The 56,061-nt window shown below is 67.4% G+C and carries 49 protein-coding genes and 1 pseudogene (1 of these 50 cut by a window edge); 22 read left to right on the forward strand and 28 right to left on the reverse strand.

The window, feature by feature from the left end; genetic code table 11:
* From OEJ36_RS01090 to OEJ36_RS01100, 3 genes are all read right to left on the reverse strand, one after another.
* On the reverse strand, nucleotides 1-41 hold the start of the coding sequence (locus OEJ36_RS01090; RefSeq protein WP_263400047.1) for a chemotaxis protein CheW. It extends 451 nt beyond the left edge of the window; only the first 41 of its 492 coding nucleotides appear in the window; the start codon lies at nucleotides 39-41; its stop codon lies beyond the left edge, outside the window.
* 1 nt (nucleotide 42) lies between these two features.
* A complete protein-coding gene (locus tag OEJ36_RS01095) occupies nucleotides 43-1,662 on the reverse strand; it encodes a methyl-accepting chemotaxis protein (protein ID WP_263400048.1) in 1,620 nt (539 codons plus the stop codon).
* Nucleotides 1,663-2,008: 346 nt separating this feature from the next.
* Nucleotides 2,009-2,728 (reverse strand): tellurite resistance TerB family protein, encoded by a 720-nt coding sequence (locus OEJ36_RS01100; RefSeq protein ID WP_263400049.1) that lies wholly within the window; start codon nucleotides 2,726-2,728, stop codon nucleotides 2,009-2,011.
* 299 nt (nucleotides 2,729-3,027) lie between these two features.
* Between OEJ36_RS01100 and OEJ36_RS01105 the strand changes: the two genes are divergently transcribed.
* The 9 genes from OEJ36_RS01105 to OEJ36_RS01145 all read left to right on the forward strand — a co-directional run bounded on the left by OEJ36_RS01105 (nucleotide 3,028) and on the right by OEJ36_RS01145 (nucleotide 13,937).
* Nucleotides 3,028-3,939 carry a LysR family transcriptional regulator gene (locus OEJ36_RS01105; protein ID WP_021217177.1) on the forward strand — a complete coding sequence of 304 codons (912 nt, stop codon included), beginning with the start codon at nucleotides 3,028-3,030 and terminating at the stop codon, nucleotides 3,937-3,939.
* Nucleotides 3,940-4,043: 104 nt separating this feature from the next.
* Nucleotides 4,044-5,549: a gamma-aminobutyraldehyde dehydrogenase gene (locus OEJ36_RS01110; RefSeq protein ID WP_263400050.1), complete on the forward strand. Its 1,506-nt coding sequence runs from the start codon at nucleotides 4,044-4,046 to the stop codon at nucleotides 5,547-5,549.
* A 77-nt stretch (nucleotides 5,550-5,626) separates the two neighbouring features.
* Nucleotides 5,627-6,778, forward strand: coding sequence for a putative ABC transporter substrate-binding protein YdcS (ydcS, locus tag OEJ36_RS01115; protein WP_184487573.1), 1,152 nt, complete (start codon nucleotides 5,627-5,629; stop codon nucleotides 6,776-6,778).
* Nucleotides 6,779-7,037: 259 nt separating this feature from the next.
* A complete protein-coding gene (locus OEJ36_RS01120) occupies nucleotides 7,038-8,066 on the forward strand; it encodes an ABC transporter ATP-binding protein (protein ID WP_021217180.1) in 1,029 nt (342 codons plus the stop codon).
* Nucleotide 8,067: 1 nt separating this feature from the next.
* Nucleotides 8,068-9,018: an ABC transporter permease gene (locus tag OEJ36_RS01125; protein ID WP_263400051.1), complete on the forward strand. Its 951-nt coding sequence runs from the start codon at nucleotides 8,068-8,070 to the stop codon at nucleotides 9,016-9,018.
* Nucleotides 9,008-9,814, forward strand: a complete 807-nt coding sequence (locus OEJ36_RS01130) for an ABC transporter permease (protein WP_021217182.1) — start codon at nucleotides 9,008-9,010, stop codon at nucleotides 9,812-9,814. Before OEJ36_RS01125 ends, OEJ36_RS01130 begins: the two co-directional genes overlap by 11 nt.
* Nucleotides 9,815-9,881: 67 nt before the next feature.
* Nucleotides 9,882-11,306: a gamma-aminobutyraldehyde dehydrogenase gene (locus OEJ36_RS01135; RefSeq protein WP_263400052.1), complete on the forward strand. Its 1,425-nt coding sequence runs from the start codon at nucleotides 9,882-9,884 to the stop codon at nucleotides 11,304-11,306.
* 224 nt (nucleotides 11,307-11,530) lie between these two features.
* Nucleotides 11,531-12,007 carry an ester cyclase gene (locus OEJ36_RS01140; RefSeq protein WP_263400053.1) on the forward strand — a complete coding sequence of 159 codons (477 nt, stop codon included), beginning with the start codon at nucleotides 11,531-11,533 and terminating at the stop codon, nucleotides 12,005-12,007.
* Between the two features lie 67 nt (nucleotides 12,008-12,074).
* Nucleotides 12,075-13,937 (forward strand): NAD(P)/FAD-dependent oxidoreductase, encoded by a 1,863-nt coding sequence (locus OEJ36_RS01145; protein ID WP_263400054.1) that lies wholly within the window; start codon nucleotides 12,075-12,077, stop codon nucleotides 13,935-13,937.
* A 131-nt stretch (nucleotides 13,938-14,068) separates the two neighbouring features.
* On the opposite strand, the gene OEJ36_RS01150 is transcribed toward OEJ36_RS01145, so the two are convergent.
* From OEJ36_RS01150 to OEJ36_RS01160, 3 genes are all read right to left on the reverse strand, one after another.
* Nucleotides 14,069-14,638 (reverse strand): DUF4166 domain-containing protein, encoded by a 570-nt coding sequence (locus tag OEJ36_RS01150; RefSeq protein ID WP_263400055.1) that lies wholly within the window; start codon nucleotides 14,636-14,638, stop codon nucleotides 14,069-14,071.
* Nucleotides 14,635-15,006 (reverse strand): hypothetical protein, encoded by a 372-nt coding sequence (locus OEJ36_RS01155; RefSeq protein WP_263400056.1) that lies wholly within the window; start codon nucleotides 15,004-15,006, stop codon nucleotides 14,635-14,637. Before OEJ36_RS01155 ends, OEJ36_RS01150 begins: the two co-directional genes overlap by 4 nt.
* 428 nt (nucleotides 15,007-15,434) lie before the next feature.
* Entirely contained in the window at nucleotides 15,435-15,677 is a 243-nt protein-coding gene (locus OEJ36_RS01160) for a hypothetical protein (protein ID WP_263400057.1), read from the reverse strand.
* A 123-nt stretch (nucleotides 15,678-15,800) separates the two neighbouring features.
* On the opposite strand from OEJ36_RS01160, the gene OEJ36_RS01165 reads away from it, so the two are divergent.
* Complete coding sequence (locus OEJ36_RS01165; RefSeq protein ID WP_263400058.1) at nucleotides 15,801-16,610, forward strand: hypothetical protein; 810 nt, start codon at nucleotides 15,801-15,803, stop codon at nucleotides 16,608-16,610.
* 9 nt (nucleotides 16,611-16,619) lie between these two features.
* Here OEJ36_RS01165 and OEJ36_RS01170 read toward each other — a convergent pair whose 3' ends face one another.
* The 4 genes and pseudogenes from OEJ36_RS01170 to OEJ36_RS01180 form a co-directional block, all read right to left on the reverse strand.
* Complete coding sequence (locus OEJ36_RS01170; protein ID WP_263400059.1) at nucleotides 16,620-16,763, reverse strand: hypothetical protein; 144 nt, start codon at nucleotides 16,761-16,763, stop codon at nucleotides 16,620-16,622.
* A gap of 85 nt (nucleotides 16,764-16,848) precedes the next feature.
* On the reverse strand, nucleotides 16,849-17,712 hold the full coding sequence (locus OEJ36_RS30500) for a methyl-accepting chemotaxis protein (protein ID WP_374981941.1): 864 nt from the start codon (nucleotides 17,710-17,712) through the stop codon (nucleotides 16,849-16,851).
* Nucleotides 17,704-18,474: pseudogene (locus OEJ36_RS30505) on the reverse strand (MCP four helix bundle domain-containing protein); the annotation flags it as partial. The pseudogene OEJ36_RS30505 and the gene OEJ36_RS30500, both read right to left, overlap by 9 nt.
* A gap of 153 nt (nucleotides 18,475-18,627) precedes the next feature.
* The gene (locus OEJ36_RS01180; RefSeq protein ID WP_263400061.1) at nucleotides 18,628-20,007 is read right to left on the reverse strand and encodes a CSLREA domain-containing protein; all 1,380 of its coding nucleotides are present in this window, start codon (nucleotides 20,005-20,007) and stop codon (nucleotides 18,628-18,630) included.
* Nucleotides 20,008-20,336: 329 nt separating this feature from the next.
* On the opposite strand from OEJ36_RS01180, the gene OEJ36_RS01185 reads away from it, so the two are divergent.
* Nucleotides 20,337-21,131, forward strand: coding sequence for an SDR family NAD(P)-dependent oxidoreductase (locus tag OEJ36_RS01185; RefSeq protein ID WP_263400062.1), 795 nt, complete (start codon nucleotides 20,337-20,339; stop codon nucleotides 21,129-21,131).
* 271 nt (nucleotides 21,132-21,402) lie between these two features.
* Here OEJ36_RS01185 and recJ read toward each other — a convergent pair whose 3' ends face one another.
* Both recJ and OEJ36_RS01195 read right to left on the reverse strand, forming a co-directional pair.
* Entirely contained in the window at nucleotides 21,403-23,118 is a 1,716-nt protein-coding gene (gene recJ / locus OEJ36_RS01190) for a single-stranded-DNA-specific exonuclease RecJ (RefSeq protein ID WP_021217191.1), read from the reverse strand.
* 88 nt (nucleotides 23,119-23,206) lie between these two features.
* Nucleotides 23,207-23,746 carry a YaeQ family protein gene (locus tag OEJ36_RS01195; protein ID WP_021217192.1) on the reverse strand — a complete coding sequence of 180 codons (540 nt, stop codon included), beginning with the start codon at nucleotides 23,744-23,746 and terminating at the stop codon, nucleotides 23,207-23,209.
* A gap of 189 nt (nucleotides 23,747-23,935) precedes the next feature.
* Here OEJ36_RS01195 and OEJ36_RS01200 point away from each other — a divergent pair, with 189 nt between their 5' ends.
* Nucleotides 23,936-25,618, forward strand: coding sequence for a hypothetical protein (locus OEJ36_RS01200; protein WP_263400063.1), 1,683 nt, complete (start codon nucleotides 23,936-23,938; stop codon nucleotides 25,616-25,618).
* A gap of 302 nt (nucleotides 25,619-25,920) precedes the next feature.
* On the opposite strand, the gene OEJ36_RS01205 is transcribed toward OEJ36_RS01200, so the two are convergent.
* From OEJ36_RS01205 to OEJ36_RS01245, 9 genes are all read right to left on the reverse strand, one after another.
* On the reverse strand, nucleotides 25,921-27,096 hold the full coding sequence (locus tag OEJ36_RS01205) for a GGDEF domain-containing protein (RefSeq protein WP_263400064.1): 1,176 nt from the start codon (nucleotides 27,094-27,096) through the stop codon (nucleotides 25,921-25,923).
* A 180-nt stretch (nucleotides 27,097-27,276) separates the two neighbouring features.
* Entirely contained in the window at nucleotides 27,277-30,006 is a 2,730-nt protein-coding gene (locus OEJ36_RS01210) for an AAA domain-containing protein (RefSeq protein ID WP_263400065.1), read from the reverse strand.
* A gap of 239 nt (nucleotides 30,007-30,245) precedes the next feature.
* Nucleotides 30,246-30,935, reverse strand: coding sequence for a phospholipase D-like domain-containing protein (locus OEJ36_RS01215; RefSeq protein WP_263400066.1), 690 nt, complete (start codon nucleotides 30,933-30,935; stop codon nucleotides 30,246-30,248).
* Nucleotides 30,936-30,984: 49 nt separating this feature from the next.
* Entirely contained in the window at nucleotides 30,985-36,237 is a 5,253-nt protein-coding gene (locus OEJ36_RS01220) for a DNA repair ATPase (protein ID WP_263400067.1), read from the reverse strand.
* 82 nt (nucleotides 36,238-36,319) lie between these two features.
* Nucleotides 36,320-36,559 (reverse strand): hypothetical protein, encoded by a 240-nt coding sequence (locus OEJ36_RS01225; protein ID WP_263400068.1) that lies wholly within the window; start codon nucleotides 36,557-36,559, stop codon nucleotides 36,320-36,322.
* A gap of 76 nt (nucleotides 36,560-36,635) precedes the next feature.
* Nucleotides 36,636-38,684 carry a flotillin family protein gene (locus tag OEJ36_RS01230; RefSeq protein WP_263400166.1) on the reverse strand — a complete coding sequence of 683 codons (2,049 nt, stop codon included), beginning with the start codon at nucleotides 38,682-38,684 and terminating at the stop codon, nucleotides 36,636-36,638.
* Between the two features lie 58 nt (nucleotides 38,685-38,742).
* A complete protein-coding gene (locus tag OEJ36_RS01235) occupies nucleotides 38,743-39,381 on the reverse strand; it encodes a YqiJ family protein (RefSeq protein WP_263400069.1) in 639 nt (212 codons plus the stop codon).
* A 61-nt stretch (nucleotides 39,382-39,442) separates the two neighbouring features.
* Complete coding sequence (locus tag OEJ36_RS01240; RefSeq protein ID WP_263400070.1) at nucleotides 39,443-40,138, reverse strand: PspA/IM30 family protein; 696 nt, start codon at nucleotides 40,136-40,138, stop codon at nucleotides 39,443-39,445.
* Between the two features lie 14 nt (nucleotides 40,139-40,152).
* Complete coding sequence (locus tag OEJ36_RS01245; RefSeq protein ID WP_263400071.1) at nucleotides 40,153-40,773, reverse strand: YjfI family protein; 621 nt, start codon at nucleotides 40,771-40,773, stop codon at nucleotides 40,153-40,155.
* A 332-nt stretch (nucleotides 40,774-41,105) separates the two neighbouring features.
* On the opposite strand from OEJ36_RS01245, the gene OEJ36_RS01250 reads away from it, so the two are divergent.
* From OEJ36_RS01250 to OEJ36_RS01285, 8 genes are all read left to right on the forward strand, one after another.
* Complete coding sequence (locus OEJ36_RS01250) at nucleotides 41,106-42,305, forward strand: CaiB/BaiF CoA transferase family protein (protein ID WP_263400072.1); 1,200 nt, start codon at nucleotides 41,106-41,108, stop codon at nucleotides 42,303-42,305.
* Nucleotides 42,306-42,319: 14 nt separating this feature from the next.
* A complete protein-coding gene (locus OEJ36_RS01255; RefSeq protein WP_263400073.1) occupies nucleotides 42,320-43,204 on the forward strand; it encodes a TIGR02285 family protein in 885 nt (294 codons plus the stop codon).
* A 310-nt stretch (nucleotides 43,205-43,514) separates the two neighbouring features.
* Nucleotides 43,515-44,663 (forward strand): copper-containing nitrite reductase, encoded by a 1,149-nt coding sequence (gene nirK, locus OEJ36_RS01260; protein ID WP_411860954.1) that lies wholly within the window; start codon nucleotides 43,515-43,517, stop codon nucleotides 44,661-44,663.
* A gap of 58 nt (nucleotides 44,664-44,721) precedes the next feature.
* A complete protein-coding gene (locus OEJ36_RS01265; protein WP_263400074.1) occupies nucleotides 44,722-45,534 on the forward strand; it encodes a formylglycine-generating enzyme family protein in 813 nt (270 codons plus the stop codon).
* A gap of 65 nt (nucleotides 45,535-45,599) precedes the next feature.
* Nucleotides 45,600-46,328: a Crp/Fnr family transcriptional regulator gene (locus OEJ36_RS01270; RefSeq protein WP_021217071.1), complete on the forward strand. Its 729-nt coding sequence runs from the start codon at nucleotides 45,600-45,602 to the stop codon at nucleotides 46,326-46,328.
* A 93-nt stretch (nucleotides 46,329-46,421) separates the two neighbouring features.
* Nucleotides 46,422-47,093, forward strand: coding sequence for an iron-sulfur cluster repair protein YtfE (gene ytfE / locus OEJ36_RS01275; RefSeq protein WP_263400075.1), 672 nt, complete (start codon nucleotides 46,422-46,424; stop codon nucleotides 47,091-47,093).
* A gap of 101 nt (nucleotides 47,094-47,194) precedes the next feature.
* Nucleotides 47,195-47,878 (forward strand): Crp/Fnr family transcriptional regulator, encoded by a 684-nt coding sequence (locus OEJ36_RS01280; protein ID WP_263400076.1) that lies wholly within the window; start codon nucleotides 47,195-47,197, stop codon nucleotides 47,876-47,878.
* 3 nt (nucleotides 47,879-47,881) lie between these two features.
* Entirely contained in the window at nucleotides 47,882-48,064 is a 183-nt protein-coding gene (locus tag OEJ36_RS01285) for a protein DnrP (RefSeq protein WP_263400077.1), read from the forward strand.
* Between the two features lie 160 nt (nucleotides 48,065-48,224).
* Here the strand turns inward: OEJ36_RS01285 and OEJ36_RS01290 are convergent, their stop codons facing one another.
* From OEJ36_RS01290 to OEJ36_RS01315, 6 genes are all read right to left on the reverse strand, one after another.
* The gene (locus tag OEJ36_RS01290) at nucleotides 48,225-50,072 is read right to left on the reverse strand and encodes a nitric oxide reductase activation protein NorD (RefSeq protein WP_263400078.1); all 1,848 of its coding nucleotides are present in this window, start codon (nucleotides 50,070-50,072) and stop codon (nucleotides 48,225-48,227) included.
* A gap of 128 nt (nucleotides 50,073-50,200) precedes the next feature.
* On the reverse strand, nucleotides 50,201-51,619 hold the full coding sequence (locus OEJ36_RS01295; RefSeq protein ID WP_411860955.1) for a cbb3-type cytochrome c oxidase subunit I: 1,419 nt from the start codon (nucleotides 51,617-51,619) through the stop codon (nucleotides 50,201-50,203).
* Between the two features lie 2 nt (nucleotides 51,620-51,621).
* Nucleotides 51,622-52,062, reverse strand: a complete 441-nt coding sequence (locus tag OEJ36_RS01300; protein ID WP_263400079.1) for a c-type cytochrome — start codon at nucleotides 52,060-52,062, stop codon at nucleotides 51,622-51,624.
* Between the two features lie 114 nt (nucleotides 52,063-52,176).
* Nucleotides 52,177-52,425 (reverse strand): cytochrome C oxidase subunit IV family protein, encoded by a 249-nt coding sequence (locus OEJ36_RS01305; protein WP_263400080.1) that lies wholly within the window; start codon nucleotides 52,423-52,425, stop codon nucleotides 52,177-52,179.
* Nucleotides 52,422-53,015, reverse strand: a complete 594-nt coding sequence (locus tag OEJ36_RS01310; RefSeq protein WP_263400081.1) for a cytochrome c oxidase subunit 3 — start codon at nucleotides 53,013-53,015, stop codon at nucleotides 52,422-52,424. Before OEJ36_RS01310 ends, OEJ36_RS01305 begins: the two co-directional genes overlap by 4 nt.
* Nucleotides 52,999-53,796: a CbbQ/NirQ/NorQ/GpvN family protein gene (locus OEJ36_RS01315; RefSeq protein WP_263400082.1), complete on the reverse strand. Its 798-nt coding sequence runs from the start codon at nucleotides 53,794-53,796 to the stop codon at nucleotides 52,999-53,001. Before OEJ36_RS01315 ends, OEJ36_RS01310 begins: the two co-directional genes overlap by 17 nt.
* A gap of 194 nt (nucleotides 53,797-53,990) precedes the next feature.
* Between OEJ36_RS01315 and OEJ36_RS01320 the strand changes: the two genes are divergently transcribed.
* Nucleotides 53,991-54,296, forward strand: a complete 306-nt coding sequence (locus tag OEJ36_RS01320) for a c-type cytochrome (RefSeq protein ID WP_021217081.1) — start codon at nucleotides 53,991-53,993, stop codon at nucleotides 54,294-54,296.
* A gap of 450 nt (nucleotides 54,297-54,746) precedes the next feature.
* Complete coding sequence (locus OEJ36_RS01325) at nucleotides 54,747-55,328, forward strand: RNA polymerase sigma factor (protein WP_021217082.1); 582 nt, start codon at nucleotides 54,747-54,749, stop codon at nucleotides 55,326-55,328.
* 43 nt (nucleotides 55,329-55,371) lie between these two features.
* Here OEJ36_RS01325 and OEJ36_RS01330 read toward each other — a convergent pair whose 3' ends face one another.
* Nucleotides 55,372-56,028 carry an EndoU domain-containing protein gene (locus OEJ36_RS01330; protein WP_263400083.1) on the reverse strand — a complete coding sequence of 219 codons (657 nt, stop codon included), beginning with the start codon at nucleotides 56,026-56,028 and terminating at the stop codon, nucleotides 55,372-55,374.
* Between the last annotated feature and the right edge of the window lie 33 nt (nucleotides 56,029-56,061).

Consider the following 56,061-nt stretch of genomic DNA (forward strand, 5'->3'; position numbering starts at 1 on the left):
AGCCCCCGGCGGGGCTGCTGGCGGGTCGCGCTGGCGGTCATCTCAGACCTTGAAGCGGCTGACGCCGGCACGCAGGCCGTTGGCGACGTGGTTGAGCTCGTCGATGGCGGCGCTGGCCTGGCGCAGGGATTCCACCGTCTGCCCCGAGGCTTCGCCCAGTTGCACCAGGGCCTGGTTGATCTGCTCGGCACCGGTGGACTGCGCCTGCATGCCTTCGTTGACCATCTGCACGCGGGGCGCCAGGGCCTGCACCTGCTGGATGATCTGCGACAGCTGCTCGCCGACCTGGCCGACCTCGGACATGCCGCGACGCACCTCTTCGGAGAACTTGTCCATGCCCATGACACCAGCGGACACCGCGGACTGGATCTCGCGCACCATCTGTTCGATGTCGTAGGTGGCCACGGCCGTCTGGTCCGCCAGGCGGCGCACTTCGGTGGCGACCACGGCGAAACCGCGCCCGTACTCGCCGGCCTTCTCCGCCTCGATGGCGGCGTTGAGGGACAGCAGGTTGGTCTGGTCGGCGACCTTGACGATGGTGGTGACCACCTGGTTGATGTTGCCGGCCTTCTCGTTGAGGATCGCCAGCTTGGCGTTGACCAGGTCGGCGGCGCCCATCACCTGGCGCATGGTGTCTTCCATGCGCGCCAGGCCCAGCTGGCCGGAGCCGGCCAGGGTGGAGGTCTGCTCGGCGGCGCCGGAAACCTCGGTCATGGTACGCACCAGGTCCCGCGAGGTGGCGGCGATCTCCCGCGAGGTGGCGCCGATCTCGGTGGTGGTGGCCGCGGTTTCGGTGGCGGTGGCCTGCTGCTGGCGGGTGGTGGCGGCGATCTCGGTGACCGAGGTGGTCACCTGCACCGAGGAGCGCTGGGCCTGGGACACCAGGGTCTTCAGCTCGTCGGCCATGCTATTGAAGCCGGTTTCGATGGAGTCGAACTCGTCCTTGCGCCCCAGGCGCAGGCGCGCGGTGAGGTCGCCGGCAGCCAGGGCCTGGAGGTTATCCACAACCCGCTGCACCGGTTCGGTGATGGCGCGCACCAGCAGCGCCCCGCAGACGAAGGCGGCGGCGATGGCCAGGAGCACGGAGATGAGCATGCTCAGCTCGGCGTTGCGCACGGCGTCGACGATGTCGCTGGTGGCCACCTCGGCGGTCTGGCGGTTGTAGCTGATGACCTCGGTGAGGTGGCTGCGGCCCTCGTTCCACACCTTGGTCAGGTCGTTGGTGAGCAGTGCGCGGGCCTCGCCCAGGCGCTTCTGCTGGTGCAGCTCGATGACCTTGGCGATATCCGCGTCGTACTGCTTGCGGCTCTGGGTGAAGCCATCCAGCAGCTTCTCGTCCTTGCTGTCACGGATGGTCTTGCGGTAGTCGGCCAGGGCGGCGTCGAGCTTCTGGTCGAGCAGGCGCAGGTTGTCCAGGTCGGCCTTCTCCAGCGGCTGGTCGGAGGCGCCGATGCGCTCCAGGGCCTGGATCAGCACGTCGGTCCAGGCGCTGCGCACCTGGGTGATCAGGAACATGCCGGGCATGGCGTCGTCGGCGAGGCGGGCGGCGCCCTTGTCCACCGTGGCCAGGCGCACGTAGGAGGCGATGGCCATCAGCAGCATGATCGCGATGATGATGGCGAAACTCGCCTGGATTCGTAGTCGTACCGACCAGTTCTTCACGTAGACCCCCGCTTGCCAAACCCTGTCATTTACCGCGCCAAACATCGCGCGCGTCTTTGAGCGGCGACTCTAGAGACTCGCCCCCACGCCTTGCAAGACAAAGCGCAACGGGGCGTCAGCCCTTTGGCGGGCCCGCCTGGAAGTCTGGCAGAAACGGGGAGTTATGCAGGGTGCGTCGGCAATCGGCGAGCGCCGCGAAACCGGTCATGCGTGCCAGGGCCCGGCACCGCCCGGTGGAGGTAAAGAGCGACCTCCACGCAGCGGTCATCTCCATTCGCCGGGCCGGCGCCGCCCCTGTGGGAGCGAATTCATTCGCGATCGGATGTGCAGGCGACGCCAGGGCGTTCTAGCTCGCCTGCAACTCCTGGCGCACCTGCCCTTCCAGCTCGGCCTTGAGCGCGGGGTCGAGCTTGAGCTGGCGGGCCAGCTCGTCCAGGTAGGCGCGCTCCATGAAGTGCTCCTCATCCACCATCAGCACGCTGGCGAGGTACATCTCGGCGGCCATCTCCGGGGTGCGCGCGGCGCGGGCGACGTCGGCCGGGTCCAGCGGCTTGTTCAGTTCCAGCTCCAGCCAGGATTGCAGCTCGGCGTCCTGGGTCAGCTTGCCCAGCTCGCCTTCGATCAGCTGGCGTTCACGGGCGTCGACATGGCCATCCGCCTTGGCCGCCGCCACCAGCGCCTTGAGGATGGCCTGGCTGTGCTGCTCGGCCTGGGGCGCGGGCAGGCGATCGAGGGTCTGCGGCTCGCCCTGGGGCGCACCGGCCTGCTTGGCCTGCCAGTTGCCATAAGCCTTGTAGGCGAGCACGCCGAGCGCGGCCAGGCCGCCATAGGTCAGTGCCTTGCCGCCCAGCTTGCGGGCGCTCTTGTTGCCCAGCAGCAGGCCCAGCGCGCCAGCCGCCAGGGCACCGCCACCGGCGCCGCCGAGCAGGCTGCCGAGGTTGCCGCCCAAGCCACCGGAGCCAGCAGAGCCGCCACCGGAGAAACCGCCGGACTTGCCGCCGGTTTTCTGCTGCAGCAGGTCCTGGCCGGATTTGAGCAGTTGATCGAGCAATCCACGGGTGTTCATCACAACCTCCTTATTGGGTGGGTGAGTCGAGCAATGGACTGCACTCTAGCCGCCGAGTTTCCAAGCCCGTGAGCACCGGATTGCTTCGGGATATTGCCGCTGCGCCAGGAGCCTTGCGCAGCCGCGGGGGCGAGGCCGTAGGGTGGGCTTCAGCCCACGCGGTGCCTTGCTGGTGGGCTGAAACCACCCTACAAAACTGTCAATCGCGCACATCGAGCATTCGATAAAAAAGAATCACCCGCTCGATTTTCGATAAACCATACTGTCGCGCAGCATTTCCACCTGCGGAATACCGCCCCATGATGACCCTGCGCCAGATCCGCCACTTCATCGCCGTCGCCGAGACGGGCTCCATCTCCGCCGCCGCCCAGGCGGTGTTCATCTCCCAGTCCACCCTGACCCTGGCCATCCAGCAACTGGAGGAGGAGATCGGCGTCAGCCTGTTCAACCGCCACGCCAAGGGCATGTCCCTGACCCACCAGGGCCACCAGTTCCTGCGCCAGGCGCACCTGATCCTGGCCACCGTGGACAACGCCAAGCGCAGCCTGCAGCAGAGCACCGACCAGGTGGCCGGCAGCCTCACCATCGGCGTGACCAGCCTGGTGGCCGGCTATTACCTGGCCGACCTGATCACCCGCTTCCAGCGCGCCTACCCCAACGTGAAGACCCGCGTGGTGGAGGACGAGCGCCCCTACATCGAACACCTGCTGGTCAGCGGCGAGATCGACGTCGGCGTGCTGATCCTCTCCAACCTGGAAGACCGCCACGCCCTGCAGACCGAGGTGCTCACCCACTCGCCCCACCGCCTCTGGCTGCCGGCCCAGCACCCGCTGCTGGAGCACGACAGCATCAGCCTGGCGGACGTCGCCGGCGAGCCGCTGATCCAGCTCAACGCCGACGAGATGGGCCTGCACACCCAGCGCATCTGGTCCCGCGCCGGGCTCACGCCCCAGGTGACCCTGCGCACCGCCTCGGTGGAAGCGGTGCGCAGCCTGGTGGCGGCCGGGCTCGGCCTGTCCATCCAGCCGGACATGACCTACCGCCCCTGGTCCCTGGAGGGCGACATCATCGAAGCGCGGCCGCTGGTGGACCTGGGCGAGCCACTGGACGTGGGCCTGGCCTGGCGCCGCGGCACCGCGCGACCGGCGCTGGTGGACCCCTTCCTCACCCTGGCCCGCGAACAGCCGAACGCCCGCAAGCCTTCGATTTAATCGAACGCTGCTTTCAATATTTAGAATTTGTCGACCTCAAGCCCGCCCACTAGGCTCTGTGCCCTATAAACAGAGTCATGCCGGGCGCCGCCAGGAGCACTGGAATGACTGAAGAACAAAAACCCAGGAAGAAAAGAGCCCCGAAGATGGCCGGCACTGCGAGCACGCCCACCCTGCATTCCCATTTGCTGATCGACGGCCAGCTGGTCATCGGTGAAGGCCTGGCCGAGCCCATCCTCAACCCCGCCACCGGGGAAACCCTGATCACCATCGCCGAAGCCTCCATCGAGCAGGTGGAAGCCGCCGTCTTCGCCGCGCACAAGGCCTTCGCCGGCTGGTCCCGCACCACGCCCGCGCAGCGCGCCGCCGCCCTACTGGCCATCGCCGATGCGGTCGAGGCCAATGCCGAGCAGCTGGCCCGCCTGGAATCCCTGAACTGCGGCAAGCCGCTGCACCTGGCGCGCCAGGACGACATCCCCGCCACCGCCGACGTGTTCCGCTTCTTCGCCGGCGCCGTGCGCTGCCAGCAGGGCCAGCTCGCCGGCGAGTACGTGCCCGGCCACACCAGCATGGTGCGCCGCGACCCGGTGGGCGTGGTCGCCTCCATCGCGCCCTGGAACTACCCCCTGATGATGGCCGCCTGGAAGATCGCCCCAGCGCTGGCGGCCGGCAACACCCTGGTGTTCAAGCCTTCCGAACATACCCCGCTGTCGATCCTGGCCCTGGCCCCCGCCCTGGCGGAGATCCTCCCGGCCGGGGTGATCAACATCGTCTCCGGCGGCGGCGAAGGCGTCGGCAGCCACCTGGTCAGCCACCCCAAGGTGCGCATGGTGTCGCTCACCGGCGATATCGTCACCGGGCAGAAGATCCTCCAGACCGCCGCCCGCACCCTCAAGCGCACTCACCTGGAACTGGGCGGCAAGGCGCCGGTGATCGTCTGCAACGACGCCGACCTCGAGGCCGTGGTCCAGGGCGTGCGCGCCTACGGCTACTACAACGCCGGGCAGGACTGCACCGCCGCCTGCCGCATCTATGCCCAGGCCGGCATCCACGACCGCCTCGTCAGCGAGCTGGGCGACGCCGTTTCCAGCCTGCGCTTCGCCCGCAAGCGCGACCAGGACAACGAGATCGGCCCGCTGATCAGCTCGCGCCAGCGCGACCGCGTGGCCAGCTTCGTCGAGCGCGCCCTCGGCCAGCCGCACATCGAGCGCGTCACCGGTGCCGCCGTGCATTCCGGCGCCGGCTTCTATTACCAGCCCACCCTGCTGGCCGGCTGCAAGCAGGGCGACGAGATCGTCCAGCGCGAAGTGTTCGGCCCGGTGGTGACCGTGACCCGCTTCGACCAGCTCGACCAGGCGCTGGACTGGGCCAACGACTCCGAGTACGGCCTGGCCTCCTCGGTGTGGACGCAGAACCTCGACAAGGCCTTCCAGCTGGCCAACCGCCTGCAGTACGGCTGCACCTGGATCAACACCCATTTCACCCTGGCCAGCGAGATGCCCCACGGCGGGCTGAAGCGCTCCGGCTATGGCAAGGACCTGTCCAGCGACTCGTTGCAGGACTACAGCGTGGTGCGCCACATCATGGCGCGCCACGGCCAGGACTTCTAAAACAACAAAGGCCGGAAGGCCCGCGAAACGACGTTCAACTGCCCCGACCAATAACTAGTCAACAAGAGGGAACATCAATGTCCGCGCGCAAAACCGCTCTGCTCAGTGCGCTCTCCACCGCCCTGCTGGCCAGCGCCAGCCTGCAGGCCGCCGAGCCCCTGAAACAAGTCGGCACTGGCGAAGGCCAGCTCGACATCATCGCCTGGCCCGGCTACATCGAACGCGGCCAGACCGACAAGAACTACGACTGGGTCAGCCAGTTCGAGCAGGACAGCGGCTGCAAGGTCAACGTCAAGACCGCCGCCACCTCCGACGAGATGGTCAGCCTCATGGCCAAGGGCGGCTACGACCTGGTCACCGCCTCCGGCGACGCCTCGCTGCGCCTGATCTACGGCAAGCGCGTGCAGCCGATCAACACCGCGCTGATCCCCAACTGGAAGAACCTCGACGAACGCCTGAAGGACGCGCCCTGGTACACGGTGGACGGCCAGCACTACGGCTCGCCCTACCAGTGGGGCCCGAACGTGCTGATGTACAACACCAACACCTTCAAGGAAGCACCCACCAGCTGGGCGACCATCTTCGAAGCCCAGGACCTGCCCGACGGCAAGGCCAACAAGGGCCGCGTGCAGGCCTACGACGGCCCGATCTACATCGCCGACGCCGCCCTCTACCTGAAGGCCACCCAGCCGGCCCTGGGCATCCAGGACCCCTACGAACTGAACGAAGAGCAGTACAGCGCCGTGCTCGACCTGCTGCGCAAGCAGCACGCGCTGATCCACCGCTACTGGCACGACACCACGGTGCAGATGAGCGACTTCAAGAACGAAGGCGTGGTCGCCTCCAGCGCCTGGCCGTACCAGGTCAACGCCCTGCAGCTGGAGAAGCAGCCGATCGCTTCCGTGGTACCCAAGGAAGGCGCCACCGGCTGGGCCGACACCACCATGCTGCACGCCGAGGCCAAGCACCCGAACTGCGCCTACAAGTGGATGAACTGGTCCCTGGAACCTAAGGTTCAGGGTGACGTCGCCGCCTGGTTCGGCTCCCTCCCCGCAGTCCCCGCCGGCTGCAAGGCCAGCGAGCTGCTCGGCGCCGAAGGCTGCGCCACCAACGGCTTCGACCAGTTCGACAAGATCGCCTTCTGGAAGACCCCGCAGGCACAGGGCGGGAAGTTCGTGCCCTATAGCCGGTGGACCCAGGACTACATCGCAATCATGGGCGGCCGCTGAGCCGGCTGCGCGACCCGAGGGCGTCGTTGCGTCCTCGCTCGACGCTCGCCTACCAGCCGGTATGTCTCGCGTCTCGCTGCGGGGCGCCTAGCCCTCGGGCCGCTCGCTCGGCTCAGTCCAGTACCTGAGCACCCTCCCCTCTCCCTGCGGGAGACGGGAGGCCGGATCCAAGGCAGTACCTGAAGATTTCCCCTCGCCTGCGGGCGGGGGGAGCGTTTCGCCACACCTGCACCCTTTCGTTTTACCGGAGCACCGCACCATGACGCTTGCAGTCCAGTTCACCCAGGTTTCCCGTCTCTTCGGCGAGGTGAAGGCCGTCGACCGGGTATCCATCGATATCCAGGACGGCGAGTTCTTTTCCATGCTCGGCCCATCCGGTTCCGGCAAGACCACCTGCCTGCGCCTGATCGCCGGCTTCGAGCAGCCCAGCTCGGGCTCCATCCGTATCCATGGCGAGGAGGCCGCCGGCCTGCCGCCCTACCAGCGCGACGTCAACACCGTGTTCCAGGACTACGCGCTGTTCCCCCACATGAACGTGCGTGACAACGTCGCCTATGGCCTGAAGGTCAAGGGCGTGGGCAAGTCCGAGCGCCTGAACCGCGCCGAAGAGGCCCTGGGCATGGTGGCCCTGGCCGGCTACGGCGACCGCAAGCCGGCACAGCTTTCCGGTGGCCAGCGCCAGCGCGTGGCCCTGGCCCGCGCCCTGGTCAACCGCCCCCGCGTGCTGCTGCTGGACGAGCCCCTGGGCGCGCTGGACCTGAAGCTGCGCGAGCAGATGCAGAGCGAGCTGAAGAAGCTGCAGCGCCAACTGGGCATCACCTTCATCTTCGTCACCCACGACCAGAGCGAAGCGCTGTCGATGTCCGACCGCGTGGCGGTGTTCAACAAGGGCCGCATCGAGCAGGTGGACACCCCGCGCAACCTCTACATGCAGCCGGCCACGCCCTTCGTCGCCGAGTTCGTCGGCACCTCCAACGTGCTGCGCGGCGCCGTGGCGAAGGAGCTGACCGGCAACGAGCAGCCCTTCTCCATCCGCCCCGAGCACATCCGCTTCGCCACGGCCGAAGCGGCCCTGGCCGGCGAGGTGCAGATCAGCGGCCTGCTCCACGACATCCAGTACCAGGGCGCCGCCACCCGCTACGAGCTGCGCCTGGATAACGGCCAGAACCTGTGCATCAGCCAGGCCAACAACCAGTGGCAGGCCGCCGCGCCCTCGTTCCAGCCCGGCGAACGCATCACCGTGCGCTGGGCCCGCGAGGCCATGGTGCAGCTGAGCGAGGGCGTGTGACATGAGCGCGACCCTGACCGCCCAGGCACAGGCCGCCCCCAACGGGGCCATGCGGCGCCTGTCCAACCTGCTCTACCGCCGGCCGACGCTGTACCTGTCGATGCTGCTGATCCCGCCGCTGCTGTGGTTCGGCGCCATCTACCTGGGCTCGTTGCTGAGCCTGCTGTGGCAAGGCTTCTACACCTTCGACGACTTCACCATGGCGGTGTCCACGGACCTGACCGTCGCGAACTTCTCGGCGCTGTTCCAGGCCGCCAACTTCGACATCATCCAGCGCACCCTGACCATGGCCGTGGCGGTGTCGATCGGCGCCGGCCTGCTGGCCTTCCCCATCGCCTACTACATGGCGCGCTACACCACCGGCAAGACCAAGGCGTTCTTCTACATCGCGGTGATGATGCCAATGTGGGCCAGCTACATCGTCAAGGCCTACGCCTGGACCCTGCTGCTGGCCAAGGGCGGCGTGGCCCAGTGGTTCGTCCAGCAGTTCGGCCTGGAGCCGGTGCTGCAGTTCATCCTCGGCATCCCCGGCGTCGGCGGCAGCACCCTGTCCACCTCGCACCTGGGGCGCTTCCTGGTGTTCGTCTACATCTGGCTGCCGTTCATGATCCTGCCGATCCAGGCCTCCCTGGAGCGCCTGCCGCCGAACCTGCTGCAAGCCTCCGCCGACCTCGGCGCCAAGCCCCGCCAGACCTTCACCCAGGTGGTGCTGCCGCTGTCGATCCCGGGGATCGCCGCCGGCTCGATCTTCACCTTCAGCCTGACCCTGGGCGACTTCATCGTGCCGCAGCTGGTGGGCCCGCCCGGCTACTTCATCGGCAGCATGGTCTACGCCCAGCAAGGCGCCATCGGCAACATGCCCATGGCCGCCGCCTTCACCCTGGTGCCGATCGTGCTGATCGCCGTCTACCTCTCCATCGTCAAACGTCTGGGGGCATTCGATGCACTCTGAGAAAGCTTCCTGGGGCCTGAAAGCGGCCGCCTGGGGCGGGCTGGTGTTCCTGCACTTCCCGATCCTGATCATCTTCCTCTACGCCTTCAACACCGAGGACGCGGCCTTCAGCTTCCCGCCCAAGGGCTTCACCCTGCACTGGTTCAGCGTGGCCTTCGCCCGCGAGGACGTGCTGGAGTCGATCAAGCTGTCGCTGCAGGTCGCCTGCGTCGCCACGCTGATCGCCATGGTGCTCGGCACCCTGGCCTCGGCGGCGCTGTACCGGCGCAGCTTCTTCGGCAAGGAAAGCATCTCGCTGATGCTGATCCTGCCCATCGCCCTGCCCGGCATCATCACCGGCATCGCGCTGCTCTCGGCGTTCAAGAGCCTGGGCCTGGAACCGGGGCTGCTGACCATCATCATCGGCCACGCCACCTTCTGCGTGGTGATCGTCCACAACAACGTGATCGCGCGTTTCCGGCGCATCTCCCACAGCCTCATCGAAGCCTCGATGGACCTGGGCGCCGACGGCTGGCAGACCTTCCGCTACATCATCCTGCCGAACCTCGGCTCGGCCCTGCTGGCGGGCGGCATGCTGGCCTTCGCCCTGTCCTTCGACGAGATCATCGTCACCACCTTCACCGCCGGCCACGAACGCACCCTGCCGCTGTGGCTGCTCAACCAGCTCAGCCGCCCGCGCGACGTGCCGGTGACCAACGTCGTCGCCATGCTGGTGATGCTGGTGACCATGCTGCCGATCCTCGGCGCCTACTACCTGACCAAGGGTGGCGAAGGCGTCGCCGGCAGCGGCAAGTGACAACCGCCCCCGCCCGGGTGGCGGGGGCTCCAACCCGGATCAGCGAACCCCGACTGGAGGATTCACCATGCAGACCAAACTCTTGATCAACGGCCAACTGGTCGCCGGCGAAGGCGCCGCGCAAGCCGTGCTCAACCCCGCCCGTGGCACCACCCTGGTGGACATCCCCGAAGCCAGCGAGGCCCAGGTCGACGCCGCCGTGCGCGCCGCCGACGCCGCCTTCGACGCCTGGTCGCAGACCTCGCCCAAGGACCGCTCCGCCCTGCTGCTCAAGCTCGCCGACCGCATCGACGCCGGCGCCGAGGAACTGGCGCGCCTGGAATCGGACAACTGCGGCAAGCCCTACGCCGCCGCGCTGAACGACGAGCTGCCCGCCGTCGCCGACGTGTTCCGCTTCTTCGCCGGTGCCAGCCGCTGCATGAGCGGCTCCGCCGCCGGTGAATACCTGCCCGGCCACACCTCGATGATCCGCCGCGACCCGGTGGGCGTGGTCGCCTCCATCGCGCCCTGGAACTACCCGCTGATGATGGCCGCGTGGAAGCTCGGCCCGGCCCTGGCCGCCGGCAACACCGTGGTGCTCAAGCCTTCCGAACAGACCCCGCTGACCGCCCTGAAGCTGGCCGAGTACCTGGCCGAGATCTTCCCCGCCGGCGTGGTCAACATCGTCTTCGGCCGTGGCCCCAGCGTCGGCGAACCGCTGACCACCCACCCCAAGGTGCGCATGGTCTCGCTCACCGGCTCGGTGGCCACCGGCTCGCGCATCATCGCCGGCACCGCCGACACCGTTAAGCGCATGCACATGGAACTGGGCGGCAAGGCCCCGGTGATCATCTTCGACGACGCCGACATCGACGCCGCCGTGGAAGGCATCCGCACCTTCGGCTTCTACAACGCCGGCCAGGACTGCACCGCCGCCTGCCGCATCTACGCGCAGAAGGGCATCTACGAGAAGTTCGTCGAGAAGCTCGGCGCCGCCGTCTCCACCATCAAGTACGGCCTGCAGGACGACGCCGACACCGAGCTCGGCCCGCTGATCACCGAGCAGCACCGCGAGCGCGTGGCCGGCTTCGTCGAGCGCGCCGCCGCCCAGCCGCACATCCGCATCGTCACCGGCGGCAAGAAGGTCGAAGGCCCCGGCTTCTTCTTCGAGCCGACCGTGATCGCCGACGCCCAGCAGGACGACGAAATCGTCCGCCGCGAAGTCTTCGGCCCGGTGGTCTCGGTCACCGCCTTCGACGACGAGGCGCAGGTGCTGGCCTGGGCCAACGACTCCGACTATGGCCTGGCCTCTTCGCTCTGGACCGCCGACGTCGGCCGCGCCCACCGCCTCTCCGCGCGCCTGCAGTACGGCTGCACCTGGGTCAACACCCACTTCATGCTGGTCAGCGAGATGCCCCACGGCGGCGTGAAGCTGTCGGGCTACGGGAAGGACATGTCGATGTACGGACTCGAGGATTACACCGCCATCCGCCACGTCATGTTCAAACACTAATTCTGAGCTGTTGCGCTAGGCCAGGCGTTGTTGGAAGCCGGCTCGAAATGCTCATGTACAAACGTACATTCCGCTTTCTCGCCATCTTCCGCCTAGCCTGGCCGTCGCTCACGACGCTCAGAACCTCATGACACCTCTCTGTAGGGGCGAATTCATTCGCCCGCTTTTCCCTCACCACCGGCTCTGCTTCAAAACCGCTGCACCCAAACCCCAGGAGAACCGAAATGCGAACCACCCTGCGTAGTTTCAGCTTCATCCTGCTGTGCGCCGCCACCGGCCTGGCCCAGGCCGCCGGTGATGCCAAGTCCGTGGTCGAGGGCTACATGGCCGCCTGGAATGCCCACGATGCCGACAAGGCCGCCACCTTCCTCGCCGAGGATGCGGAGTACTTCGACGCCACCGTCGGCACGCCGCAGAAGGGCAAGGCCGCGGCCCGCGACAACGTCATCAAGGTGTTCATCGGTGCGGTGCCGGACCTGAAATGGAGGATGACCAGCGAGCCCATAGTCGGGCCCGACGGCATCGCCTTCCAGTGGGAGTTCAGCGGCACCAACAGCGGCGCCTGGGGAGCGGAAACCCCGGCCACCAACAAGCCCCTGAAGTTCGAAGGGGTGAGTTTCGTCCGCATCAAGGACGGCAAGATCACCTACCAGGGCGACTACTACGACGCCCTGGGCTTCAATAAACAACTGGGCTGGTAAGCCCGACGTGGCGCCCGGCACGATCCGGGCGCCATGCATAAAAACGACAACGCCTTGCAGGTACACCATGACCATCACCCGCCGCGACTTCCTCAACGGCGCTGCCCTCGCCATCGGCGCCGGACTCACTCCGCTGCAGCTGCTCCAGGCCGCCCCCTCCGGCCGCTACTACCCGCCCGCCCTCACCGGCCTGCGCGGTAGCCACCCCGGCGCCTTCGAGGTGGCGCACCAGATGGGCTGGGAGAAGAAGGTGTTCGACACCGACGGCCTGAAGATCGAAGAGGAGTACGACCTGGTGGTGGTCGGCGGCGGCATCAGCGGCCTCGCCGCGGCCTGGTTCTACCGCCAGAAGAACCCGCAGGCGCGGGTGCTCATCGTCGAGAACCACGACGACTTCGGCGGCCACGCCAAGCGCAACGAATTCCAGGCCGGCGGACGGATGATCCTCGGCTACGGCGGCAGCGAGGCCTTCCAGTCGCCCAAGAGCCTCTACAGCACCGAGGTCAACGGCCTGCTCAAGCAGCTGGGCGTGGATATCGACCGCTTCGAGACCGCCTTCGACCGCGACTTCTACCCGGGCCTGGGCCTGTCCCGCGGGGTGTTCTTCGACAAGGCCGGCTTCGGCCAGGACAAGCTGGTGACCGGCGACCCGACGCCCATGGTGGCCGACGACATCGCCCCGGAGAAACTCAACGCCCGCAGCTGGCGCGCCTTCATCAATGACTTCCCGCTGCCCGAGGCCGACCGCCAGGCGCTGATCGACCTGCACGAGGCGCCCCGCGACTACCTCGCCGGCAAGAGCCGCGAGGAGAAGGAAGCCCATCTGGCCAAGACCAGCTACCAGGACTTCCTGCGCAAGGACGTGGGCCTGAGCGAAGCGGCCACCCGCTACTTCCTCGCCCGCACCAATGACTTCTCGGCCCTGAGCATCGACGCCGTGGCTGCCGGCGACGCCTACTCGGTGGGCTTCCCCGGCTTCGCCGCCATGGACCTCTCCCCCGTCAGCGAAGAAGCCAAGGCGGAGATGGAAGAGCCGTACATCTACCACTTCCCCGACGGCAACGCCTCGCTGGCACGCCTGCTGGTGCGCGGCCTGATCCCGGCCGTGGCGTCGGGCAAGGGCATGGACGACATCGTCCTCGCCGACTTCGACTACGCCAAGCTCGACGAAGCCAAGAGCCCGGTGCGCCTGCGCCTGAACAGCACCGTGGTCAGCGTGCGCAACCGCGACGGCGGCGTGGACGTCGGCTACAGCCGTGGCGGCCAGCTGCACCGCGTGCGCGGCAAGCACACGGTGCTGGCCTGCTACAACATGATCATCCCCTACATCCTGCGCGACCTCTCCGCCGAGCAGGCCCACGCCCTGGCGCAGAACGTGAAGTTCCCGCTGGTGTACACCAAGGTGGTGATCCGCAACTGGCAGAGCTTCCGCAAGCTCGGCGTGCACGAGATCTACGCGCCGAACCAGCCCTATAGCCGGGTCAAGCTCGACTACCCGGTGGACATCGGCGGCTACCGCCACCCGCGCGACCCGAACCAGCCCATCGGCCTGCACATGGTCCACGTGCCCACCAGCCCGAACATGGGCATGGACGCCCGCACCCAGGCACGGGTCGGCCGCACCAAGCTCTACGGCATGAGCTTCGAGCAGATGGAAAAGGCCATCCGCGACCAGCTCCAGGCCATGCTCGGCCCGGTCGGTTTCGACCACCAGAAGGACATCCTCGGCATCACCGTGAACCGCTGGTCCCACGGCTACGCCTACTTCGCCAACAGCCTGTTCGACGATGAGGACGAAAGCGAGAGGCTGATGAACCTGGCCCGCACCAAGGTCGGCAACGTCACCATCGCCAACTCCGACGCCGCCTGGAGCGCCTACGCCCACGCAGCCATCGACGAAGCCTGGCGGGCGGTGGGCGAGCTGGGTTGATTCAACGCGGTAACAACAACGGGCTCCCAGGTGGAGCCCGTTTTTCGTTGCCCTGTAGGGGCGACTTCAGTCGCCAAGCAGCGCGCCGCGCCGCCGCTCTTCCTGTGTGCGAATTCATTCGCGGTCGGACTTCACCCCGCCTCCGCCACCACCGCCGGCACCAGCTCCAACCCGCCGCTATAGGAAAACAACGTCCCCAACCCGGGCAGGGAGAAGCCGACGAAGAAGTGATAGCGCCCGTCTTCGATGCGCTTGTAGGCGGTGGTACGCGGCAACAGGAACAGCGGCACACGGAGGCCACGCACCCAGGCCGCTATCGGCACCCAGCGCCAGTCGCCGTCGTGACTGTCCACCTTCAGGGCCAGGCGCAGGGCGCCGGTGCTTTCCTCCCAGTGCCCATCCGGCCAGCGCCCCACGGGGCGGAACAGGGAAACCAGGGTGGCGGATTCGGCGAAGCGCCGGTTCCAGTGCAGGCCCGCCTCGTCGCTGTGGATATCCACCCGCAAGGGCACGCGTCGCGCCCCCAGGGGCAGCCCCAGCTTCGCCGCCAGCCGGCGGCCCAGCCAACCGGCAAGACCGCTACCGGTCGCCAGCTCCACCTCGCCCTGGAGCACCCCGCCCTGGCGGTGCAGCTGCTGCAACAAGGGGTGCAGTCCGGCGAAGCCCGCACCGAACCAGCGCTCGACCAGCTCCGCGCTCATCGCACAGCCAACTGACGGCGCACGGCCTCGTCGTTCAGCTCATCGCCGATATGCACCCGCACCCGACGCCCGCCGATGCCGGCGCCGAGCTCATGGAAGATGCGCTCCTCCACCTGGGACAGGCCGCCTTCGATCATCTCCATGGGGTGCACGAGGATGGTCGGCGCCATGGAAATCCACTGGCCGCGCAGCATCAGCTTGATGGCCTGGCGCAGCGCGACACGGGCATCGTTGAACTGCCCCACCAGCAAGCGCTCGGTACTGAAAGTGGCATGCACGTCCTGCTCACGCTGGGCCACGAGCTCGCGGATCAGCATGCGGTTGCGATAGACCCGGACGTACAACATCGGCTTGAGAAGATCGAACACCATCACTCCTTGGAACGCTGTGAAAACCACGCCAACCCGGCGCCCGGCAACGCTATGCCGCCGCCAGGCCGCTTGTCCAGAGGCCTACAGGTGTTCGTCCGTGGGAGTGGGAGATGGTTCCCATGCCGGGAAGCGCTGGACTGAGACCACCCCTACGCAGCGCAGCACGGCTCCGTAGGTTGGCGCCGAGCGCAGCGAGGCCCAACACAGCGATGGGCCATGATGAAACCGCTCCGTGAAACGTTTCGCGAATGAGCTCTCTCTGTCTCCGTTAGCTGTTGAGGTTCTAAAGCAAAGGCTTAAGCACGGGCCTTTCGGGCGCCCAAGGGTTTCTGCCATCTCCACCGCATGGGTTTCGCTCCGCTCGCGGAACGCCGCCCGACCCATCCTACGAAAGCCGCCACATGCGCGCTGAGTTGGTGCGCACATCAATGTGAGGGCTCGAGCGAAGAACGTTGGAGCAGCCGCCAAACGCCCCTTCCCAGGAGGCCGAGCGAAAGCTTGATGGCCTGGCGCAGCGCGACACAAGCATCGTTGAACTGCCCCTCCGGCAAGCGCTCGGTGCTGAAGGTGGCATGCACGTCCTGCTCACACTGGGCCACGAGCTCGCAAATCAGCACGCGGTTTCGATAGACCCGGACGTACAACATCGGCTTGAGAAGATCGAACACCATCTTGAAGGGAAAAAAGTCGCCAGAGCCTAGCGTCGCCGGGCCTGGAGCATCACCATCGCAGTAGTGGCAGACTGCTTTTATGCGACGTATCCTGCGCGGCCATTCAAGGAGGAAGTGTCATTGAAACCGCGTCTTTTACTACCCCTGCTGCTCAGCCTTGGCCTGTGGACGCCGGCGCAGGCGACGCCCAACGCCGAGAGCGAAGCCGCCTTGCAAAAGGCCGTGGACATAGCCAAAGACAATCAGCAACGGTTCGAGCAATTGCTGGAGCAAGAGCAGGACCAGCAACTCCAGAAACCGGCGCTGGCCCAGGCGATGCAGCAAATCGCGCGGAACTTGCAGGTCTACGAAAATCAGTTGCACAAGGCCAGCGACGCCGGTCATGGAGTCGCCAGCTACCTGCTGGCGAACCTGGAAGAAAACCGCAAGACCTTGTCTGACCGCGACTACCAGGCACAACACAACAAGGCCTGCGCGCTGTACCAAAGCGCCGCGGATCAGGGCTTGCTGGCGGCCGCAGTAATACTGTTGCGCGACTGCGAAACCGCGTACCAGCGTTTCAAGCTCAATGACCCTGAACTGCTGCGGCTGCGGGCACAACTGCTCAACGCTCTGGAGCAGGCGGATTCCTATGCGAAGCACTACCCTTTGCCGGCCATCAACTCCCTCTGCTTCAAGCCTGCGCAGATGCCGGAGATCAAACAGGGGCAGCCGCTGGCCACGCTGCAGAGCCTCTACACCCCAGTGCTGCTGAACCTGGAGCAGTTTCGCGCCGACGGCTACTACCTGCTGGCACTCAAGAGCGGTCTTGACGGCTCCGCGGCCCGGGACTATTTCCACAAGGCCCGGGCTCTGGCCGCGGACTGCCTGGACCCTTTGAGCCTGGAAAGCATTCTCGACGCAGCGGAACAAAAAGCGCCTGGACTCTAGCATCAGAGCTCACCCCCTGGCCGGCAACCCGCTCCAGGCCAGGGGCAAAAACGCGACCACCACCAGCAAAAAAACCACCTGAGACCGGTAGAAGGTTTCCAGCCACTGGCCGTGTGCCGACACATAAAAGCTGTTGTGCACGGCATCCAGCACGATGATCGCCAGGGTCAGCAGCCCCCCAGCGCGGGCGCAGCCACAGCAGCAACGCCGCCAGCGGATCGAAAAAGCTCAAATCGCCTTACACGCTGAAGCGTGCCACCAGCCCTTTCAGGTCCACCGCCAGGCGCGCGACTTCGCTGCTGGCGACGGTGGTCTGGTGGGCGCCGGCGGCGCTCTGGATCGACAGGTCGCGGATGCTCATCAGGTTGCGGTCCACTTCGCGGGCGACATGGGCCTGCTGCTCCGAGGCGGTGGCGATCTGCAGGTTGCGCTCGTCGATGGTGCCCACCGCTTCGGTGATTTCCTGCAAGGCGCGCCCGGCCTCGTCGGCGGACAGGCGCGTGGCCTGGGCCTGGCTGTTGCTCGCCTGCATGGCCTGCACCGCCGAGCCGGTGCCGTTCTGGATGGAGGCGATCATCTTCTCGATCTCCAGGGTCGAGGTCTGGGTGCGATGGGCCAGGGCGCGCACCTCGTCGGCCACCACGGCGAAACCTCGGCCCTGCTCGCCGGCCCGCGCCGCTTCGATGGCGGCGTTGAGGGCCAGCAGGTTGGTCTGCTCGGCGATGGCACGGATGACGTTGAGCACCTGGCTGATGTCCACCGCCTGCTGGGCCAGGCCCTGCACCTGGGCTTCGGTTTCCTGCACCTGCACCGAGAGGCTGCGGATCGCCTCCAGGGTTTCGGCCACGCGCTGGTTGCCCAGGTTCGCCGCTTCGCTGGACTGGCGCGCCGAGGTGGAGGCCGAGGCGGCGTTACGTGCCACTTCCTCCACGGCGGCGGTCATCTGGTTGACTGCGGCGGCGGCCTGCTCGATCTCGGAGTTCTGCTGCTGCAGGGTGAGGCTGCCCTGCTCGGTGACGGTGGTCATTTCCTCCGCCGCCGAGGCGAGCTGGATGGAGGAATCGGAAATCTGCCGGATGGTCTGCCGCAGGTTCTCCTGCATGCGCTGCAGGGCTTCACTGAGGCGCGTGGCCTCGTCCTGGCCGCTGACTTCGACGGTGCGGGTCAGGTCGCCCTTGGCAATGGATTCGGCGAAGCGCAGCGAATCGCCCAGGGGCCGCACGATGCTGCGGGTCAGGGTCATGGCCAGGGCCACGGTCATCGCCAGGGCCAGCAGCACCGAACCGATGACGATGTTGATGCTGGTGTCGTAGGCGTTGCCGGCGGCGATGCCTGAGCGCTTGACCCCGGCCGCGTTGAGGTCGCGCAGGTCGGTGAGGCGCTGCTGGTAGGTGGTCGCCAGGTCACGCTGGCCGCTGTTGGCCCAGGCCAGCGCCTGGGCCGGGTCGCTGCCGTGCAGGTCGATCATCTTCTGCAGGCCGCCCATGTAGGCCTGCAGGGCCTGGGCCGAGGCGTCGAATACGCGCTGCTCTTCGGGGCTGGTGATCAGGTTGCGGCTGTAGAAGTCGCTCTTCTCGGTCAGCGTCCGCCGTGCGGTCTGCAGCTGGTCGAGGGCGCTCTGCTGTTCGCTCGGCGAGGTGCTGGCCAATACCCGCAGGCTTTCCAGGCGCACCCGCAACAGGCTGGCCTGGATATCGTCGGCCGTCTGGATGGCGGGCAGCCAGTTGTTCTCGATGTCCTGCTCGGTGCCGCGCAGCACATGCATCTGCTGCCAGGAGAAGGCGCCCAGGCCGATCACCAGCAGGGTGATCAGGGCGAAACACAGGGAGGCGCGTGAGGCGATGGTGATGGACCGTATGGACATGGCAGTACCTGCAAGATGGGTGCTCGCCAGCGTCCCTGCCGATTCGGATGACAGCTCCAGTGTTATCAGCCGAACCGGGCCAATGCTGAAATTGCTTTTACTAATCGAACGACCGCCGCTGACACATTTTGAAAAAGAAAGCGGCGGCCGGGCTCAGGGTTTGGGGCGCTCGTAGGCACCCAGGTCGCACAGCGCCATGCCGTCGCCGTCGCCATCCCGGGGGCGCATGGAGCCGCGCTGGTCCTGCTGGGTGCAGGAGCCGATGCCGGCGTCCACCGCTGGGCTGCGCGGGCGCAGGGCGTGGGTCGGCAGGCTGGAACCGTTGGCCGCCAGGGGGTAGAGCACGCGGGTGAAGGCGTCGGCGTCGTTGACATGGACGTCGGCCGTGCAGTTGCCGGTGTCGGTGCCCAGCAGCAGGCCGCTGGCCTGGTAGCTGGCCGTGTCACCGCCATTGGCGCAGTTGGCCGGGCCGATGGATTCGTTGCCGTTGCCGACGATCAGGCTGTTGCGCACCGACAGACGGCCATGGTTCAGCAGGCCGAGGGTGAGGTTGTCGGCGATGGTGACGTTGACCAGCTGCAGGCTCGGCGTGCCGGCGAACATCGGGTAGTCGGAGCCGTTGGCGACCGCGGCGTCGGAGTCGCCTTCGCCCGTGGAGTTCTTGCCGGAGACGGTGACGTTGGTCAGCTTGAGCACGCCATTGCCGTCGTTGCGGATGGCGATGCCGGGGCCGTCGGCGCGGTGATGGAGGAAGGCGCTGCGGGCCACGTCGGCGGTGCCGGTGTTGAACAGCGCGCCGCCCAGGGCGACCACGTCGTCGCCATTGGTGACGTTCTCGCTGAACAGGCTGTCGCGCACGGTGAGCAGGCCGCCGTTGAAGATGGCCCCGCCCAGGGCACGGCCGGAGTCGCCGAAGTCGGCACGGTTGCGCTCGAACACCGAGCTGTGGACTTCCAGGGTGCCGCGGTTGGAGATCGCCCCGCCGTCACCGTCGTAGTAGCCATAGCTGGCGCGGTTGTCCTGGAAGGCCACGCGGCGCACCACCAGGTAGCCGAAGTTCTCGATGGCACCGCCGTTGCTGGTGGTGTGGCCGTTGCGCAGGGTCAGGTCCTGAAGCAGCACGGTGACGCCGAGATCGATCTCCAGCAGGCGGTCCAGGCCCGAACCGTCGATGACGCTGGCACCCACGCCGGCGCCGACCAGGGTCAGGTTGCCGGCCCGCACGTCGAGGTCGCCGTTGAGGTTCTGGTCCTCGTCGAGGATCTCACCCTCCTCCCCCATGGCCGGCGGCAGGGTCAGGGCGTAGATGCCGGCGGGCAGGACGATGCGGTTCTTGCCACCCAGGCGGTTGGCGGCTTCAACCGCGTCGCGCAGCGTGCAGTCGGCATCGCAGAGGCCGTCGAAGCCGTCATCGGTGCGGGTGACCTGGAAATCCCGCGCCATGGCCAGGGTCGGCAGCGCGAGCAGGGAGGCGAGCATCAGCGAGGTGGCCAGGCGCGGCCGGGGGCGGGAATAGGTGGGGGGCTGGGTCATGGCGAGTTCCTTTCGGCGAGTGCCGGTCATTGGCTACGCAGCGGCGGCCTGCTCGGCTGCCGCGTCGACGTGGCCCGCATCCGCGTTCTGCCATCCTGGCGACCACGGGGCAATTGACCGGCCACTGCGGCTGCGGTTCACGGCCGTTCATCAGGCCGGAGTCCGCCGGCCGTGCCACCCGTCAGCTTGCGGCAAGCGGCCTGGAATCCTTTCGTCGCTCCGCTTGAATGACTCTGATCCTGTGCTTGACAGTTAAAATTATAGTCATAATATAAAACGTGAATTACACGCATCATATAAACATTCCCCCTCTTCCCGGAGACACCGCAATGAGCTCGCACAACCTCAAGGGCACCGCACTGATCACTGGCGCATCCTCCGGGATCGGCGCCACCTACGCCGAACGCCTGGCCCGCCGTGGCCTCGACCTGCTGCTGGTGGCCCGCGACCAGAAACGCCTCGACGAACTGGCCAAACGCCTCGGCGGCGAATACGGCGTGAAGGTGGAAACCCTCAAGGCCGACCTGACCCAGCGCGCCGACCTGCGCGCCGTGGAACAGCGCCTGGCCAGTGACGCCGCCATCAAGGTGCTGGTGAACAACGCCGGGGTGGCGCAGAACGGCCAGCTGGCCGATGCCGACCTGGACCAGATCGACTCGATGATCGAGCTCAACGTCACCGCCCTCACCCACCTCTCGGTGGTCGCCGCCAAGCGCTTCGGCGAGGCCGGCGAAGGCGCGATCATCAACCTCGCCTCGGTGGTCGCGCTGATCCCCGAGATGTTCAACGCCACCTACAGCGCCACCAAGGCCTATGTACTGAGCCTGACCCAGACGCTGAACCACGAGATTTCGCCCAAGGGCGTTCAGGTGCAGGCCGTGCTGCCGGGCATCACCCGCACCGAGATCTGGGAGCGCTCCGGTATCGACGCCGCGCACCTGGACCCGAACATGATCATGGAAGCCGGCGAGATGGTGGACGCCGCGCTGGCCGGCTTCGACCAGGGCGAACTGGTCACCATCCCCTCGCTGCCCGACGCCGCCGACTGGGCCGCCGTGGTCAGCGCCCGCACCAAACTCGGCCCGAACATGTCCCGCAGCAGCGCGGCGGCGCGGTACAAGTGAGCACTGCTGGTAAGGCCCGGAAACGGCGGCGCTGCGCGCCGCTTGGCGACTGAAGTCGCCCCTACAGGACTGCCGGGCTGACGCGCGGAGATGACCGCTGCGTAGGGTGGAGGTCGCTTTTTACCTCCACCAGGCGGAGTCGAACGTGGCACGGGGCTGTGCCTGGGACACGGGAGTTCGGCAGGACTTCGAAATGGCTGGGGGGTCAGAGAAACGGTGGGCTGAAGCGCCACCCTACGCCCCCATGCCCACCCTGTGCCCGCCGGCGCGATCAGCGTGGCGCGATGTGCGCCACCATCAGCTGCACGCTTTCCTGCCCACGGTATTCGTTGACGTCCAGCTTGTAGGCCACTTCCGCCCAGCGCACGGTGGGGTTGGGCCATTGGTCGCGGTCGATGTTGAAGGCGATGCCGTCCAGCTGCACGGAGCCGCATTCGGTCTTCAGCACCAGCTTGAGGTGGCGCTCGCCCACCAGGCGCTGCTGCACCACCTGGAAGATGCCGTGGAACACCGGCTCGGGGAAATGCTGGCCCCAGGGGCCGGCCTGGCGCAGGGCGCGGGCCAGTTCCAGATGGAACTCCTGGATGCTCAGCTGGCCGTCGGAAAGCAGGCGGCCGGTGAGGTCCTCCTCGTCCAGCTGGCGGCGCACCTCGGCGTCGAAGGCGGCAGCGAAGGCACCGAAGTTTTCCACAGGCAGGGACAGCCCCGCCGCCATGGCGTGGCCGCCGAACTTGCTGATCAGCCCCGGGTGGCGCGCGGCCACGGCGTCCAGGGCGTCACGGATATGGAACCCCTGCACCGAACGCGCCGAGCCCTTGAGCAGACCCTCGCCGGCGTCGGCGAAGGCGATGGTCGGGCGGTGGTAACGCTCCTTCATGCGCGAGGCGAGGATGCCGATCACACCCTGGTGCCAGTCCGCCTCGAACAGGCAGAGGCCGAAGGGCAGGTCTTCCAGGGGCAGGTCCTTGAGCTGCGCAAGCGCTTCGCGCTGCATGCCCTGCTCGATGGCCTTGCGGTCCTGGTTGAGCTGGTCGAGCTGCACCGCCATGTCGCGGGCCAAAGCCTCGTCTTCGCAGAGCAGGCATTCGATGCCCAGGCTCATGTCGTCCAGGCGGCCGGCGGCGTTGAGGCGCGGGCCGAGGATGAAGCCGAGGTCGGTGGAGGTGATGCGCGCCGCCGGGCGACCGGCGACTTCCAGCACCGCCTTGAGCCCGGCGCGGGCACGGCCGGCGCGGATGCGCGCCAGGCCCTGGTGCACCAGGATGCGGTTGTTGGCGTCCAGCGGCACCACGTCGGCGACGCTGCCCAGGGCCACCAGGTCGAGCAGCTCGGCGAGGTTGGCGTCCGGGCGGCCGGTGCGGGTGAACCAGTCCAGCTGGCGCAGGCGCGCGCGCAGGGCCAGCAGCACATAGAAGATCACGCCGACGCCGGCCATGGCCTTGCTGGGAAACTCGCAGCCCGGCTGGTTGGGGTTGACGATGGCGTCCGCCGCCGGCAGTTCCGGGCCCGGCAGGTGGTGGTCGGTGACCAGCACCTTGAGCCCGGCCGCCTTGGCCGCGGCCACGCCGTCGACGCTGGAGATGCCGTTGTCCACGGTCACCAGCAGGTCGGGGCGACGCTCCAGGGCCACGGCGACGATCTCCGGGGTCAGGCCGTAGCCGTATTCGAAGCGGTTGGGCACCAGGTAGTCGACATGGGCCGCGCCGAGCATGCGCAGGCCGAGCACGCCGACGGTACTGGCGGTGGCGCCGTCGGCGTCGAAGTCGCCGACATAGAGAATGCGCTGGCGCTGCTCCAGGGCCTGCACCAGCAGTTCCACCGCCGCGTCGATGCCCTTGAGCTGCTGGTAGGGGATCAACCGCGCCAGGCCCTTGTCCAGCTCGGCGGCGGACTGCACGCCACGGGCGGCGTAGAGGCGGGTCAGCAGGGGCGGCAGGTCGCCGAGGTCAGGCAGGGTGGCGGGCAACGGGCGGGGATCGATACGCATGCGGCTCAGTCTTCAGGCTTACGGGGCGGGAAGCCCGCCGTGGAACAGGGGGCCGCGCGACGGAGCCGGCGGCCGCGTGGGGCAGCGGTCAGCGTTCGCCGGCCAGCCACTCCAGGGGGATCTCGTGCTGGCCACGCTCGTCGGTGATGAACAGTTCGCCGTCACTGATCATCACGCTCCAGTTGATGGCGCGCGGCATGTCCTTGGCAAGGTTCTCCAGGGCTTCCTGGTCGACCCCCACCACATTGATGTTCTTCAGGCTGCGCACACCGTCGAGCACCTTGGTCTGCCACACGCGCAGGTTGCCGTAGGCCACCAGGCTGAAGCGTTCGGTGCGGCGCGAGCACCAGGTGATGCGCTCGGCATCCGGCTGGCCGACTTCGATCCAGTGCAGGACGCGGTCGTCGAGGCTCTTCTCCCACAGCGCCGGCTCGTCGACGTCCGACAGGCCGCGACCGAAAGCCAGCTGCTCGTGGTACCAGAGCGCGTAGGCGATCAGGCGCACGGCCAGGCGTTCCTCGGTTTCCGAGGGGTGCTTGGCGACGGTGAAACGCAGGTTCTCGTAGACGCTGCGGTCGAGGTCGGTGAGGTTGAGGTCGACTTTGTAGGGCGTCGCTTGCAGGGCCATGTGCGGGCTTCTTGGTTAGGCGAAAAGGCGGCAAGTCTAACCCGAAACCCGGCACCGCGCCCGGGCACCGTCCGGCCGTTCGGCACCCCGGAAATGCGCTCGGGTTCCCAGCCCGCGCGACTCGGGGTTGCCAGCCCGGGCCAGCCCCTTTATAAGCCGCCCCGGTCCGCACTTCAGGAAAGGAAGCCAATGGAAGCGTTCATCATCGTGGCTGGCATCGTGGCACTCCTGGCCATCGCCCTGTGGCGCTCGGCCCGACGCCCCCACGCCCCCCGCGTCAGCGCCGAGGGCGCCGCACAGATCAACCGGGTAGCCTTGCTCACCCTGCTCGAACCGCACCTGGGCCATCAGTTGGCGCAGCGCCTGGACGGCGAGGCACGCCAGTTGGCCATGCACCAGGTGGCCCCGGCGCTATTGCTCGCCGGCGACCGCGACCTGGCGCTGGGCGCCCTGGCCGAACTCACGGCCGGCTATCGCCAGTCCGCCCTGGAAGCGATGCTGGAGAACCAGTTGGAACAGACGGGCGCCCTCGCCGCCCTCGACCTGCTGGAAGCCAGCGCCAGCCCCCTGCCCGAAACGCCCCTGCTGAGCATCCCGCTGATGGCCGCCGCCGGCCGCCAGGACCAGGCGCAGCAGTTGCTCGACAGCGTCACCGCCGGCCAGGAAGGCCAGGTGGGCCAGGCCCTGTCCGTCCGCCAGAACCTGCTGCTGGCCGGCCTGCAACGCCAACTGGAGCGCCCCGAAGCCGCCGACCGCAGCCTGGAGCGCGCCCGCGCCATGCTCAGCGTGCCGGTGCAGGACGCGCCCGCCGACTTCCAGGCCCTGCTGCGGGAATGCCTGGCCCAGGAACGCCTCGACCTGTTCACCGAGCTGGCCGTCGCCCCCGACGCACTGCTGGCCAACGACGCCATCACCCTGCTGCTGGCAAGCAACCGCGAAGCCCAGGCCCTGGAGCTGCTGGCGCGCCCAGACATGCCGCTGCACGCCCTCGACTGGCACGAGCTGCTGCGCCTGGCCCTGGACAGCGAACGCCCGCAACTGGCCGAGCGCCTGCTGGCTCTGGCCCCCGAACAGATGCACCTGGAGCTGCTGGCCGACCTCATGGCCTGGCACGCCGGCCATGCCGATACCGCCCGTGCCGACGCCCTGCTGCGCGCCAGCAGCCTCGACGGCACCGACGCCACCTGGCTGCGCCTCGAGCTGGCCGGCCGCTGCACCGAGGCCCAGCCGGCCTGGAGCGCGGCGCTGCTGCACCAGGGCCTGGAGGCCATGGAGGCTGTGGATAACGAGACCGATTGGATACGCCTGCGCCTGCTGGCACTGCGCAGCCGGCTGCAGGGCGGCACTGCCCAGGACCCGGCGGGGGTGACCGCCGACCTGGAGGAATTCGACGCCCTGCGCCAGCAACTGGACTGGGATGAACAGCTGGATCAGGCCTGCCACCTGGCCCGCCTGCAGCACCAGCTGGGCTTGCAGGATGCCGCCCTGGAGACCCTGGAAAAGGCCGTGGCGCTCTGGGAAGTGCAGGAAATCGACGACCCGGACGAACGCACCTGGTACCTGGAAACCCTGGCCGAAGCCGCCATCGCCCTCGACCAGATCGAGCGCGCCACCGCCCTGCGCGATCGCCTGCTGGAGCTGGACGGTGACAGCCGTGGCCTCGACGCCACGCTGCTGCGCCAGCACATCGACCAGGCGCGCTACCCGCAAGCCATCGCCCTGCTCGACCTGCGCAACCTGATGGCCCCCGAGAACCCCCTCGCCCGCCTGCGCCAGGCCATCGAACGCCTGCGCCCGGAAGCGCCGCAACGAGCCGACGAGTTGCAAAGGGAGTTGCTCGATGCCCTGGCCAACGGCGCACTGGGCACCTAAGAGCGGCGGCGCTGCGCGTCGCTTGGCGAATGAATTCGCCCCTACACAAAGCGCTCGTGCCACCGCAGGAACATGACCACTACGTAGGGTGGAGGTCGCTCTTTACCTCCACCAGGCGGAGTCGAGCCCGGCACAACGGTAATACCTGGGGCTCCGCTACGAACCCATGGAGCAACCGGTTTTCAAAAACGTAGGCGAGGCAGTCAGCGCAAGGCAAAAACAGGCGAAAGAGCGGAATTTACGCGCTGTAAATGAGCATCTTGAGCCTGTTTTTAACGCCGCGATGGCAACGCAGGTAGTTTTCAGCTGCCCCGGGCGGGGCGGGTGGGAATGGCGGAATGATAGTGCTCCACCCGGTTGCGCCCCTGGTTCTTCGCCTCGTAGAGCGCCTTGTCGGCCAGGGACAGCAGGCGGTACAGCTCGTGCCCGGCCTGGGAGGAGGTGGCAATGCCGATGCTGACGCTGATGCGGCCCGGCCCGAGCAGATCGCTTTCGGCGAACTCCCGGCGGATGCGTTCGGCCACCAGGGTGGCGGTGGCGGCATCGGCATCGCTCAGCAGGCAGGCGAATTCCTCGCCGCCGATGCGCCCGAACACGTCGTGCTTGCGCATGCGCGCGGTGGTCACCGCGCAGAAGGCCATCAGCACCTCGTCCCCGGCCGAATGGCCGAAGGTGTCGTTGAGCTGCTTGAAGTTATCCAGGTCGCAGAGCAGCAGCGCCACCGACTCCTTGCGCGCCGCACAGGACTTGAGCAGCGCCTCGCCGGAGGTCATGAAGGCGCGGCGGTTGCCGATGCCGGTGAGCGGGTCGCTGAAGGCGGCGTGCTTGTACTGCAGCTCGGCGCGCTCCTTGACCATGGCCAGGGTGACGAAGGCCATACCGATGCCGTAGAGCAGCGTCTCGAACACCATCACCGCGAAGAAGCCGGTGCTTTGCCCGTCCACCGCCGCCTGGAAGGGCACGCCGCGGTCGATCACCAGACGCACGCCGTAGGTGACGAAATGGATCAGGTGCAGCGCCAGCGCTGGCTTGACCGACACCTGCAGCTCATGCCGGGCGCGCCACAGCTCGAACGCGGCGAGCACGGTGTAGACCAGGGTCATCGCCGTGCCGACGAAGACCCGCAGCGGCAGTGATTCATAGAAGGCCGGGAGGGTGCACAGCACGGCCCAGATCAGCGGCCCGGCGAGTATCCCCGGCAGGTGCGCGCGGCGCCCGGCGAACACACGCATGGCCGTCCAGTTCATGGCGCAGCTGAACTGCAGGACGATATTGCCGAGGAGAATGGGCACCAGGTCGATGTTCATCCCGCGCAGGCTGCCCAGCACCGTGGCCAGGGCGCCGAGCAGGAGCATCAGGCTCAGGTAGCCGAGGGTGGGTTCCGGGCTGCCCCGGCGCCAGGCGCGGCCGGCCAGCAGGCCGAGCAGCACGAGGATGTAGACGTCCACCAGCACCAGGGTGGGGATATTCAGCGCCATGACGCCACTCCATGGCGAACGACCGCCGCCCCGGAAAGGGTCGGCGTGCTGGAGTGAAAAGCGAGGGCGTGCATGGTGATACCGGAAAGGACGGCGAAATAAAATGTGACTTACGTCGCACTTTACGCGTAACCGCCCGCCACCGCCACGGCCTGCCGTCGGGCAGTGGCCATCGGCCACCTAGAGCCGGGTCATCAGGGCCTCCAGGGCCACCTGGGGTTGCAGTTTCCACACCGCATAGCTGAGGGGAATCATCTCCAGGCCGGCGCGTGCCAGGACCTGGTAGCGCTCGAGGTCGAAAACGTCTTCGCTGGCGCCGGGGTAGCCGATCAGGTCGATGGCCAGCACCCGCTCGCCGCGCTGGCAGAACAGGTCCAGGCAATGCCCGGCCACCGGGTAGCCGGACCAGACGCGCACGCCCTGCCCCTGCAGCGCCTCCGCCACCTGTTGCTGGAAGGCATCCACCACCTGGCCGCCGTTGTCGTGGCCCTGGCCCTGCTCCAGGCGTTCCAGGTAGCGCCGCAGCAGGTGGCCGGGGGCGAGTTGCCGCTCGTCGCCGCTGAACAGCAGCATCTGGTGCTCGCGGGCGCGGGTGATGGCGACGTTGAACATGTCTTCGCGGTTGAGGTAATGGGCGGCCTGGGCGCCGGCACCGTCGATGGCGAAGCTGAGGATCATCAGGTCGCGCTCCTCGCCTTGGAAACCGTAGGGCGTGGCCACGCGCACGCGGAACTGCGACAGCAGCTCGCCCGGCAGGCGCTCGGCAAGCAGGCGGCGCAGGTGCTCCACCTGGTCGCGGAAGGGCGAGAGCAGGCCGACGCTGGGCTTGATCTGGCTGTCGCGGTAGCGGCCCACATGCTCTTCGAGCAGCGCCAGGGCGCGCTCCGCCTCCACCGGGTTGTGCCCGGCCGGCACGCGCTGGCCTTCCAGCCGATGCAGGCTGAGGCTCTCGGCGGCGACCTGCTCGGGGCGCTCCTTCATCACCCGGATGCGGCCGTTGTAGAAGGCCTCGTTGCTGAAGCGGATCAGCGCCGGGCGGCCACGGAAGTGTTCGTCGAGGAAGGTCAGCGCACGCTGGCTGGCCAAGCGCTCACCCACCAGGTCGAGCAGGCTGTTGTCGCGGTAGCTCCAGGTCTGCTGGTCGCTCTCCGGCAGCTCGGCGCGTTGCAGCAGCTGGCGCTCCTGGGCGCGGGAGAGGAAGGACACATGGCGCAGCTGGCGGCTGTCGCCGGCCACCACCGCGCGCTTGCAACGCTGCAGGGCCGGCAGTGCGCTGGCGATGTCGCACTGGGTGGCTTCGTCTATCACCAGCACGTCGAACAGCCCCTCGCGCAGCGGCAGCACCTTGTGCAGGTCGTCCAGGCTCACCACCCAGATGGGGAAGGCGGCGAGCAGGCGCGCCGGGTCGAGTTCGTCGAACAGCGATTGCTGGCGCTGCGAGCTGCGCGCGCGGATGGCCTGGTTGTAGCGCACGAAGGTCTGCCGGTCGCTGTCCAGCAGGCGTTGCAGGCGCTCCACCCGCAGGCTGTCGATGTACTGCCGGCTGTGGGCCTCGCGGCGGCGCTGGCAGTCGCGCAGGTCGTCGAGTATCTGCCAGTGGCGCACGCTGCCGCGCACCCGCCGCTCGACCCAGGGCACCTGCAGCCAGCGCTGCCAGAAGGCCAGGGTGCCACGCTCGGCACGCACCAGCAGGCCGCTCCAGCGCAGGGCCTGGCGGCTGCGCTTGTCGAAGGCGCGGGATAACGCGGCCTCCTCGTCCAGCAGGTCTTTCAGTGCCCGCTGCTGACGGGCCACGGCGCCCTCCTCCAGCGGTGGCAGTTCGCCCTGCAGCAGTTGGTCGAGGCGCGCGCGCAGGGTGCGCAGCAGGGATTGCTCCTCCACCTGCAACACGCCGTCGCGCAGGCCGAGGTCATCACGCAGCTTGTCGGCGATCACCGTGACCGCCTGCTGGCTGCGGCTGACCAGCAGCACGCTTTCGCCCTGCAGGTGTCGGTCCAGGGCCAGGGCAGCCAGGGTGTAGCTCTTGCCGGTGCCGGGTGGCCCGGCGACGAAGCTCAGGGGGTAGCGGGTGGCGTTGGCCAGGGCCTGGCGCTGGGCCAGGCTCAGGGAGGCAGGCAGGGCTTCCGGACGGCTGGGGGTGCCGAGGGTCGCGCCCACTTCACCGCCCTCCTCAGCCCCCGCGTCTTCACCCAGCAACTGCCGCAGGGCCGGTGAATGACGCTCCGCGCCTTGCAGCAACTGCAGTTCATGGAGGATGCCGCGGCTGCCGGCGCCGCGCTCGGCCAAGGCCACCAGCGCTGCCGAACGCAGCGACAGGCGCTGGGCGGCCATGGCCTTCTTCAGGGGGGCGGCGTCCTCCAGCGCGGGGAAGGCGGTGGCCGGGAGCACCTCGCCGACCACGGTGAAGCGTTGCAGCCAGGCCATCAGGTCGGCCAGGTAGTGATCATCCAGCGCGCCGCTGGGCAGCGGCAGGCTTTCCAGCCCCTGCTCGGCATCGGCCTTGAGCAGCTGGCGCAGCAGGCGGCGGTTGAGCTGGGGCTGGGCCAGGTCGATGGCCAGGCTCGGCGGTGCGCCCTCGCCGAGGCTCTCCAGGCGCGCTTCGAAATACACCAGCGGCGCGCAGTGGCGCACCGTCTTGCCCTCGGCATCGCTGCGCCGCCCGCACACCGGCAGCACGCCGTAGATCAGCTGCAGCTCGCGTTGGTAGAGGTTCTGCTGCTGCAACAGGTGCTCGCCCAGCTCCGCCGACAGCGCGGCGAAGGGCATGGCGCCGCTGGCCAGTTCCTCGCGCCCGTCCAGCCAGCCCCAGCGCTCGGCCTTGAAGGTGCTGACATCGTCCAGTTGCAGTTCGCGGCTATCGGCCTGGTAGCAGGCGCGGTAGAAGGACAGGCGTTTCGCGATCGACGGCATGGGGCGTCCCGGGGCGGTTTCCAGCGGCGCATTGTGCCGGAATCAGGGGGTTGGGCTGAATCGGTTGGTGTGTGTTTTGGCGATGGGTTTGGGATTGGGGGCGTTCGGGGGGCATCGAGGGGGGCATCGAGGGGGCTGGGGGAAAGCGGTGGGCTGAAGCCCACCCTACGCGCCACCCTACGCGCGCCCCTACACAGCGCCCTACGCGCCGGCCTGTGCGTCCCCTGCCCCTGCGTGGCTCAGCGCGGGGCGTAGCGCTTCCACAATTGTTCGAACTCGGCCTGGTAGCTGCCGACCAGGTGCGCGTTGTCGGTCACCAGCAGGTTTTCCTCGTTGCTGGTGCTGGCGCTGCGGGTCCAGTTGAAGCTGCCGTTGAGCAGCAGGCGGCCGTCGAACAGGGCGAACTTGTGGTGCATGTGGAAGGGGCTGTCGTCGATGCGCAGGGGCACGCCGGCGGCCTGCAGCTGGCGGATGTCGCTGCCTTCGTCGAAGAGCTTCTCGTTGTCGCTGATCACCCGCACCGCGATGCCGCGCTGGTGGCAGGCGAGGATTTCGCTGCTGAGCTGGTCGTCGGAGATGGTGTAGACGCAGATGTCCACGCCCTGCCGCGCCTGGCGCAGCAGTTCGCGGATCTTTCGCCGGCATTCCTCGCCTGGGCTGAAGTGGGCACTGGCGATGTTGCGCACCGGTGCGGCGCTGACGTCCAGGGTCTTGATCACCTGCTCCAGCCATTTCAGCGCCGGCAGGGTGTTGGCGGCGTCGGCCAGGGCCAGCTCGCGCACCAGGTCGAAGGCGCGGTTGCGCAGGTAGCGCACCTGGTCCGGGCCCAGTTCGGTGCCCAGCTGGCGCAGCTCGTCGCGCTCCTCGTTGCTCAGCTTCAGGTCCAGCAGGCTGTCACGCAGCTGCCGGTCGAGTCCGTCGAAATCCATGGAGCCTCCCTGTCTTCGGGTTGTTCGCCGGGCTGGCCAGCCCTGCGGGTCAGGACGATTCGCCACCCGGTGCCTTGCCGGCCCCCATCATCTCGCCCAGCTGGTTGAGGCGGTTGGAGATGTCGTTGATGCGGTGGTGGGTGCGCAGGTCGATGTCGATCTTCTTGTCCATCACCTTGATCAGCGGCAGGAAGCTGTTCTCCAGGCTTTCGGCCAGGCTGACCAGCACCTCGCGCACGCCCTGCTGGGCCGGGGCGACCACCTCGACTTCGAGGTTGGCCGGCTTCTGCACCAGCTTCTCCAGCCCGGCGAGCAGTTCCTGCCAGGGCACCTGGGCATCCGCCGGTGCCTCTTCCACGTCGGGCTGACGGGCCAGGCCGCGCACGCTTTCCACCAGGTCGTTGAGCTGGGCCACCACGCGGCCGCCGACGTCGGTGTCGCTGCCGCCCATGGCTTTGTTGCGCTGGAAGTCGCGCTTGATCTGCGCCCAGCGCTCGACCTGTTCCGGGCTCTGGTTGCCGCGCAGCTCGGCGAGCTTGAGCAGGTTTTCCTCGGCGCCGGTGGTGAGCAGCTGGGACTCGCCCTGGTAGTGGTCAGCCAGCAGTTGCAGCAGTTCGGCGTCGTTCATCACGGCGGAGATCTTCTCCGCCATCTTGTTCATGTTGCGGTAGGAGCCCTGCAGCTTGAACGGCGGCTCGGTGCGGTACTGGTCGGCCTGGGCGGCGCTGGCGATGTACTGCTGGTTGACCTTGAGCACCACGTCGCGCACCTGCATCAGACGCTGCAGGGTGGTGGTGATCTCGTTGATCTCGGCGCCGCTGTAGCTGTGGCTCAGCTCGTTGCTGGAGAAGGGCTTGCCCTCGGCCTTGGCGACGAAGCGGTAGACATCGGCCATGTCGCGGGTGGCCAGGGGCGCCAGCACCGGGTTGGAGGTCAGGCCGTTCTCGATGTAGCTGAGGGAGAAGGCTTCCTGCATGCCGCCCAGGGTGTCGCCGAGGTTATAGATATCGGCACGGTTGGCGAGCATGTCGGGGATCTTGAACACGTCGCCGGACTCGGTGTACGGGTTGCCCGACATCACCACGCAGAACTTCTTGCCGCGCATGTCGTAGGTCTTGGTGCGGCCCTTCCACACGCCTTCGATACGCCGGGTGCCGTCGCACAGCGAGATGAATTTCTGCAGGAATTCCGGGTGGGTGTGCTGGATGTCGTCGACATAGAGCATCACGTTGTTGCCCATCTCCAGGGCCAGGTTGAGCTTCTCCAGCTCCTGGCGCGAGGTGGCGTCCGGCGCCTGGGCCGGGTCCAGGGAGCGCACTTCGTGGCCCAGGGCCGGGCCGTTGATCTTCATGAAGATCAGGCCGAGGCGGTGCGCCACGTATTCCATGAGGGTGGTCTTGCCGTAGCCGGGGGGCGAGATGAGCATCAGCAGGCCCATCAGGTCGGTGCGCTTGTTCTCGCCCACGGTGCCCATCTGCTTGGCCAGGTTGTCGCCGATCACGCCGAGGTAGACGTCGTTGATCAGCTTGTTGCGCACGAAGGAGCTGAGCGGGCGCGGCTTGAATTCGGCCAGGCGCAGGGCATCGCGCTCACGGCCGATGATGGCCTGGCGCAGCGCCTGGTAGCGCTGCAGCCCAGGCAGGAAGTCCTCGCGGTGGCCACGCAGGCGGGCGAAGAAGTCATCCACCGCCAGTTGCAGGCTGCGCTCGGCGATGCGCGGGTGCTCGCCCATGAGGTTGCCGACGGTAAAGCGCAGGTCGACCTCGGTGATGCGCCGCGGGAAGTCCTCGGCCAGCAGCGACAGGGCCACCGCCTCGGGGATGTAGTCGGCCAGGGCGGCATGCTCGCCCTCCGAGCACAGCCCCTGCAGCCAGTTGCTCGCCAGCGCCCACTGCGCCGCCGGGCGCTCGGCCAGGCGCGACAGGGCCTGCTGGTAGTCGTCCCACATGCGCGCGCCCTGCAGGCGCAGCTTGAGCGTCTCCTGCAACTGGCGGGCGTATTTGCTGAAGGTGAATTCGATGCGTTCGGCGGCCAGTTCCTGCACCAGGTACTCGGCGGCTTCCGCCGGGGCGGCGGCGCCCAGCCCCAGGGGCTGCTCGACGAGGAAGGCCTGCATCGCGTCGAGGATTTCCGCCTGCAACTCCAGCAGGCCCTCGCGGCGGCCGAACAGCTGCTGGATGTGCCGGCTGGTACGGGCCCGCTCCGGCCATTGGGCCGCGCTTTCGTCGCTGCGGTGGAGGTCCCAGAACAGGCTGGCGAAGGCCCGCGCCGGGGCGGCATGGCGCAGCAGCCCGGCGCTTTCGCGCAGCGGCAGCAGCTGGGCCAGGATGGCGGCGGCGTCGTGGTCGTGGATGCCCTTCTCGTAGCCTTCCTTGTAGCGCGGCGCGGCGAAGTCGCGGATCACCCGCGCCAGTTCGTCGGGCTGCCCCAGCAGTTGCTTGAGGCCGTCCAGGCTGAGGTTTTCCTGCCCCGCATCGGCGGCGTCGAGCACCTGCCCGACGAGGTATTCGGCGCGGTACAGCTGCGCGGATTCGGACTCCAGCGCCACCTGCCAGAAGGCCTTGAGGGCATCCAGCTCGGGGTCGCGCAGGGGTTCGAGGAAGTCGGTGCCGGTGAGGTGCAGGTGCAGCTCGTCGCCCCGGGGCATCAGGGTCAGGTCCAGCTCCTGGGTGTTGACGCTGAAGCGGTGGCGCGGGCCGAGCTTGATGACGTTGCCGCCCTCTTCGAACAGCTCGGTCTTGTCGCGCAGGGCACGCACGGCCTGGTCGCGGGCGCCCTTGAGGCGGGCTTCGACATCATCGGCCTTGACGCTGTCCTTGAGCTCGCGCAGGCGCTCGGCCAGTTCGCGCAGCTTGAGGATCAGCGGGTCGGCGGCGAAGAAGGCGTTGAGCTCTTCGGCCTGGGTGAATTTCGCCGTGCGCCGGCCGAGGCTTTCGAGGATGCGCCGGGCGGCGTCGAGCAGGCCCTGGGCCTTGCGCTGGCGCTCGTCGAGCAGGGATTGCTTGTGCGCCTCGAAGGTTTCCAGCAGCTCTTCGCGCTTGGCGAGGATGTCGCCGAGGAACTGCTCGTGGTCGCCGAAGCGGCTCTCCAGTTCCTCCAGCTGCACCAGCAGGCGCGACAGCTGTTCGTCGCAGCGCTCCGGGTCCTGGGCCTGGCCCAGGGCGTTGGTGATGCCCTGGCTGAAGAGTTTGAACTGGGCACCGAACTGGGCCACGGTCTCGGTGGAACCCAGCCCCTTGCGCCGCTGCTCGGCGCGAGCCTTGGCCTGGTTGAGGCGGGCGTAGATCTCGGAGATGGACTCGATGATGCGGGTGCGCTGGGTAGCGTCGTCGATCTGCAACGAGGCCATCAGGCTGGAGAGCATGTCGAGGTCGGCGGCCATGGCCTGCAACGCGGCCAGGGGCTCGGCCAGCTGGGCCACGGTCTCGGCCTTCTGCGCCTCGGCGTCGAGGGCCTCCAGGCGGGCGACGAAGGGCTGCAGCGCCTGCTCGCTGGCGAGGAAACCGGCGGTGGCGGCTGCGGTGCGTTCCTGGGCCTTGAGCAGCTCGGCTTCCATGGCGTCGATGCGCGCCACGTCTATGTAGCGGTAGTCGCGGATGGTCAGCAGCAGGCCGCGCTGGGCGGTGATGCCGTTGAGGGCGTCGACGAAGCTCTGCACCTGGTCCCAGCTGTCCGGCAGCAGGCCGTCGAGCAGGGCTTTCTGTTTCTCCTCGGCGCCGACCATGGCCTGGTCGGACTGGCGGCGGATGCTCTCGACCTTCTCGTATTCGTCGAGCACCAGCTCGGCGGTGGCGGCCACTTCGCGCAGCAGGGGCGCCAGGCCTTCGAGCTGGTCGCTGCCGAGCCAGTGGTAGACGTCGAACAGGCGGCGGGTGTTCTGGCACAGCTGGGAATAGCGCTGCACCGAGACCGCGGGGGTTTCGATCTCGCGGCTGAGGTCGTAGAGGTCGGAGACGCCGCGCACCAGCTCGGCGTTGCCGATGCGCCCGAGGAAGCCACTGCGGGCCGGTTGGCGGGCGGCGTATTCCTCGGTGAAGAAGGGGGTCTGCCAGACCTGCATCGGGTGGATGCGGGTGGGCTCGTCACCCTCGGCGGCGAAGATCACCATGCGGCCGTCTTCCAGGCGCGCGTAGCCGTGGCCGAACAGCGGGTTCTGCAGTTGGCGGTTGATCATGTTGTAGGTGAGCAGCACCGCCCGCCCCTGTTCGGGGTGGTAGAAGATGTACTGCACGTCCTCGCCGTTGGGCGAGCGCACGGCACGCTTGAAGCGCATGCCGTCCATGGATTGCTCGAAGGTCTTGTACTCGCCGTTCTGCAGGTAGTAACCGCCGGGGAAGATGATGCCGTGGTCTTCCGGCAGCTGGACGCAGGCCAGCCCGATGGCGTCGATGCGCTCGACCTTGCGGGTGAGGCTGTTGAACACCAGGTAGCGCCACTGCTCTTCGCGGTAGGGCAGCACCTTGAGCAGGATCAGGCTGCCAAGGCGGGCGAATTCCACCTGGGCGTCGTCGAGGGACTGGGTCTTGTCGAGCACCTCCTCGCGGTAGATGCCGAGGCCGTCCTCGGTGTTGTTCTCGACCTTGATGGTGAGGTCGCCGCCGATGGTTTCGACGAACACGGTGTCGAGGATGTTCAGGTGCGGGAAGCGCCCCTGTACCACCATCTCGCGGGTGGCCTTCTTCCATTCGAAGTCGAAGGGCGCCGGCAGGGCGATGTCGCGCTCGCCACGGTTGTCGATGTAGCGCACATCGCGGCCGTCGGCGGAGATGGACCAGCGGAACACGCGGATGTCGGTGATGCGCTCGCCGATCTGGAAGCTCGCCAGCAGCTTGCCGTCGCGGATGGCCAGCTGCAGCAGGCGGGTGTTCTTGTAGTAGGTGTAGAGCTCGTTGAAGTCGTTGACGAAGCCCTGGGCCGCGAGGAACGAACCCTCCAGCGGCACCGGCTCGGCTTCGTAGCCCTCGCCCTCCTCCACCAGGCGGTAGAGGGAGAACACGTCGGCGACGTGGGTCTCCTTCTTCAGGCCGATGAAGACGTTGTAGCCGAACAGCAGGCAGTCGCCGACCTGGACGATGTCGCGGGCGATGCAGTTGTTCTCGGTACGGATGCGCACCCGGCCGATGACGTCCATGCGGCTGTTGCCGAACTCTTCCAGACGCTTCTGGTTGAGGGACTCGGTGGTCTGCCGCAGGCGTTGCCCCTGGTCCAGCAGGCGCTTGTGCAGCACCTCGTAAGCGCCGCCTTCGGCGACGGCCTTGTCCAGTACATCCTGAGCGGGGGTTGCGGCTTGGGCATCCGACATCGTGGTCTTCCTGAATCTGCGCTGTCTGCAAGCGAGGCGCCCCCACGCGGCGGTGGGGACTGGGGTGTGGGGCGTGGAGCGGTTAGGCGCCGATCTTCCGGGCGACTTCGGCGACCTTGTCGCGCATCGCCGAGTCGAGTTCCTCGGGCTTGATGTGCGCGATGATCTTCTTCAGCACGCGGATTTCGTTCTCATCGATCACGCCGTCGCGCTCGGCGATGGCCAGCAGCGAGCCCAGCTCGTGCACGTCCAGCCGGCCGTCGTTGGCGAAGCAGTGGATGGAGCGGAAGGACAGTTCCAGATAATCCCTGGGTTCGGACATGACATGTTCCCTGTTCATTCGTGGGGTTCAGGCACCCAGGTGCACCGGGTGCCTGGTGGTTTGAAGCGGGCCTCCGTCAGGCACCGGCGACCGGGTCCTGGGGCTCGGCCTTGGCCGGCGCGGCGACGGCAGCGGCAGGCGCCGACTTGCCGTTGAGCAGGCGGGCGAGCACGTCCTGCACCACCGGGCTTTTGCCCACCACGCCTTCGATGGCCTTGCCCACCGACAGCGACTTGGCGAAGGAGTTGAAGAAGTCGCCTTCGCCGCCGACGATCTCGATCTTCGCCTTGCCCAGCGCAGTGGCGAGCACCTCGGCCTGGTCCTTGGCGATGTCCTTGTTGGCGGCGATGGCAGCCATGGCCTCCTCGAAGCTCTTCTCCAGCTGCATGCGGAACTCTTCGTGCTGGCGAGCGCTGTCGCTGAGGGCATCCAGGGCACCGAACTTCTTGCCCAGGCCTTCGGCTTCGGCGTTGAGGCGCTGCAGCAGTATCTCCGCTTCCGCCGAACCCAGGTCCTTGGTGGCCTTGGCCTTGGCGGCGCCGAGCTGTTCCTCGCCGCGTGCCTGGGCACCCAGCTTCTCTTCCAGGACCTTGGCTTCGGCCAGGCCGTCCTTCTCCTTGGCAGCAGCGGCGGCTTCCAGCACGCGGGCATCGGCCAGGCCTTTTTCCTGCTCGCCACGGGCTTCGGCAATCAGCTGCTCGGCGCGTACGCGGGCTTCGGCGAGGCCTTCCTTCTCCTTGGCGGCGGCGGTGACTTCCAGCACCCGCGCATCGGCCAGGCCGGGGGCGGCGCGCTCGGCCTCGATGCCTTCGGCCAGGCGTTTCTTGGCTTCGGCCTGCTTGGCAGCGGCTTCCAGTTCGGCCTGGGCCAGGTTGTTGATTTCCACGGCCTTGTGCTTGGAGCGGGTTTCGTCGGCTTCGGCCTGCTTGACCTGGCGCACCAGCTCCTGCTCGGCTTCGGCTTGCGCCTGGAGCACGATGACCTGCTTGGCGCGCTCGGCCTCGGAGATCTCACGTACTTCCTTGATGCGCTCTTCTTCCTGGGCCACGGTCTTCTCGACGGCGACGCGGTCGCGGATCACGTTGGCGATGTTCTTGCGCTGTTCTTCCAGCGCCTTTTCCTTCTCGATGCGCTGCAGCTCGACCTCGCGCTCGCGGGCGACCACTTCCAGGTCCTTGGCACGTGTGACCTTCTCCACCTCGATGACCACGGCGCGCTGGCGGTTCTGCTGGGCCACTTCCACTTCGCGCTGGTGGTTCTCGACACGCACGTCGATCTCCTGCTGCGCCTGGATGCGCGCCTGCTCGGCCTTGAGGCGTTCCTCTTCCTTGACCTTGGCGGTCTCGGCTTCCTCGCGGGCACGGATGGTTTCGATCTCGCGCTTCTGCCGGGCCTCGGCATCGGCCTGCTGGCGTTCCAGTGCCAGGGCGGCTTCGCGGGTCTCGACGTTCTTCTTCTGGATCGCCAGCTCTTCGTTGCGCTCCAGTTCGTTGGTGATGACGTTCTGCGCGGCGGTCAGCTCGGTGATCTTGCGGATGCCTTCGGCGTCGAGGATGTTGCTCGGGTCGAGGGAGTTCTTCGCGGTCTGCTCCAGGTAGTCGATGGCGACGTCTTCGAGCACATAGCCGTTCAGGTCGTTGCCGATCACTTCGATGATGCGGTCGCGGAAGTCCTGGCGGTTCTCGAACAGCTGGACGAAGTCGAACTGCTTGCCGACGGTCTTCAGCGCCTCGGAGAACTTGGCGTTGAACAGCTCGTTCACCGCGGCGCGGTCGGAAGCGCGCTCGACGCCGATGGCCTTGGCCACCTTGAGCACGTCCTGCTGGGTTTCATTGACGCGCAGGTAGAAGGCCACGGTGATGTCGGCGCGCATGTTGTCGCGGCAGATCAGCCCGTCCTTGGCGCGACGGTCCACTTCCAGGGTGATCAGCGAAATGCGCATGAACTCCTTGAGGTGGATGACCGGGTATACCAGGGAACCGGTGAAGTGCACCTTGGGCGTGGAGGACATGTCGTTGACGATCAGTGCCGTGCCCTGGGGGACCTTGATGTAGAACGCCTTGAACAGGGCCAGGATGCCGACCACGAACAGGACCACGAGGCCGAGCACGGTAAAGAAGGGCATCACCCACTCTATGTTGTTCATTTGCAATCACTCTCCTTTGATACTGAGGCGCACCGGGTCAGATGCCCCGGAATTCGTCCTCGGTGATGACCCGATAGGCGTGCTGCGCCTCCAGGTATTCCAGTAATACGACGCGGTCGCCACGCTTCAGGCCCTTGGCCTCCTCGGCGCGGACCTTGAGGATCAGCCCGGCTCCACCGTCTTCGAGCACGGCCTCGCCATGCTCCTGGGTGACCCGGCCGCTGCGGATCACCGCGGTCTGGCCGAGCACGCTCTTGCTGGTGACGGCCTCGGCCTTGCGGAAAAGCGGCCGCAGCGGGCTGCACACGGCGGCGGCCACCGGCAGCGACAGGCCCAGCGCGACGACGGCCACCACCAGGCCCAGCGGGTAGCGCAGGAGGCCCAGCGACAGGTGGCTGAGGATCAGGAGTTCGACGAAGTAGCTGAGCAGCCAGGAACTGGCGAACAGCAGGCTGAGCACCAGGGTGACCGGCACGCCATTGAGCTTGAGCTTGGATAGCAGTGCAGCGATGCCTTCGGCGCTGGAGCCTTCGAGCAAGGAGTCGGCCTCGACATCCAGCATGTCGACGTCGACCAGCCCGAGCGCGACGATCGCCCAGTAGACGATGGCCAGGCACAGCAGGAAGCTGAACAGCACGGTGGGGAACGACAGTGCGGTCTGCAGGAAAATGTCCATCGCTTTCCTATCCCTGAAAAGGCTGGACGGAGCCAAGCGGCCCCGCCCGTTCAACGGTGAATCAGGACTTGCCCTTGTCCTTCAGGCGGGCCAGCACGCTGTCGGCGCTGGTGCCATCGGCGACGATGCCGGCTGCACGCAGCTTGGCATCGAGGTCATCGTCCGGGCTGCTGGTGGCGGCCAGTTCGGCGGCCGCCTCCAGCTTCGCCGCGCGCTCGGCCTGCTGGCGCTTGATGCGCTCCAGCGATTCGACGGCGGTGTGCAACTTGGTCTGCGAGCCGCTGTAGCGCTGGGCCACGGCCATCTGCGCCTTCTGCACGCTCTCGGTGGCCTTGACGGTATCCACCTGTTGTTTCAGATGCTTGATATTGCCTTCGGCCTGGGTCACGGCCTTGCGCAACTGGGCCACGCTGGCGGCGAAACCAGCGGCCTGCTCGCGCTCGACGGCCAGCTCGTTCTCCAGGTTGGCGATCTTCTCCGCCACTTCCTTGGCCAGGGCCTCATTGCCGCCTTCCAGGGCCTTGAGTGCATAGGCTTCGTATTCGGCGACCTTGGCGGTGCATTTGTTGGCACGGTCTTCGGCCAGTTTCTGCCGCGCCATGATCTCGGCCAGGGCTTCCTTGGACTTGCGCAGCTCCAGGTCGGCGTCGCGGATCTCCTGGTCGAGGATACGCAGCGCCTGGCTGTCGACAATGGCCTCGCCGGCTTCGTTGACGCCGCCACGCAGGGCGGTCAACAGCTTGCTCCAAACGTTCATGTGCATCCTCCAGGTCAGGCCTGAGCCTTCAGGTAGCCTTCGTAGGCTTCGGTCGCCCGAATCACGTTGCTGGCGAGGGTCTCGATCTCGTAGACCACGTTGGACAGGATCGAGGTGGCGCTCAGGGCACCGAACATGGTGTAGCAACGCTCGCCGCCGGGCAGCGTCTCCAGGCCGATGCTGGAAAGCGGGAACAGCTGGCGGCTGAGCAGCACTTCTTCGTTGAAGGCCACCAGGTCGGTGACTTCACTCTGCGGCCAGAGCAGCGCCTCGACGATGATCTGCTCACCGTGCAGGGCGACGAACAGCGGCAGGTCGCCGTATTCGTGCATGGTGACGTGCAAGCTCGGCTCGGCGCCTTCGATCAGCTCGATGCCGGCATCGCCACGGGTGAAAAGCTCGGTCGCGGCCAAGGCCTCGCAGAGCGCACGCGCATTCCAGATCTGAGGCATTTCCATGGCCCCCTCCTTTTCCAGATTGACCGGCCCCGGCTGGGGCTGGCGCAGCTTGCGTTCAACCGCCAGAAGCGCCTGGGCGTTCTCCGGCAGTATCCAGACTTCCTTTTTCACCAGCCCCTGATCACGCAGGCGCTGGCGGAACAAACGTTGGTAATGGGCGGATGACTTGTTTTGCATGGGCGCAGAATAATTCATCACATGTAAGCTTTCAATACATCACATGTGATATTTGAGAGCCCCTGTAAAAGGCGCGCAGCACTATGCCCCGAAGCGTGTCCGGAGGGTTCTGGAAGGGTGTGGAGATGAGCGCCGAGCATGAGGACCTGTCCCTGGTTTCCGATGTGCGCGATGGGTATCGCCAGGGATTAGAACCCCGTGACGGGCCCTTGAACAGCAGACAGGGACCGAAGACCGACGTGTTTCACGAAAAAGCAGCCGGCGGACGGCTGCACTGCAACGGGGCAATGGTCTAGGCTACGCGGGATTTTTCCCTGCCCCACGGATGTGCCATGGATACCCTCGCCAAGCCCCTCGCCGGATTGAAAGTCATCGAACTCGGCACCCTGATCGCCGGCCCCTTCGCCTCGCGCCTGTGCGCCGAGTTCGGCGCCGAGGTGATCAAGGTCGAGTCGCCCGATGGCGGCGACCCGCTGCGCAAGTGGCGCAAGCTGTACGAGGGCACCTCGCTCTGGTGGTTCGTGCAGGCGCGCAACAAGAAGTCGCTGACGCTCAACCTCAAGCACCCGGACGGCATCGCCATCCTCAAGCAAGTGCTGAGCGAGGCGGACATCCTTATCGAGAACTTCCGCCCCGGCGTGCTGGAGAAGCTCGGCCTCGGCTGGGAGGTGATCCACGCACTGAACCCGAAGCTGGTGATGGTGCGCCTCTCCGGCTTCGGCCAGAGCGGCCCGATGAAGGACCAGCCGGGCTTCGGCGCGGTGGGCGAATCCATGGGCGGGCTGCGCTACATCACCGGCTTCGAAGACCGCCCTCCGGTGCGCACCGGCATCTCCATAGGCGATTCCATCGCCGCGCTCTGGGGCGTGATCGGCGCGCTCATGGCGCTGCGCCACCGCGAGGTCAATGGCGGTGAAGGCCAGGTGGTGGACGTGGCGCTGTACGAGGCGGTGTTCGCCATGATGGAAAGCATGGTCCCGGAGTTCGATGTGTTCGGCTTCATCCGCGAGCGCACCGGCAACATCATGCCCGGCATCACCCCCTCCTCCATCCACACCAGCGCCGACGGCCGCCACGTGCAGATCGGCGCCAACGGCGACGCGATCTTCCGCCGCTTCATGCTGGCCATTGACCGCGAGGACCTGGCCACCGATCCGAGCCTGGCCAGCAACGATGGCCGCGATGCGCGCCGCGACGAACTCTACGGGGTGATCGACCGCTGGGTGGGCTCGCTGCCCCTGGACGAGGTGCTGGCGACCCTGACCCGCGCCGAAGTGCCGGCCAGCCGCATCTACTCCGCCGAAGACATGTTCAACGACCCGCAATTCATCGCCCGGGAGATGTTCCTCCAGGCGCGCCTGCCGGACGGCAAGCCGTTCCGCATGCCCGGCATCGTGCCCAAGCTCTCGGCGACGCCGGGCTCGGCCGAATGGGTCGGCCCGGAGCTGGGCGAGCACACCGCCGAGCTGCTTACGGGCCTCGGCTACGACGCTTCGCGCATCGATACGCTGCGCAAGGAAGGCGCCATCTGAAACGGCCACCCCGCATGAAGCACTCCGCACCCCGGCCCTCCCCCGCCCGCCGCGCCCTGCTGGGCGCCGCCTTGCTGGGCGCCGCCAGCACCTGCGCCGCAGCACCGGACCAGCTGATCACCTGGACGGTGCGCGACATGGCGCCGTTCAACATCATGGAGGGGCCGCTCAAGGGCCAGGGCATCGCCGATGTGATGCTCGGCCTGCTGCAAGAACGGCTGCCGCAGTACCGCCACCTGAATAGCCGGGTCAACCGCGCCCGGGCCAACCAGATGCTCGCCCGCGACACCCTCACCTGCGACCCCGGCGTGCTCTGGAGCAAGGAGCGCGAGCAGTTCATGCACTTCTCCATTCCCACCCTGGGCGTGGTCACCAATGGCGTGGTGATCCGCCAGGAACTGGAGGCGCAGATCCAGCCCTACCTGCACGACGGCAAGATCGACCTGGCGGGCTTTCTCGCCGACCCGCGCTTCCGCCTCGGCGTGCTGGTGGAGCGCAGCTACGGGCCGCTGATCGACGCCACGTTGCACGCCACGCCGCCCGAGCGCCTGCAGGTGCACCACGGCAACAACGCCCTGGGCAGCCTGTTGCAGATGCAGCAGCACGGCCGCATCAGCGCCCTGCTCGGCTACTGGCCCGAGGTGCGCTACCTGGCCGAGACCGATGGCGTGGACGTCTCCAACCTGCGCTTCTACCCGGTGCAGGGCATGCCCAGCTACCTGCTGGCCTACGTCGGCTGCTCGAAGACCCCCGAAGGCAAGAAGGCCATCGAGGCGATCAACGAAGTGATCCGCGACCTTCGCGGCGAAGAGCTGATCGGGCTCTACGCCCGCTGGCTGGACGGCCCCACCCGCGAGGCCTACCTGAAGGACGCCAAGGGCTTCTTCGAGAAGGATTGAGCCCCAAGCAGAATTTCGAGTCCAGCCGATTGCCGAGCGTTGCTGTGGATTCGACGCGCTTCCCTCAAGCAGGGTGCTTTCCGAGGGGCTTCGGGATTTCTGCCACGTCCGCGCGATGGGTTTCGCTTCGCTCGCGGAACGCCGCCCGACGCATCCTACGAAAAGCCGCCGACAACACAAACGCGACCTGACGCACATCTCCCCCTGCGACAGGTTGTCCAGTTGCAGGCTTGTTTGTCTCAGCTCAAAGAAAGTTTCTGCCCACGCGGTATCTCTGTAGCCACGACGAAGTCCTTTACGGAGATGCACCATGCACGATCAGGAAGAGATGTCCCTTTCCCGCCGTACCCTGCTGGCAGGCGCGGTGGTGCTCGGCGTCACCGGCTCGGTACTTGGCAGCGCCAAAGCGATGGCCGGCGAGCCGGCACCGAAGAACATGGGTAAGGCGCCCGACCTGTCCAAGCTGGAGCGGGTCAAGGTCGAGCTGGTGGCGCCGCCCTTCGTCCATGCCCACGAGGCGCGCGCCAGCGGCAAGCCGAAGGTGGTGGAGTTCACCCTGACCATCGAGGAGAAGACCCTGGTGCTCGATGACGAGGGCACCGAGGTCCACGCCATGACCTTCAACGGTTCGGTGCCCGGCCCGCTGATGGTGGTGCACCAGGACGACTACGTGGAACTCACCCTGGTCAACCCGGCCAGCAACAGCATGGCCCACAACATCGACTTCCATGCCGCCACCGGCGCCCTGGGCGGCGGCGCACTGACCATCGTCAGCCCCGGCGAGCAGGTGAAGCTGCGTTTCAAGGCGACCCGCGCCGGGGTCTTCGTGTACCACTGCGCGCCGGGCGGAGCGATGATCCCCTGGCACGTGGTCTCGGGCATGAACGGCGCGATCATGGTGCTGCCGCGTGACGGCCTGAAGGATCGCGCCGGCAAGGCGCTGAAGTACGACAAGGTGTTTTACGTCGGCGAACAGGACTTCTACGTGCCCCGTGACAAGGACGGCAAGTTCAAGCGCTACGCCAGCCCGATGGAGAGCTTCGTCGACATGCAGGTGGTGATGAAGGGGCTGATCCCCAGCCATATCGTGTTCAACGGCAAGGTCGGCGCGCTGACCGGCAAGAACGCGCTCAAGGCCAACGTCGGCGAGACGGTGCTGATCGTCCACTCCCAGGCCAACCGTGACACCCGCCCGCACCTGATCGGTGGCCACGGCGACCACGTCTGGGCCAGCGGCAAGTTCAACAACCCGCCGGAGGAAGACCTGGAAACCTGGTTCATCCCGGGCGGCGCGGCCGGAGCGGCGCTCTACACCTTCCGCCAGCCGGGCCTGTACGCCTACCTCAACCACAACCTGATCGAGGGTGTGCTGCTGGGTGCCACCGCGCACTTCCAGGTGGAGGGTGAGTGGAACGCCGACCTGATGAGCCAGATCGAGCCGCCGTCGCCGATCAAGTAAGCCCGCCGGCCGGCCCGGGAGGGCCGGCCATCCACCTTGGCCAACGGACGACACCGCCATGCACAAGGCCACCCTGATCAGCCTGCCCGTCGCCTTCGCGCTCGGTGCAGCCGTGCTGCTCCTCAACCCCCGCCACGAGCCCGAACTGGCACCGGAAACGGTGGCCCTGACGGCCCGTGCCTTCACCTTCCGCCCCGCTGGCGACTACTGGCAGGATGCGCGCGCCATCGACGCGCCTGCCCGACGCGAGCAGTTGCAACCCAGCTTCGAGGTGATGAAGTACCAGGTCAGCCAGGGCGAATACGCCCGCTGCGTGGCCGACGGCGACTGCCTGCCGCTGAGCGAAGGCGACCGCCCCCGCGACGACCTGCCCCTCACCGGCGTGAGCCTGCTGGACGCGCAGTTCTATGCCGACTGGTTGACCCGCCGCACCGGGCAGCGCTGGCGCCTGCCCAGCGATGTCGAATGGGCTTTCTTCGCCGGTTCACGCTGGGCCGACGATGCCCTGCTCATCGACGACGATGGCAGCAACCCGGCACGGCGCTGGCTGGCGCGCTACAGCTTCGAGGCCGAGACGCGCACTGCCGAATCGGCCCAGGCGCAGGTGCGCGGCAGCCACGGGCTCAACGAATTCGGCATCGCCGACCTCGCCGGCAACGTCTGGGAGTGGACCGACAGCTGCCACCACCGGGTCAAGCTGGATGGCCAGGGCGTGCAGCTCAGCCGCATCGAGGCCTGCTCGATCCGCATCGCCGAAGGCCGTCACCGCGCCGCCATCAACGACTTCGTGCGGGACGCCCGCGGCGGTGGCTGCGCCGCCGGCCAGCCACCGGACAACCTGGGTTTCCGCCTGGTCAGGGACATCCCTTGATCCCCCTCAAGTTCTGCCGCCTGCCCTAGGGGTTATGCTGCGGCGGAACCTTGGGAATCATTGCCGTGACTGCCGATCTCGCCCTCAACCGCGCCTGGCTCGCCAGCCTGCCGCCCTTCGCCAACAGCAGCCGCGAAGAGCAGGACGACATCCTCAGCCAGGCCGCCATCCTGCGCCTGCACAACGGCGACACCGTGTTCGAACAGGGGGCCCCGGCGGAAGCGTTCTACCTGCTGGTGCACGGCCGCCTCAAGGCCAGCCAGATCACCGGCGACGGCCAGCGCGTGCTGGTGCGGGTGGTCAACCCGGGCGACCTGTTCGGCTTCGTCCGCGCCCTGGGCCGTGGCGACTACCCGGCCACCGCCTGCGCCACCCAGGACAGCCTCGCCCTGGCCTGGCCGACCCGCCAGTGGGAACCGCTGTTGGCCCGGCACCCCGGCTTCGCCCTGAACACCGTGCAGGCCATCGGCGTGCGCCTGCAGGAAGCCCATGTGCGCTTCTGCGAGCTGGCCACCGAGGAGGTGGAACGCCGCGTCGCCCACACCGTGCTGCGCCTGGTGCAGCAATCCGGGCGCCCGGAGGCGGACGGCATCCGCATCGATTTCCCGGTCAGCCGCCAGGACATCGCCGAGATGACCGGCACCACCCTGCACACCGTCTCGCGCATCCTCAGCGCCTGGGAGGATCGCGGCCTGGTGCGGGGCGGCCGGCAGAAGCTGCTGGTGTGCAACCCGCAGCGGCTGATGCAGATCGCCGGTGGCGACGAGCGGGAGCCCGCCCACGAGGACGCTTGACTGCAATCAAGGCGCCCGGCGCGGGCCGTCCCTAGACTGCCGCCATCACCACGACGCCTGCCCCGCCGTGCCCCACTCCACCGGAGGCCCGCCATGCACGACAACCTCACCGAACGCACCCTGAGCGAGCTGAGCTTCAGCCTGCCCGGCAGCACTGCGCTGTTTCACGACTACAAGCTCGACTTCTGCTGCGCCGGCCAGCGCAGCCTGGGCGATGCAGCCCGCGAGCGCGGCCTCGACGCCCAGCGCATCGCCGAGCAGCTGCAGGCGCTGCCGCCCGGCAGCCCCCAGGTCGACTGGCGGCTGACCAGCAACGCCGAGCTGATCGACCACATCCTCGAGCGCTACCACGCCGTCCACCGCGAGCAGTTCCCGGCACTGATCCCCCTGGCCGATCGCGTCGAGAAGACCCACGCCGACCATCCGCAATGCCCGGCCGGGCTCACCGCGCACCTGAGAAAGATGCAGGAGGAGCTGGAGTGGCACATGTGCAAGGAGGAAAGCGTGCTGTTCCCCTGGTTGCGCCAGGGCATTCCGCTGGCCCATGTGCAGGGGCCGATCGGGGTGATGCGCCATGAGCACGACGAGCATGCGCAGTCCCTGGCGGTGCTGGCCGAGCTGACCGACGACCTCACCCCGCCGGCCGACGCCTGCAACAGCTGGCGCCGCCTCTACAGCGGGCTGGAGACGCTGCGCCGCGACCTGATGCAGCACATCAACCTGGAAAACAACCTGCTGTTCCTCGGCGCCAACCACCCGGCCTGAAGAACGCCCCGGAGGTGTGACCTGTGACAGCCTGCCTCATCACCCCATCGGGAGGCGGCGTGCATACTGGCGGGATTTCCCCTGCCCAGGAACGCCCCGCCATGCACGCGCATCGCGTCCACCACCAGATTCTGTGTGGCCACCACCTGTTCAACGTGCTCAACGAGGAACAGCTGGAGCACCTGCTGGCCAGCAGCGCACTGCTCAACCTGGAGAAGGGCGACAAGCTGTTCCTCCAGGGTGAGCCGGCGCATGCGTTCTACTTCGTGATCTCTGGTGCGGTGAAGATTTTCCGCCTGACCCCGGAGGGCCAGGAGAAGGTGCTGGAGGTGGTCGGCAGCCGGCAGACCTTCGCCGAAGCCATGATGCTGATGGACACCCCAGACTACGTGGCCTCGGCCCAGGCGCTGGAGCCCACCCAGGTCTACCGCTTCGCCAATCGCACCTACATGGAGCTGCTGCACAGCAACCCGCAACTGCCCTTTTCCCTGCTCGCCACCCTGTGCGTGCGCCTGCACCGGCGGATCAACGAAATCGAGACGCTGTCGCTGAAGAACTCCACCCACCGCGTGGTGCGCTACCTGCTGACCCAGCTGAACCACCTGGGCGATGAAGCCCATCGCTTCGAGCTGCCCATGGCCAAGCAACTGGTGGCCGGGCATTTGTCGATCCAGCCGGAAACCTTCTCCCGCGTGCTGCGCCGGTTGATCGACGAGCACATCATCGATCTGGACGGGCGCAACGTGCAGGTGCTCGATATCTCCCGCCTGGAACAGTTCGAGTAAGCCATGCGCCAGTGCCTGTACTGCCAGTACGAAAGCAGCGACGACCACGACGACTGCCCCCAGTGCGGCATGTCGCTGCCGACCGGCCAGGACCTGGCGCGCCAGCGCCGGCTGCAGCGCTTCCGCTGGTACTGCGTGATGCTCGCGGTGTTCTGCCTGGCGATGATGCTCTGGCTGCCGCGCTGACGAACACCTTGAACCCCATCTAGACCGAGCCCGTAGGATGGGTAGAGCACAGCGAAACCCATCAGGACCGAGCGCTGGAACAGCATGGGTTTCGTACCTCGCGGAACGCCGCCCGCCCCATCCTACAAATGCCCCCTGACGACCCCGCGCGCGGGATGCGTCAACCCTGCCGCTGGGTGAGCTGGCGGTAGAGCTGGGGCAGGCGCACGGGGAGTTGCGCCGGGTCGTTGATCAGCAGGTGGCCCTGGCTGCCGAACAGGTAGGGCAGGTAGTCCGCCGCCTCGCGGTCGATGGTGATGCAGAACGGCAGCAGCCCGGCGCGGCGTGCTTCGAGCACGGCCTGGCGGGTGTCTTCGACGCCGTAGCGGCCTTCGTAGCGGTCCAGGTCGTTGGGCTTGCCGTCGGTGAGGATCAGCAGCAGGCGCTGGCGTTCCTTGCGCTCCAGCAGCAGTTGCGTGGCGCGACGGATGGCGGCGCCCATGCGCGTGTAGTAGCCGGGGCGCAATGCACGGATGCGGCCGCGCACGGTGTCGTCGTGGCGTTCATCGAAGCTTTTCAGTTGGGTCATGCGTACCTGGTGGCGGCGCAGCGAGGAGAAGCCGTAGAACGCGAAGCGGTCGCCCACCGCCTGCAGCGCTTCACCGAACAGCAGCAGGCTGTCGCTGATCAGGTCGATGACCCGGTGCTGGTTGTCTATGTGCGCGTCGGTGGACATGGACAGGTCCGCCAACAGCAGGCAGGCGAGGTCACGCCGGGCCTGCCGACGTTCGCGGAACAGCCCCGGCTCGCTGCACGCCCCCAGGCGCCGCTCGACGCTGAAGTCCAGCCAGGCGTCGAGGTCGAGCTCCGTGCCCTGGGGCTGGCGATGCAGCCACTGCGGCTGCTGGCGCAGGCTTTCGAACTGCCGGCGCAGGCGCCGTGCGATGGGTGCCAGGGCATCCGGCAACGGTGCCGGCTGGGCGTCGCGCGGCAGCATCGGCTGCAGGCAGACATGGTCGGCGAGCAGCTGCTGGCGGCGATGGTCCCACTCCGGCAGGCGGATGCCTTCGCCCAGGGGAATGTCATCGAACTCGGCGGCGGGCAGGTCGAGGTCGAGCTTCAGCCCGCCGCCCTTCTTCTGCCGTTGCCGCGACAGGCTGAGGTGGTCCAGATCGTCCGCGACCTTGGCCGCATCCAGGTCTTCGCTGTCGTCACCGGCGCGGTCCAGCTCGACGTGCTCGGACCAGCTGAACAGGTTCTCCAGGCGGAACAGCAGCAGGCCGCCGCGGCCGGGGTCCTGCCCGGTGCGTTCGGCCCGCTTGCGTGCCTGGCCCTTGGCCTCGCTGTGGGCGGAGCGGCCCTGCTCGTCGCCCTCCACCAGCTCGGCGTGCTGCGGCGCGGCCAGGCGTTGCGGCGGGTAGAGCCACAGCGGCAGCGGCCAGGGGGCCTTCTCGCTGCGCGGCAGGCGCTCGAGGCTGCCCGGCTTGTGCAGGGCCTGTTGCAGCGCACGCTCCAGCGCCGCTTCGGCGGGAGGCAAGGCGGCGGGATCGGGACGCAGGCTCAGCAGCGCCTCCACCAGGCGCTGGTAGCGTGGGCGCAGCAGCGGGTAGCGTTCGAGCACGGCGAGGGTCCAGGCCTGGTTGTCCCGCGCCCAGTGGCGCATCGGCTGGCTGTGGGCGGCCAGCAGCGCCAGCCAGCGGTACAGCTCGCGGTTCAGTTCGGCATCGGGGTAGACGGCCAACTGCGCGGGTAGGCGCAGGGAGTCGGCATCGAACCAGGCCACCGGCAATTGCTGGCAGGTACCGGCCACCTGTTGCAGCAGGCTGCGGCGCACCAGCAGCTCGCGGGCGCTGGCCGCCTCCACACCGACACCGGCCTCGCCGCCGGTGCCACGGAACAGCAGGAGCAGGCTACGGCGCATGGCGTCCAGGGGCACGGCCGCCTCGTCGAATTCGGGGCTGGCACGGCGGGTGATGAAGCGGTGCCAGGCGCGGCCGAAGCCTTCTTCGACTTCGAGGTGAATGGTCATGGGCACCTGCCTCCTGGGAGAGGGTTGGGGGGAAGGAGTGATTCGAGCCACCGGCAGATGCGGCCTGCCGATGGCTGCGATAACGCGAAAGGCCCGTCGCAGAAGGACGGGCCCGGATCGGTACGCCCTCAGTTCATCTGCACCTCCCCCACGGCGACACGGCCGCGCTGACGGAAGCTGAACAGGTAGCAGATGAGCCCGATGAGGAAGCCCACGCCGGCGTACAGGCGCAGCCAGAAGAACACCTTCAGCTGGTCGACCGTGGCCATGAACGGCAGCGCGGCGCCATCGGCCGGCATGCGCTGCAGCCAGATCTGCACGATGCCGGCGGCGGTGAGCAGCAGGGTGATCAGCAGCATGGAAATGGTCATCAGCCAGAAGCCCCAGATCTCCAGGCTCTGGGCCCGGGCGTCGGGTGCCTCACCGATGCCCCGCAGGCGCGGCATGGCGTAGCTGATCATGGTCATGACGATCATCGCGTAGGCACCGTAGAAGGCCAGGTGGCCGTGGGCGGCGGTGAGCTGCGAACCGTGGGTGTAGTAGTTGACCGGCGCCAGGGTGTGCAGGAAGCCCCAGACGCCGGCGCCGAGGAAGGCGGTGACGGTGGTGCCCAGGGCCCAGAGCGAGGCAGCCTTGTTGGGGTGCTCGCGGCGACGGCGCCTGACCATGTTGAAGGCGAACAGCACCATGGCGAAGAACGGCAGCGGTTCCAGTGCGGAGAAGATCGAGCCGAGCCACAGCCAGACGGTCGGGGCGCCGATCCAGAAGTAGTGGTGGCCGGTGCCGATGATGCCGGTGATCAGGGCCATGGCGATGATCACGTAGAGCCACTTCTCCACCACTTCGCGGTCGACGCCGGTGATCTTGATCAGCACGAAGGCCAGCATCGAGCCCATGATCAGTTCCCACACGCCTTCCACCCACAGGTGCACGACCCACCACCAGTAGTACTTGTCGCGGGCCAGGTTCTCCGGGTTGTAGAAGGAGAACAGGAAGAACACGGCGAGGCCCACGAGGCCGGTCATCATCACCACGCTGACGGCGGTCTTGCGGCCCTTGAGCAGGGTCATGCCGATGTTGAAGAGGAAGCCCAGCGCGACGACCACGATGCCCATCTTGGTGATGGTGGGCTGTTCGAGGAACTCCCGGCCCATGGTCGGCAGCAGCTCGTTGCCGGTCATCTTCGCCAGGCCCGCATAGGGCACCAGCAGGTAGCCGAGGATGGTCAGCACGCCGGCGGCGGCGAACACCCAGAACAGCACGATGGCCAGTTTCGGGCTGTACAGCTCGCGGTCGGCCTCTTCGGGGATCAGGTAGTAGGCCGCCCCCATGAAAGCGAACAGCAGCCAGACGATCAGCAGGTTGGTGTGCACCATGCGGGCGACGTTGAAGGGGATGAGCGGGAACAGGAAGTCACCGACGACGTACTGCAGGCCCATGATCAGGCCGAAGAGGATCTGCCCGACGAAGAGCATCAGGGCGAACACGAAGTACGGTTTGGCGACCGCCTGCGAGGCGAATTTCAGGTACGGATTGCTCGGGGTCATGATCAACCCTCCTTGTTCGGCGGCCAGTTGTTGGTATCGATCTTCGAGGTCCAGCGCAGGAACGCGGCGAGGTCGGACACCTCTTGGTCGCTGAGGTTGAACTGCGGCATCTGCCGGCGGCCGGGCACGCCTAGCGGCTGCATCTTCATCCAGGCGGCGAGGAAGGTGTCGAAGGCTTCGTCACCGCCACGGCGGATCACCACGTTGCCCAGTTCCGGCGCGAAGTAGGCGCCCTCGCCGAGGATGGAATGGCAGCCGACGCAGTTGTTCTGCTCCCACACCAGCTTGCCGCGCACCACCGACTCGGTGAGCGCGCCCTGGTTGGTGCGTTTGGGGAAGGTGGTCTCTGTGTGATAGGTCAGGGCGAGAAATACCAGGAAGAAGAAAACGCCTCCTCCCAGGTAGATGTTCCTCGCCATACCTTTAGTGAATGTCTCTGACATGGGCCCTCCTGGGTCACGGTTGCGTGGCCATTGTAGGAACCGCCCCCAGGCACCTCGCTTGATGGCAATCAAGAAAGACCGATTGTTCCAGTCAGGTATTTTTCCTGAGGAGAATCAGGGTATTGCGTGCAGGGCGAAGATCACCCCGGTGAGCAGCAGCGGCCAACCGAGCAGCAGCGAACGCCACAGCCGAGGGCCGTGCCCCAGCTCCATGAAGCGCAGGGCGATGAGCCAGGCCTTGCCCAGGCCGAGCAGGAGGATCACTGCTACCGGCAGCAGCGCCGCCGGCTCGCGATGCCCCAGCCAGACCCCGGCGACGGACATGGGCAACATCGCCAGCCAGGCCAGCAGCAGCGCCCTCATGGTCCGGGCGCCAATACGTAGACCAGCGGGAATAGCACCACCCAGACCAGGTCGACCATGTGCCAATAGAGAGCGCCGGACTCCAGCCCGCCGAGTTCGCCGTCGCGGTACGCCCCGCGCAGGCAGCGCAGGAGCATCCAGCCGAGGATCACCAGCCCCAGCCACACATGCAGGAAGTGGAAGCCGGTGATCAGCCAGAACAGGGTGAAGAAGGTGCTGTATTCCAGGCCCAGCCCGAGCGTGGCGAAGTGGTGATACTCGGCGGACTTCAACGCCACGTGGACCAGCCCCAGAACCACCGCAACGCCCAGCAGGATGGCCGCCTGGCCCTGCCGCTGGCGCCGCACCCGCAGCACCGCCAGGGCCGCGCAGAAGCCGGCGCTGAGCAGCGTCAGGGTCAGCGCCAGGGCGGTGGACAGGTCCAGCTGCGCACGGCCGGCGCGGAAGCCTTCCACGTCCAGGCGCTGGGCCACGGCGAAGGCGATGATGAGGATGGCGAAGACGGTCAGCTCGGCGAGGATGAAGAACCACATCGCCAGGTCACCCGGCAGGTGTCGGGCATTGGCAGCGGCCTCAGGCGAAGTGGACATCGACCAGGTCCATCAGCGCCGCCACCGTGGCTTCGTCATCCGACAGCGGTTCGGCCAGAGCGGCCCGGCAGGCGTCGCGAGGGGCCACGCCGGCGTTGAGCAGGCGCGCGGCAAGCACCAGCAGGCGCGTGGAGCAGACCTCTTCCAGCTCCTGGCGGCCGAGCCGACGCAGGGCGGTACCCAGTTGCACCAGGCGCTGCGCCAGCTCCGGCGCGACACCGGCTTCGCGGACGATGATGCCGGCTTCCGCGTCGGGCGTCGGGTAGTCGAAGCGCAGGGCGACGAAGCGCTGGCGGGTGCTGGGCTTCATGCCCTTGAGCAGGTTCTGGTAGCCGGGGTTGTACGACACCACCAGCATGAAGCCGGGCGGTGCCACCAGGGATTCGCCGGTGCGCTCGATGAACAGTTCGCGGCGATCGTCCGCCAGAGGGTGCAGCACCACCACCGTGTCCTGACGCGCTTCCACCACTTCGTCGAGGTAGCAGATGCCGCCCTCGCGCACCGCGCGGGTCAGCGGGCCGTCCTGCCACCAAGTGCCGTCGCTGCCGATCAGGTGGCGGCCGACCAGGTCCGCCGCCGACAGGTCGTCGTGGCAGGCCACGGTATACAGCGGTCGGTTCAGGCGCTGGGCCATGTGCTGGACGAAGCGGGTCTTGCCGCAACCGGTGGGGCCCTTGATCAGCACCGGCATGCCCTGGGCGGCGGCCTCGGTGAAGAGCGCCACCTCGTTGCCGGTCGGCTGGTAGAAGAGCGGCGGGATGTTCTGGACAGGGGCGTTCATGGCGGGGCGATTCTCCGTTCGGGTTACGGCTGGGCACGCTAGCCAGCCAGGCCGAGGGGCTCAAGCGCAATGCGCGAAGTTCTTGATCGCCATCAAGCGGTGCCCCAGCGGAGCGCTCCTAGAATCGCCCCAGACGCCGGGAAAAACCGGCGCAACCGACCGGCGCACAGGCGCCCAGCCCTGAGGAGACGTTCATGAACAAAGCACTGGTTGCCCTGCTGCTCGGCGGGCTGCTGGCCCAGGCCAACGCCATGGCCAGCCCCGGTGAAGAGCTGTTCAAGGCCAAGTCGTGCGTGGCCTGCCATGCCATCGACAAGCAGGTGCTGGGCCCACCCTTCCAGAAGGTCGCGGCCAAGTACGGCGCCGACGGCGCAGCGCACATCAGCCACAGCATCCTCACCGGCAGCAAGGGCGTGTGGGGCCCCATCCCGATGCCGGCCAACGCCGTCAGCGAGGCAGAAGCCAAGGTCCTCGCCGAGTGGATCGTCACCCTCCAGTAACCCCGTTTCATACGGCCGGCGCATCCGCCGTCGGCCGCTTCCCCTCAATGGCCGATTGAGCCTCCTGGTTCAGTGGTGGGCGCTGCTCGCCCACCATGGCCACCCTCGCCTTCCTCCGTCCCTATCGTTCGATAGCATCACCCCGGGCATTGCTGGAGTTCCGCCTGCCGCTCCCCGCCCCATGGGTTTCGCTTCGCTCTACGCCATCCCACGAAAGCCGCTACGCCCTGGGCTGTGCTGCGCGCACCTGGCCGGCAAACGCCCTGGCCGCCCTGGCCCGGCCCCTGCGCCTGAAATCACCTCACGCCATCCCCGCAGCGCTCGCCTCGCCTGTTAGAAACCCCTTCACAAACCCGGGCACGCCTTCGTCCTGCTTGCTCCAGCCGGTCTGGCAAGGACTGCCAGTGCAGCACCGTCGCCACCGGCATTTAGAAGGATCAAGGAATGGTTATGGCGAGCAACCTGGACGCGAGCCTGGAGCAGGGCACGCAGCGGAGACTGCTATGGAAATTTCTCATCGACCACGAACCACTGATGCGCAAGCGCTGCCAGCAGCTGACGCGCAACCCCCACGATGCGGAGGACGCCCTCAGCGAGCTGCGCCTGCGCCTGTTCACCCTGCTGCTGCGCGAACCCGGGCGGCTGGAGGCTGTGGATAACGTGCCGGCCTGGTTGCGTCGGGTGGCCAGCAACCACTGCATCGACCGGCTGCGCAGCACGCCCTCGACCTGCAACCTCGACTGGCTCGACCAGCAACTGCACGACAACGCCGCCTGGCAGCCGCAGCAGCTCGGCCCCGAGCGCCAGGCCTGCCTGCAGGAGGCGGTGGAGGTGCTGGACAAGGCGCTGCACCGGCTGCCGCCCAAGCTCGGCCAGGCCCTGGAGCAGCACTGCATCTGCGGTGTGGAGTACGTGGACCTGGCCGGCCTGCTGCACGTCAGCGAGCCCAACCTGCGCAAGCGCGTGCAGCTGGCGCGCCGGCAGTTGCGGGACTGGCTGGGTACCCTGTGCGAGGCGGGCAACGAAGGCTGAGAGGTGAAGCGGAAAGCCCGCCCACAAGGGGCGGGCCGACCGATCAGAAGTTGCCGATGGGGTAGGCGGTGTTGATGGTCCAGAGACCGCCGATGTTGTTGAGGAAGCCGCCGATGGTGAAGGGGTTGCCCGCCTCACCGACACAGTAGCCCGCCGCCCCTACCGAGGGGGCCGAAGGCCCGCTGAAGAAGTTGCCGCCACCGACGGACTGGAGCGGATGGGTGTAGGCATAGCGCACCGAGGCGATCACCTGCACCTGGGTACAACTGTCGGGGTAGAAGGACGAAACCCCGGCACCGCCCTTGGCTACCCAGACGCCGGCATTGTCTACCTCGATGCCGCCTCCCAGGTAGCGGTAGGGCCCAGCAGCGCCAACTGCCGGCGGCTCTACGAAGTACTGCTGCCCGGCGGTGATGCGCGCGGCGACGGGCGACGCAGGCAGAGCCCCAAGGCGTGGATCGTGGCCGGCAGGCCGCGAGTGATAGCCCACAGCTGCGCCCGCCCCATTGATCTCGCCGCAGAAGATATGGCGCTGGCTGATCTGCGGGTTGATCCGGCTGTTGACGAGCCCGCCGCCTATCTGCACCGGCAGCGGGTTGACTCCGGGCGCACCGGGCGCGCAGTTGATCTGGGCAAGGGCCGGCAGGCTGCAGCAGGCGGCCAGCAGCCCCAGGGGCAGGGTTTTCTTGAAGCATTCCATGGCGAATCTCCTTTACTTGGCTGGGCGGTAGGT

It is taken from the genome of Pseudomonas sp. PDM13 (genome assembly GCF_025685765.1).
GTDB lineage: Bacteria > Pseudomonadota > Gammaproteobacteria > Pseudomonadales > Pseudomonadaceae > Metapseudomonas > Metapseudomonas solani.

What these genes read in the sequence shown, in the direction of transcription:
- OEJ36_RS01100 (WP_263400049.1), bottom strand. Translation starts at nt 2,728, where the DNA reads ATGAACACCCGTGGATTGCTCGATCAACTGCTCAAATCCGGCCAGGAC.
- OEJ36_RS01105 (WP_021217177.1), top strand. Translation starts at nt 3,028, where the DNA reads ATGATGACCCTGCGCCAGATCCGCCACTTCATCGCCGTCGCCGAGACG.
- OEJ36_RS01110 (WP_263400050.1), top strand. Translation starts at nt 4,044, where the DNA reads ATGACTGAAGAACAAAAACCCAGGAAGAAAAGAGCCCCGAAGATGGCC.
- ydcS (WP_184487573.1), top strand. Translation starts at nt 5,627, where the DNA reads ATGTCCGCGCGCAAAACCGCTCTGCTCAGTGCGCTCTCCACCGCCCTG.
- OEJ36_RS01120 (WP_021217180.1), top strand. Translation starts at nt 7,038, where the DNA reads ATGACGCTTGCAGTCCAGTTCACCCAGGTTTCCCGTCTCTTCGGCGAG.
- OEJ36_RS01125 (WP_263400051.1), top strand. Translation starts at nt 8,068, where the DNA reads ATGAGCGCGACCCTGACCGCCCAGGCACAGGCCGCCCCCAACGGGGCC.
- OEJ36_RS01130 (WP_021217182.1), top strand. Translation starts at nt 9,008, where the DNA reads ATGCACTCTGAGAAAGCTTCCTGGGGCCTGAAAGCGGCCGCCTGGGGC.
- OEJ36_RS01135 (WP_263400052.1), top strand. Translation starts at nt 9,882, where the DNA reads ATGCAGACCAAACTCTTGATCAACGGCCAACTGGTCGCCGGCGAAGGC.
- OEJ36_RS01140 (WP_263400053.1), top strand. Translation starts at nt 11,531, where the DNA reads ATGCGAACCACCCTGCGTAGTTTCAGCTTCATCCTGCTGTGCGCCGCC.
- OEJ36_RS01145 (WP_263400054.1), top strand. Translation starts at nt 12,075, where the DNA reads ATGACCATCACCCGCCGCGACTTCCTCAACGGCGCTGCCCTCGCCATC.
- OEJ36_RS01150 (WP_263400055.1), bottom strand. Translation starts at nt 14,638, where the DNA reads ATGAGCGCGGAGCTGGTCGAGCGCTGGTTCGGTGCGGGCTTCGCCGGA.
- OEJ36_RS30500 (WP_374981941.1), bottom strand. Translation starts at nt 17,712, where the DNA reads ATGCAGGAGAACCTGCGGCAGACCATCCGGCAGATTTCCGATTCCTCC.
- OEJ36_RS01180 (WP_263400061.1), bottom strand. Translation starts at nt 20,007, where the DNA reads ATGACCCAGCCCCCCACCTATTCCCGCCCCCGGCCGCGCCTGGCCACC.
- OEJ36_RS01185 (WP_263400062.1), top strand. Translation starts at nt 20,337, where the DNA reads ATGAGCTCGCACAACCTCAAGGGCACCGCACTGATCACTGGCGCATCC.
- recJ (WP_021217191.1), bottom strand. Translation starts at nt 23,118, where the DNA reads ATGCGTATCGATCCCCGCCCGTTGCCCGCCACCCTGCCTGACCTCGGC.
- OEJ36_RS01195 (WP_021217192.1), bottom strand. Translation starts at nt 23,746, where the DNA reads ATGGCCCTGCAAGCGACGCCCTACAAAGTCGACCTCAACCTCACCGAC.
- OEJ36_RS01200 (WP_263400063.1), top strand. Translation starts at nt 23,936, where the DNA reads ATGGAAGCGTTCATCATCGTGGCTGGCATCGTGGCACTCCTGGCCATC.
- OEJ36_RS01205 (WP_263400064.1), bottom strand. Translation starts at nt 27,096, where the DNA reads ATGGCGCTGAATATCCCCACCCTGGTGCTGGTGGACGTCTACATCCTC.
- OEJ36_RS01210 (WP_263400065.1), bottom strand. Translation starts at nt 30,006, where the DNA reads ATGCCGTCGATCGCGAAACGCCTGTCCTTCTACCGCGCCTGCTACCAG.
- OEJ36_RS01215 (WP_263400066.1), bottom strand. Translation starts at nt 30,935, where the DNA reads ATGGATTTCGACGGACTCGACCGGCAGCTGCGTGACAGCCTGCTGGAC.
- OEJ36_RS01220 (WP_263400067.1), bottom strand. Translation starts at nt 36,237, where the DNA reads ATGTCGGATGCCCAAGCCGCAACCCCCGCTCAGGATGTACTGGACAAG.
- OEJ36_RS01225 (WP_263400068.1), bottom strand. Translation starts at nt 36,559, where the DNA reads ATGTCCGAACCCAGGGATTATCTGGAACTGTCCTTCCGCTCCATCCAC.
- OEJ36_RS01230 (WP_263400166.1), bottom strand. Translation starts at nt 38,684, where the DNA reads ATGCCCTTCTTTACCGTGCTCGGCCTCGTGGTCCTGTTCGTGGTCGGC.
- OEJ36_RS01235 (WP_263400069.1), bottom strand. Translation starts at nt 39,381, where the DNA reads ATGGACATTTTCCTGCAGACCGCACTGTCGTTCCCCACCGTGCTGTTC.
- OEJ36_RS01240 (WP_263400070.1), bottom strand. Translation starts at nt 40,138, where the DNA reads ATGAACGTTTGGAGCAAGCTGTTGACCGCCCTGCGTGGCGGCGTCAAC.
- OEJ36_RS01245 (WP_263400071.1), bottom strand. Translation starts at nt 40,773, where the DNA reads ATGCAAAACAAGTCATCCGCCCATTACCAACGTTTGTTCCGCCAGCGC.
- OEJ36_RS01250 (WP_263400072.1), top strand. Translation starts at nt 41,106, where the DNA reads ATGGATACCCTCGCCAAGCCCCTCGCCGGATTGAAAGTCATCGAACTC.
- OEJ36_RS01255 (WP_263400073.1), top strand. Translation starts at nt 42,320, where the DNA reads ATGAAGCACTCCGCACCCCGGCCCTCCCCCGCCCGCCGCGCCCTGCTG.
- nirK (WP_411860954.1), top strand. Translation starts at nt 43,515, where the DNA reads ATGCACGATCAGGAAGAGATGTCCCTTTCCCGCCGTACCCTGCTGGCA.
- OEJ36_RS01265 (WP_263400074.1), top strand. Translation starts at nt 44,722, where the DNA reads ATGCACAAGGCCACCCTGATCAGCCTGCCCGTCGCCTTCGCGCTCGGT.
- ytfE (WP_263400075.1), top strand. Translation starts at nt 46,422, where the DNA reads ATGCACGACAACCTCACCGAACGCACCCTGAGCGAGCTGAGCTTCAGC.
- OEJ36_RS01280 (WP_263400076.1), top strand. Translation starts at nt 47,195, where the DNA reads ATGCACGCGCATCGCGTCCACCACCAGATTCTGTGTGGCCACCACCTG.
- OEJ36_RS01285 (WP_263400077.1), top strand. Translation starts at nt 47,882, where the DNA reads ATGCGCCAGTGCCTGTACTGCCAGTACGAAAGCAGCGACGACCACGAC.
- OEJ36_RS01290 (WP_263400078.1), bottom strand. Translation starts at nt 50,072, where the DNA reads ATGACCATTCACCTCGAAGTCGAAGAAGGCTTCGGCCGCGCCTGGCAC.
- OEJ36_RS01295 (WP_411860955.1), bottom strand. Translation starts at nt 51,619, where the DNA reads ATGACCCCGAGCAATCCGTACCTGAAATTCGCCTCGCAGGCGGTCGCC.
- OEJ36_RS01300 (WP_263400079.1), bottom strand. Translation starts at nt 52,062, where the DNA reads ATGTCAGAGACATTCACTAAAGGTATGGCGAGGAACATCTACCTGGGA.
- OEJ36_RS01305 (WP_263400080.1), bottom strand. Translation starts at nt 52,425, where the DNA reads ATGAGGGCGCTGCTGCTGGCCTGGCTGGCGATGTTGCCCATGTCCGTC.
- OEJ36_RS01310 (WP_263400081.1), bottom strand. Translation starts at nt 53,015, where the DNA reads ATGTCCACTTCGCCTGAGGCCGCTGCCAATGCCCGACACCTGCCGGGT.
- OEJ36_RS01315 (WP_263400082.1), bottom strand. Translation starts at nt 53,796, where the DNA reads ATGAACGCCCCTGTCCAGAACATCCCGCCGCTCTTCTACCAGCCGACC.
- OEJ36_RS01320 (WP_021217081.1), top strand. Translation starts at nt 53,991, where the DNA reads ATGAACAAAGCACTGGTTGCCCTGCTGCTCGGCGGGCTGCTGGCCCAG.
- OEJ36_RS01325 (WP_021217082.1), top strand. Translation starts at nt 54,747, where the DNA reads ATGGCGAGCAACCTGGACGCGAGCCTGGAGCAGGGCACGCAGCGGAGA.
- OEJ36_RS01330 (WP_263400083.1), bottom strand. Translation starts at nt 56,028, where the DNA reads ATGGAATGCTTCAAGAAAACCCTGCCCCTGGGGCTGCTGGCCGCCTGC.